The organism is Streptomyces changanensis (genome assembly GCF_024600715.1).
Lineage (GTDB): Bacteria > Actinomycetota > Actinomycetes > Streptomycetales > Streptomycetaceae > Streptomyces > Streptomyces changanensis.
Genome location: NZ_CP102332.1, coordinates 5,886,892 through 5,943,334, shown reverse-complemented (window position 1 = coordinate 5,943,334; position 56,443 = coordinate 5,886,892). Strand labels below are relative to the sequence as shown.

48 protein-coding genes and 7 pseudogenes (1 of these 55 cut by a window edge) are annotated in these 56,443 nt (G+C 68.9%); 16 read left to right on the top strand and 39 right to left on the bottom strand.

Annotated elements, in window-relative coordinates; genetic code table 11:
* Nucleotides 1–23 precede the first annotated feature (23 nt).
* Nucleotides 24–236, top strand: a complete 213-nt coding sequence (locus NRO40_RS25930) for a helix-turn-helix domain-containing protein (RefSeq protein WP_058942189.1) — start codon at nt 24–26, stop codon at nt 234–236.
* Nucleotides 237–444: 208 nt separating this feature from the next.
* On the opposite strand, the gene NRO40_RS25925 is transcribed toward NRO40_RS25930, so the two are convergent.
* The 4 genes from NRO40_RS25925 to NRO40_RS25910 all read right to left on the bottom strand — a co-directional run bounded on the left by NRO40_RS25925 (nt 445) and on the right by NRO40_RS25910 (nt 2,664).
* Complete coding sequence (locus tag NRO40_RS25925; protein WP_058942190.1) at nt 445–729, bottom strand: hypothetical protein; 285 nt, start codon at nt 727–729, stop codon at nt 445–447.
* A gap of 144 nt (nt 730–873) precedes the next feature.
* Entirely contained in the window at nt 874–1,503 is a 630-nt protein-coding gene (locus NRO40_RS25920) for a hypothetical protein (RefSeq protein ID WP_079047046.1), read from the bottom strand.
* A 636-nt stretch (nt 1,504–2,139) separates the two neighbouring features.
* Nucleotides 2,140–2,280, bottom strand: a complete 141-nt coding sequence (locus tag NRO40_RS25915; protein ID WP_157901836.1) for a hypothetical protein — start codon at nt 2,278–2,280, stop codon at nt 2,140–2,142.
* Nucleotides 2,281–2,337: 57 nt separating this feature from the next.
* Nucleotides 2,338–2,664 (bottom strand): hypothetical protein, encoded by a 327-nt coding sequence (locus NRO40_RS25910; protein WP_232791062.1) that lies wholly within the window; start codon nt 2,662–2,664, stop codon nt 2,338–2,340.
* Between the two features lie 111 nt (nt 2,665–2,775).
* Between NRO40_RS25910 and NRO40_RS25905 the strand changes: the two genes are divergently transcribed.
* The 4 genes and pseudogenes from NRO40_RS25905 to NRO40_RS25890 form a co-directional block, all read left to right on the top strand.
* The gene (locus NRO40_RS25905) at nt 2,776–3,042 is read left to right on the top strand and encodes a hypothetical protein (RefSeq protein ID WP_232791063.1); all 267 of its coding nucleotides are present in this window, start codon (nt 2,776–2,778) and stop codon (nt 3,040–3,042) included.
* On the top strand, nt 3,042–3,278 hold the full coding sequence (locus NRO40_RS25900) for a hypothetical protein (RefSeq protein ID WP_157901837.1): 237 nt from the start codon (nt 3,042–3,044) through the stop codon (nt 3,276–3,278). The genes NRO40_RS25905 and NRO40_RS25900 overlap by 1 nt, the downstream gene beginning before the upstream one ends.
* 586 nt (nt 3,279–3,864) lie before the next feature.
* Nucleotides 3,865–4,197 carry a DUF6087 family protein gene (locus NRO40_RS25895; protein ID WP_058942209.1) on the top strand — a complete coding sequence of 111 codons (333 nt, stop codon included), beginning with the start codon at nt 3,865–3,867 and terminating at the stop codon, nt 4,195–4,197.
* Between the two features lie 132 nt (nt 4,198–4,329).
* Nucleotides 4,330–4,689: pseudogene (locus NRO40_RS25890) on the top strand (PPOX class F420-dependent oxidoreductase); the annotation flags it as partial.
* A 178-nt stretch (nt 4,690–4,867) separates the two neighbouring features.
* Here NRO40_RS25890 and NRO40_RS25885 read toward each other — a convergent pair.
* The 4 genes from NRO40_RS25885 to NRO40_RS25865 all read right to left on the bottom strand — a co-directional run bounded on the left by NRO40_RS25885 (nt 4,868) and on the right by NRO40_RS25865 (nt 8,346).
* On the bottom strand, nt 4,868–5,692 hold the full coding sequence (locus NRO40_RS25885) for a DUF5655 domain-containing protein (RefSeq protein WP_306674887.1): 825 nt from the start codon (nt 5,690–5,692) through the stop codon (nt 4,868–4,870).
* A gap of 427 nt (nt 5,693–6,119) precedes the next feature.
* A complete protein-coding gene (locus tag NRO40_RS25875) occupies nt 6,120–6,509 on the bottom strand; it encodes a nuclear transport factor 2 family protein (protein WP_058942194.1) in 390 nt (129 codons plus the stop codon).
* A 219-nt stretch (nt 6,510–6,728) separates the two neighbouring features.
* Complete coding sequence (locus NRO40_RS25870; protein ID WP_257375585.1) at nt 6,729–7,430, bottom strand: DsbA family oxidoreductase; 702 nt, start codon at nt 7,428–7,430, stop codon at nt 6,729–6,731.
* Between the two features lie 55 nt (nt 7,431–7,485).
* The gene (locus tag NRO40_RS25865; RefSeq protein WP_058942195.1) at nt 7,486–8,346 is read right to left on the bottom strand and encodes an SDR family oxidoreductase; all 861 of its coding nucleotides are present in this window, start codon (nt 8,344–8,346) and stop codon (nt 7,486–7,488) included.
* Nucleotides 8,347–8,483: 137 nt separating this feature from the next.
* Here NRO40_RS25865 and NRO40_RS25860 point away from each other — a divergent pair, with 137 nt between their 5' ends.
* Nucleotides 8,484–8,885 carry a winged helix-turn-helix transcriptional regulator gene (locus tag NRO40_RS25860; protein ID WP_058942196.1) on the top strand — a complete coding sequence of 134 codons (402 nt, stop codon included), beginning with the start codon at nt 8,484–8,486 and terminating at the stop codon, nt 8,883–8,885.
* A 265-nt stretch (nt 8,886–9,150) separates the two neighbouring features.
* On the opposite strand, the gene NRO40_RS25855 is transcribed toward NRO40_RS25860, so the two are convergent.
* A complete protein-coding gene (locus NRO40_RS25855; RefSeq protein WP_058942197.1) occupies nt 9,151–9,684 on the bottom strand; it encodes a GNAT family N-acetyltransferase in 534 nt (177 codons plus the stop codon).
* A gap of 246 nt (nt 9,685–9,930) precedes the next feature.
* On the opposite strand from NRO40_RS25855, the pseudogene NRO40_RS25850 reads away from it, so the two are divergent.
* Nucleotides 9,931–10,100 (top strand): annotated as a pseudogene (locus tag NRO40_RS25850) (IS5/IS1182 family transposase); the annotation flags it as partial.
* A gap of 7 nt (nt 10,101–10,107) precedes the next feature.
* On the opposite strand, the gene NRO40_RS25845 reads toward NRO40_RS25850, so the two are convergent.
* The 4 genes and pseudogenes from NRO40_RS25845 to NRO40_RS25830 all read right to left on the bottom strand — a co-directional run bounded on the left by NRO40_RS25845 (nt 10,108) and on the right by NRO40_RS25830 (nt 12,736).
* Nucleotides 10,108–11,097: a phosphotransferase family protein gene (locus tag NRO40_RS25845; protein ID WP_079047047.1), complete on the bottom strand. Its 990-nt coding sequence runs from the start codon at nt 11,095–11,097 to the stop codon at nt 10,108–10,110.
* 157 nt (nt 11,098–11,254) lie between these two features.
* Nucleotides 11,255–11,818 (bottom strand): annotated as a pseudogene (locus tag NRO40_RS25840) (IS3 family transposase); the annotation flags it as partial.
* Between the two features lie 244 nt (nt 11,819–12,062).
* Nucleotides 12,063–12,248 (bottom strand): annotated as a pseudogene (locus NRO40_RS30960) (IS3 family transposase); the annotation flags it as partial.
* Nucleotides 12,249–12,364: 116 nt separating this feature from the next.
* Nucleotides 12,365–12,736 carry a transposase gene (locus tag NRO40_RS25830; protein WP_107115089.1) on the bottom strand — a complete coding sequence of 124 codons (372 nt, stop codon included), beginning with the start codon at nt 12,734–12,736 and terminating at the stop codon, nt 12,365–12,367.
* Nucleotides 12,737–13,676: 940 nt separating this feature from the next.
* Between NRO40_RS25830 and NRO40_RS25825 the strand changes: the two genes are divergently transcribed.
* Together NRO40_RS25825 and NRO40_RS25820 are read left to right on the top strand one after the other, a co-directional pair.
* Nucleotides 13,677–14,258, top strand: coding sequence for a carbonic anhydrase (locus NRO40_RS25825; RefSeq protein WP_058942200.1), 582 nt, complete (start codon nt 13,677–13,679; stop codon nt 14,256–14,258).
* A gap of 14 nt (nt 14,259–14,272) precedes the next feature.
* Entirely contained in the window at nt 14,273–15,802 is a 1,530-nt protein-coding gene (locus NRO40_RS25820) for a SulP family inorganic anion transporter (protein WP_058942201.1), read from the top strand.
* Nucleotides 15,803–16,026: 224 nt separating this feature from the next.
* Here NRO40_RS25820 and NRO40_RS25815 read toward each other — a convergent pair whose 3' ends face one another.
* Complete coding sequence (locus tag NRO40_RS25815) at nt 16,027–16,248, bottom strand: hypothetical protein (RefSeq protein ID WP_157901840.1); 222 nt, start codon at nt 16,246–16,248, stop codon at nt 16,027–16,029.
* A 273-nt stretch (nt 16,249–16,521) separates the two neighbouring features.
* Nucleotides 16,522–17,124 (bottom strand): annotated as a pseudogene (locus NRO40_RS25810) (HNH endonuclease family protein); the annotation flags it as partial.
* A gap of 109 nt (nt 17,125–17,233) precedes the next feature.
* Here NRO40_RS25810 and NRO40_RS30955 point away from each other — a divergent pair.
* A pseudogene (locus tag NRO40_RS30955) lies at nt 17,234–18,498 on the top strand (IS701 family transposase).
* 4 nt (nt 18,499–18,502) lie between these two features.
* Here the strand turns inward: NRO40_RS30955 and NRO40_RS25800 are convergent.
* Entirely contained in the window at nt 18,503–18,808 is a 306-nt protein-coding gene (locus NRO40_RS25800) for a Rossmann-fold NAD(P)-binding domain-containing protein (protein WP_058942203.1), read from the bottom strand.
* A gap of 53 nt (nt 18,809–18,861) precedes the next feature.
* On the opposite strand from NRO40_RS25800, the gene NRO40_RS25795 reads away from it, so the two are divergent.
* From NRO40_RS25795 to NRO40_RS25785, 3 genes are all read left to right on the top strand, one after another.
* The gene (locus NRO40_RS25795; protein WP_058942204.1) at nt 18,862–19,110 is read left to right on the top strand and encodes a hypothetical protein; all 249 of its coding nucleotides are present in this window, start codon (nt 18,862–18,864) and stop codon (nt 19,108–19,110) included.
* The gene (locus NRO40_RS25790) at nt 19,076–19,366 is read left to right on the top strand and encodes a cupin domain-containing protein (RefSeq protein WP_058942205.1); all 291 of its coding nucleotides are present in this window, start codon (nt 19,076–19,078) and stop codon (nt 19,364–19,366) included. The genes NRO40_RS25795 and NRO40_RS25790 overlap by 35 nt, the downstream gene beginning before the upstream one ends.
* A gap of 270 nt (nt 19,367–19,636) precedes the next feature.
* On the top strand, nt 19,637–19,972 hold the full coding sequence (locus tag NRO40_RS25785; protein ID WP_157901912.1) for a hypothetical protein: 336 nt from the start codon (nt 19,637–19,639) through the stop codon (nt 19,970–19,972).
* On the opposite strand, the gene NRO40_RS25780 is transcribed toward NRO40_RS25785, so the two are convergent.
* The 16 genes and pseudogenes from NRO40_RS25780 to NRO40_RS25705 all read right to left on the bottom strand — a co-directional run bounded on the left by NRO40_RS25780 (nt 19,959) and on the right by NRO40_RS25705 (nt 43,472).
* Entirely contained in the window at nt 19,959–20,501 is a 543-nt protein-coding gene (locus NRO40_RS25780) for a TetR/AcrR family transcriptional regulator (protein WP_058944030.1), read from the bottom strand. The genes NRO40_RS25785 and NRO40_RS25780 overlap by 14 nt on opposite strands.
* Before the next feature lie 15 nt (nt 20,502–20,516).
* A complete protein-coding gene (locus NRO40_RS25775; RefSeq protein WP_257375517.1) occupies nt 20,517–21,098 on the bottom strand; it encodes a sugar O-acetyltransferase in 582 nt (193 codons plus the stop codon).
* Nucleotides 21,076–21,366, bottom strand: a pseudogene (locus NRO40_RS25770) (hypothetical protein); the annotation flags it as partial. The pseudogene NRO40_RS25770 and the gene NRO40_RS25775, both read right to left, overlap by 23 nt.
* A gap of 210 nt (nt 21,367–21,576) precedes the next feature.
* Nucleotides 21,577–22,101, bottom strand: coding sequence for an AAA family ATPase (locus NRO40_RS25765; RefSeq protein WP_058944029.1), 525 nt, complete (start codon nt 22,099–22,101; stop codon nt 21,577–21,579).
* A 609-nt stretch (nt 22,102–22,710) separates the two neighbouring features.
* Nucleotides 22,711–23,004: a hypothetical protein gene (locus NRO40_RS25760; RefSeq protein WP_157901911.1), complete on the bottom strand. Its 294-nt coding sequence runs from the start codon at nt 23,002–23,004 to the stop codon at nt 22,711–22,713.
* Between the two features lie 51 nt (nt 23,005–23,055).
* Nucleotides 23,056–24,852: an ABC transporter ATP-binding protein gene (locus NRO40_RS25755; protein WP_058944027.1), complete on the bottom strand. Its 1,797-nt coding sequence runs from the start codon at nt 24,850–24,852 to the stop codon at nt 23,056–23,058.
* Nucleotides 24,853–24,952: 100 nt separating this feature from the next.
* The gene (locus tag NRO40_RS25750) at nt 24,953–26,995 is read right to left on the bottom strand and encodes a glycosyl hydrolase family 28-related protein (protein ID WP_058944026.1); all 2,043 of its coding nucleotides are present in this window, start codon (nt 26,993–26,995) and stop codon (nt 24,953–24,955) included.
* A gap of 134 nt (nt 26,996–27,129) precedes the next feature.
* On the bottom strand, nt 27,130–28,737 hold the full coding sequence (locus NRO40_RS25745) for a glycoside hydrolase family 13 protein (RefSeq protein WP_058944025.1): 1,608 nt from the start codon (nt 28,735–28,737) through the stop codon (nt 27,130–27,132).
* 117 nt (nt 28,738–28,854) lie between these two features.
* A complete protein-coding gene (locus NRO40_RS25740) occupies nt 28,855–29,730 on the bottom strand; it encodes a carbohydrate ABC transporter permease (protein ID WP_058944024.1) in 876 nt (291 codons plus the stop codon).
* Nucleotides 29,731–29,745: 15 nt separating this feature from the next.
* Nucleotides 29,746–30,705 (bottom strand): carbohydrate ABC transporter permease, encoded by a 960-nt coding sequence (locus tag NRO40_RS25735; protein WP_058944023.1) that lies wholly within the window; start codon nt 30,703–30,705, stop codon nt 29,746–29,748.
* Between the two features lie 130 nt (nt 30,706–30,835).
* Complete coding sequence (locus NRO40_RS25730) at nt 30,836–32,254, bottom strand: extracellular solute-binding protein (protein ID WP_058944022.1); 1,419 nt, start codon at nt 32,252–32,254, stop codon at nt 30,836–30,838.
* A 1,724-nt stretch (nt 32,255–33,978) separates the two neighbouring features.
* Entirely contained in the window at nt 33,979–34,677 is a 699-nt protein-coding gene (locus NRO40_RS25725; RefSeq protein WP_058944021.1) for an alpha/beta hydrolase family protein, read from the bottom strand.
* A gap of 308 nt (nt 34,678–34,985) precedes the next feature.
* Nucleotides 34,986–37,421: a glycoside hydrolase family 3 C-terminal domain-containing protein gene (locus NRO40_RS25720; RefSeq protein WP_058944020.1), complete on the bottom strand. Its 2,436-nt coding sequence runs from the start codon at nt 37,419–37,421 to the stop codon at nt 34,986–34,988.
* 175 nt (nt 37,422–37,596) lie between these two features.
* A complete protein-coding gene (locus tag NRO40_RS25715; RefSeq protein ID WP_257375516.1) occupies nt 37,597–38,688 on the bottom strand; it encodes a DUF1996 domain-containing protein in 1,092 nt (363 codons plus the stop codon).
* Nucleotides 38,689–38,834: 146 nt separating this feature from the next.
* Entirely contained in the window at nt 38,835–41,012 is a 2,178-nt protein-coding gene (locus NRO40_RS25710; RefSeq protein ID WP_058944018.1) for a discoidin domain-containing protein, read from the bottom strand.
* A gap of 258 nt (nt 41,013–41,270) precedes the next feature.
* Nucleotides 41,271–43,472 carry a discoidin domain-containing protein gene (locus tag NRO40_RS25705; protein ID WP_058944017.1) on the bottom strand — a complete coding sequence of 734 codons (2,202 nt, stop codon included), beginning with the start codon at nt 43,470–43,472 and terminating at the stop codon, nt 41,271–41,273.
* Between the two features lie 297 nt (nt 43,473–43,769).
* Between NRO40_RS25705 and NRO40_RS25700 the strand changes: the two genes are divergently transcribed.
* Nucleotides 43,770–44,789 (top strand): LacI family DNA-binding transcriptional regulator, encoded by a 1,020-nt coding sequence (locus NRO40_RS25700; RefSeq protein WP_058944016.1) that lies wholly within the window; start codon nt 43,770–43,772, stop codon nt 44,787–44,789.
* Between the two features lie 178 nt (nt 44,790–44,967).
* Here the strand turns inward: NRO40_RS25700 and NRO40_RS25695 are convergent, their stop codons facing one another.
* The 4 genes from NRO40_RS25695 to NRO40_RS25680 are packed head-to-tail and all read right to left on the bottom strand — an operon-like array spanning nt 44,968 to nt 49,540.
* The gene (locus tag NRO40_RS25695; RefSeq protein WP_058944015.1) at nt 44,968–46,323 is read right to left on the bottom strand and encodes a GH1 family beta-glucosidase; all 1,356 of its coding nucleotides are present in this window, start codon (nt 46,321–46,323) and stop codon (nt 44,968–44,970) included.
* Between the two features lie 31 nt (nt 46,324–46,354).
* Nucleotides 46,355–47,194: a carbohydrate ABC transporter permease gene (locus tag NRO40_RS25690; RefSeq protein ID WP_058944014.1), complete on the bottom strand. Its 840-nt coding sequence runs from the start codon at nt 47,192–47,194 to the stop codon at nt 46,355–46,357.
* Between the two features lie 28 nt (nt 47,195–47,222).
* Nucleotides 47,223–48,215, bottom strand: coding sequence for a carbohydrate ABC transporter permease (locus tag NRO40_RS25685; protein ID WP_058944013.1), 993 nt, complete (start codon nt 48,213–48,215; stop codon nt 47,223–47,225).
* Nucleotides 48,216–48,226: 11 nt separating this feature from the next.
* Nucleotides 48,227–49,540, bottom strand: coding sequence for an ABC transporter substrate-binding protein (locus tag NRO40_RS25680; protein ID WP_058944012.1), 1,314 nt, complete (start codon nt 49,538–49,540; stop codon nt 48,227–48,229).
* Nucleotides 49,541–49,720: 180 nt separating this feature from the next.
* On the opposite strand from NRO40_RS25680, the gene NRO40_RS25675 reads away from it, so the two are divergent.
* Nucleotides 49,721–51,043, top strand: a complete 1,323-nt coding sequence (locus NRO40_RS25675) for an ROK family protein (protein ID WP_058944011.1) — start codon at nt 49,721–49,723, stop codon at nt 51,041–51,043.
* A gap of 22 nt (nt 51,044–51,065) precedes the next feature.
* Here the strand turns inward: NRO40_RS25675 and NRO40_RS25670 are convergent, their stop codons facing one another.
* Nucleotides 51,066–52,412 carry an ABC transporter ATP-binding protein gene (locus NRO40_RS25670; RefSeq protein ID WP_058944010.1) on the bottom strand — a complete coding sequence of 449 codons (1,347 nt, stop codon included), beginning with the start codon at nt 52,410–52,412 and terminating at the stop codon, nt 51,066–51,068.
* A gap of 205 nt (nt 52,413–52,617) precedes the next feature.
* Here NRO40_RS25670 and NRO40_RS25665 point away from each other — a divergent pair, with 205 nt between their 5' ends.
* On the top strand, nt 52,618–53,859 hold the full coding sequence (locus NRO40_RS25665) for a phosphotransferase family protein (RefSeq protein ID WP_079047332.1): 1,242 nt from the start codon (nt 52,618–52,620) through the stop codon (nt 53,857–53,859).
* Between the two features lie 568 nt (nt 53,860–54,427).
* Here NRO40_RS25665 and NRO40_RS25660 read toward each other — a convergent pair.
* Together NRO40_RS25660 and NRO40_RS25655 are read right to left on the bottom strand one after the other, a co-directional pair.
* Nucleotides 54,428–55,024, bottom strand: a complete 597-nt coding sequence (locus tag NRO40_RS25660; protein ID WP_058944008.1) for a DUF1349 domain-containing protein — start codon at nt 55,022–55,024, stop codon at nt 54,428–54,430.
* 168 nt (nt 55,025–55,192) lie between these two features.
* Nucleotides 55,193–56,443, bottom strand: the end of a protein-coding gene (locus tag NRO40_RS25655; protein WP_456243087.1) for a discoidin domain-containing protein. 3,039 nt of this gene lie beyond the right edge of the window; only the last 1,251 of its 4,290 coding nucleotides appear in the window; the start codon falls outside the window, past its right edge — the gene reads right to left on this strand; the stop codon is at nt 55,193–55,195.

Below are 56,443 nucleotides of genomic sequence, written 5' to 3'. Positions count from 1 at the left end.
GCGTTGGAGGGAGGATTCAGCTCATGTCGAACAAGACTACGGCCCGTCGGCTCCCGCCCGGCCCGGACCGGGACAAGCTCGCCGAGGGCCTGAAGACGAAGTACGACTCAGGTGCGAGCATTCGAGCCCTGGCAGAGGAGACGGGGCGCTCCTACGGCGGCGTCCACCGCCTGCTCGAAGAAGCCGGGGCCACCTTCCGCTCCTGGGGCGGAGCCCCGCGCCGCACCGAGTCCTGAACCACGGCCCGGGCGCACGCTGCACTCATGGCGAACCTGTGCCGCCCGAAGCGCCACCACAGCCACTTACTGGCGGAGGTCCCCACGGTCCGTCGCGACGGCCCGGCCAACCCCTGCCAGGGCCGTCGTGAACCACGACGGAGACGAGGACCTGCCCAAGCCGATGGGAGCGGCACAGCCGCACGCGTGCCGAGTTTGCGTGTTGCCTTCAGGTTCCGACGGCAGTGACCCCGAACATCAGGGTTCGGCGGCTGACGTCGTAGTGCACGGTCGGTGTGTTGCGCAGGAGGTCCTGGAGGACGTCGGCGTCGTCGGTGTCGACGGTCAACACTTCTTCCCAGGCGCCTTCGTCGAGTACGAGCTGCAGGGTGAGGGTGCCTCGGGCAGCGGGCTCACCGGCAACCCAGCTGAACTGGTAGTGGCTGAGTTGGCGCACCTTGATGCTGTCGTCCGTGACGGGCTGCGTCACCTTGGGCGTGGAAGCTCTGGCCATGGTGTCTCTCCTTGCGTGAATGATGTCGGGTCCGGCCAGTGGACTGAGCGTCCACTGGCCGGTGGGCAGCTAAAGCCGGTGTGCAGCGGTGCGGGACGGGCCGGAGGGTCGGGCCGGCGCTCTCCCCGGGCCTGGCCGGTGAGCTCAGCAGCGGACCGTCATCGGGATGTGGTGGCCGGCACGGCGTACGGCGGCCATACCCGATCCGCCTGCCACGGCCAGCGGCGAGGCGGCCCGGCGCAGCATGCCCGCCTTCTGCTGCTCAGGGCGCTGCTGCTCTCCGTGCAAGGCGTTGAGGACCAGAACTCCGGCGGTCAGCGCCGGCAGGGCCCACTGCAGCATCGCCAGGTGGCGCTGCGCCTGCTCCAGTTCCACAGGGTGGTCGGCTGCCGCCTCCTGGTCCTCAAAGTCTGGGGACGAGGCGAGCTCGATCTTCTTGCCCAGGACGCGGCTGTAGGCGGTGGCGGCGAGGGCAGCTCCGGTGAGGACCGTCTTGGCGATGGTGGAGGCGCCGACGCCGCTCTGGTAGGCAACGCGGGCGCTGTTGGTGCCCAGCAGGCCAGCCCCGCCTACCAGATGGGCGCCGATCGCGGCCGCGTTCACCGGGGCCCAGGCGGCCCAGCCGGCGCTGGCGATCCGCGAGGCGAGAACCGGCTCCTTCATGGCGTTGCGGATCGCTCTGTTCAGCCCGACGGCCCCCATGAGAGAGCCGCCGAACCAAGCCGCCAGGCCGATGTCATGCAGACTGCGCATGACCGTGTTGCGTTCAGACATCTGAGTCCTTCCAGACACACGCGTCCCTGCGGACGCAGGGCACCGAACTCAGGCTCAAGGTGATCGACAGCACCTGCCAGACGAGGTGCGCACTTGGACGAATTCCACCCTCCGCAGGCCCGGTGCCACTACACAGCAGCAGGCGAACCCAGGCCGCGCTCAGCCTGCACTTAACAGACCGTGACGGGCATCCCGATGGGCTGGGCTCATCGCCTGCTGCGTAACTGAGCGGGCCGGGCTGCGTTGTGCAGGGCGACAGGCGCACGTGTTCCGACGCCCCACGGCGGGCCTCGTGTGGGTGATGGCCCCGACTCGCTTCCCTGCGTCGGGGCCATCGTCATGCCCGCCCCCCGATCGAGGCGCTCGAGGGCGGGCGGGCTGCTGTACCTGGTAGCCGTCGGGTCCGGTGGGCTCGCTCCCCTCGCGGGAAAGGGGTGCCGAAGCGAAGGGGTCCCTCCAGACCCGCCGGGTGAAGCGGAGAGAAGGACGCCGTCGACCGGCCGCCGCCCCCGACTCGCAAGCTCATCTGGTGATACGCATCGGCGACGCTACGCGGCTCGCCGTAGTGAGCCGAGCACGGCCCGGTCGAATGGGGTCGGGGGCTCGTGACGGCCCGGGTTCGTTCACCAGTGGCCGTCATGGCCGGTAGATCATCTCCATCAGGAAGGCAGCGATCACCAGCCACACGCCGATGCCGATGAGGCACCACCAGTCAGCGGCAGCCCCCGCGGCGACGAACGCGGCGGTCAGCGTCATACCGATGATCTTGGAGCGCATTGACGCACCGTGCGCTCCCGCCCAGGCACTGCGTTCTGGCCGTGCGGGATGGTGAGCTCATCCGCCGACGTGGATGCCGGGGCGGAGGGCGGGGTCGGGTTCGTGGCTGCGGATGATCTCTCGGGTGACGGGGGCGGTGTCGCCGCGCCCGAGGAGGAAGTAGCGGACCATGTGCACCAGCGGGCTGCCCTCTGCCCACGCGGAGTGGCATTGCGGCTGCACTCCGGTCGCGTCGCGCAGGGCGAGCAGGATCGCAGCGATGGCGTTGGGCGCGGCCGGGGCCTCGGCGCGCAGGATGCGGTAGCCGTCGACTTCGACGCCGTGGACAGTGAGGGTGTCACTGAAGTCCGAGGGGTCGACCACGTCGATCTCGAGGAAGATCACGTCCGCGATGCCGGGAACGGGGTTCGCGCCGCGCCGCTCGCGCTCCTTGTCGGCGTACTCAGCTGCGTCTCCGGCCTGGCGGCGATTGGCGATCAGATTGATGGAGCTGTCGTGGTCGAGAGTGTCGGTGATGAACTGGCGGGCCGTCTCATCGAAGACGATGCGATCGGCGCGCAGTTCGGTGGTGCGGGAGACGCGGGAGATCAGCGAGACGACGATGATCCCGGCGATGAAGAAGGCGGAGATGACGATGCCGTCGGGCTTGTCGATGATGTTGGCGACCAGGGCGTAGAGCAGGACCGCGGTCAGCAGGCCGAAGCCGATGGTGGTGGTGATGCGGCGTCGAGACCAGCCGTGTCAACGGGCCCTCCGGGGTGATGCGACCGGTCTCACGCAGGTACTTCCACGCCGGCACGTACTCGGTGGAGGGCAGCAGGTTGGGCAGGGCGTCCGCCAGCGCCTTCGGCGCGCAGGGGCTGCTGGCCGGTGCCCAGGACGTCGTGGACGAGGTCGGTACGGGCAAGGCTGCGGTAGCCGAGGTCGGCGATGTCGCCCGGGTTGAAGCGAAGCTGCCCCAGCAAGCCACCGCTCCCGCCAACGGCGGAACCATCTAGCGGCACGACGGCGGCTCCCAGTCGCCGTTGTCACAGGTGGCCGGGCCGGGGCACTCGTACGGCTTCCTCGGCACCGCCGGCCGAGGGAAGCGCTCCTTGGGCGGCAAGGTCTCCAAGTAGGCACGGTAGTCCGGTCGCTCGCGGGTTGGACATCCCTCGGGGCACGGTCCCGACAGCCAGGCGTCGTGACCTGGGATCGGGTCGTCCACCTTGCCCCGGGGAGCCACCCAGGGGTCGAAGACGGGCCGGTTGTAGCGCTCGCGGCGAAGGGCCTTGGCGGCGTCGGTGTACGACTCGCCGGTTTCGGCCTGGCGGCGGCGGGCGGAACCTTTGCGGGCGTGGTGGGCGGGCACGGCAACTCCATGAGCATCCAGGTCATCTGAATGCGCCGGCGCCGTGCACCTTGTCCGAGCGCGCCAGCGGAGCCGGCAACGCGGGCCTGCGCAGGGCCCACCCCATGAAGAGGTGCACTGACCGTAGCAGCCCCCGGCCCGCCCGCCAGCAGGGTCCGGCGCAGTTCACCCAGCCGGGTGAAGTGGGGCCCGAGGGTCGCGCGTGACGAGGAGTGTCCGGCAGGATGCCGCTCATGAGTGACCCCGAGGAGCCGCTGGCCGACTGGGCCCGGCGCCGCGAGGAGCGTCTCGCGGAACGGAGAGGGCGCCTGCGCGCCGTTCCCCTGGTCGATGGCCCGCTTCGGGGCAGCCACGTCGCTCCATCGGCACCCCGCGCGATCTTGGAGTACGACGGCCTGGCCTGGGTGCCGGTCATGATCGTGGCGAACCTGGCCGAAGCTCAGGCACTGCTCTATCCGCCTCCGCCGGAGCCTGTTCGACCGCCGGAGTGGGACCGGCCGGCCCTTGGCCAGGGTCGTGGCCGACACCGGCGCACCCCCTCGAAGCCCGGCGACACCGGGGCCTGATCCTCCCCTCTGCCACACGGCTGGAGCCCGGCGCCTGCGCCCGGGCCGCTCCGCGTTACGGTCGAAGCGACCTGCCGCTCGTACCGAGGAGACTGTCCGTTGGACACCGACGCCCTGCACACCGACGGGGACATGTTCTGGCAGGAGCGCAGAACCTGCTTCCTGACCACGCTCCGCCCCGACGGCTCCCCGCATACCACTCCTGTCGGCGTGACGTACGACCCCGAGACGCGGATCGCCCGCGTCATCACCGACGGCGGCAACAAAAAGGTCCGCAACATCCGCGCCGCCCTGGCCGCCGGCACCGAAGCCCGCGTCACCGTCAGTCAGGCCGAAGGGCGGCGCTGGTCCACCCTCGAAGGCACGGCCATCATCAAGGACGACCCCACCTCCGTCGCCGACGCCGAGCGCCGGTACACCGAGCGGTACAAGACCCCGCGCGTGAACCCCAACCGGGTCGTCATCGAGATCACCGTCACCCGCGTCCTGGGACCACCAAGCCCTCCGGCTGGTGACCCCGCGCCCCGGCCCCGGCGCGGGCGCAATATAGGCGAGGATCCCCGGTTTCCGAAACCGGGGATCCTGCGGAGGATGGACGACACCACCGCCACTCCCCCGCCCCTTCGTCGAAAGGCGCCTCCGACCGACACATCCACGCTTGCCGCACTGGCTACGCCGCTGCGTACGACAGCCGGAACAGCTCCAGCGCCCGCTCCACGTCCTTCTCGGAGCGCAGCTGGACCTCCAGGTCACCCGTGCCGTGATGGCCTAGCCCCGTCACGTCCCGGGTGAAGCCCGGCACGAGCTCGACCGTGGCCGGCGCGACCTTGAGGTACACCAGCAGCTTGTCCTGCCGTCCCGTGACGCAGGCGAAGTTCCGCAGCCGCTGGTACGCGTAGTACTGCTTGCGCTCGACCTTCGTCACGCCCTCGCCCAGGCCCAGCAGCGTCTCGTCGACGACGGCCGCCAGCTCCGCCATGGCGTCGGTCCGCCGACGAGGTGAGGTCCCCCGCCCGCCGCGGATGCGCTCCCGGCGCACGCTGCCCTGGGCAGCGACCGACGCGACTGTCTCCAGCGCGATATGGTGCTCACCGAGCATCGTGTAGCGCACCAGGTCGATGGACCGGCGGTGCTCGCGCACCGCGTGAAGGTCGTAGCGTGTGAAGCCACCGGCGACGCAGATCAGCCGCGGAGTACTCCACAGAACCCCGGCGGCCGCCGCGGCCCCAAGCCGCTCGCGGACCAGAGCCTCGAACTCCTCCCGGTGGTCCATCAGCCACGCCACATAGAACAAGCCCTGCGACAGGACGCCCGGATCGGTCGCCCGCTTGTACTCGACAATCACCGGCGAGCCGTTCTCATCCAGCCCGAGCGAGTCGATGCGCCCTCCGTGCACGGGACCAGTGCTGTACTCGGTGGCCAGGAAGCGGACCCCGAGCATGGCCTCCATCGCGCTCTCGACGAGCGCCTGCACATCAGCCTCAGCCTCAGCCAACCACGGCGTGACCTCGGTCACGCCGTTCGTCTTGTGGAACAGCTTCAGGTCCAGCCACCCCCACTCAGCGATTGCCGAGCGGGAACGCCGCAGGACACCGGGATTATTTCCCGAGGGGCCCCGCCACCAAGGAACCGGACTATTCCTAGCGGCGAGATCGGCGCCGTCGATGTTAGGCACTCGGGTAGCCTTGGACGTCGACTTGGCGGCCACGGGCACGGTGCCAGGCCCCTGTCTTTATGCGTAGCCATGACCTGAAATCGTAGGTGTCGGCCAGGGGGAATCCGGCCGCCTCGATCCACTCCACGTCGGCGGCCACTGCCGTGCGCCACAGGTCGAGGTCACCGGTGGCCGACGCCAGGTACTGGCGGCGCACCCACGGCGGCGGGCGCGTCAGCCGCCGTGGGTGCGGGTGGCGGTGTCGGCATCAGAACATGCCGTTGTCGTTGGCCGCCTGGGTGGGGACGTCCTGGATGACGTCCCAGTGCTCGACGACCTTGCCGTTCTCCAGGCGGAAGAAGTCCGCCAGCGCACGACCGGGGTTGTCGGAGTTGCCGGGTTCGAGGTCGAGGTGGGAGTGGGTGACGACCATGTCACCTTCGGCGATGACCCGCTTGATGTCCAGGCGCAGGTTCGGGTACTCGCCACGCAGCCAGTTCACGAAACCGGTGAACGCCTCGGGGCCGTCCTGGGCGTCGGGGTTGTGCTGAATGTAGACCGGGCCGAAGTGATCGGCGATGGCCTTCTGCGGGTTGCCGCCGAACGCCGTCTGGTAGTAGTCGACGACGACCTGCTTGTTGCGCTCGGTGTCAGACATCGGATGCTCCGTTCAAGGTTCGGGGTCTGCCTGCGGCCGGGCACACGGGCGGCACGGACGGACGGGCCCCTATAAAGGGTTGAGGTGGGTGAGGCCCCGCGCCATGCACGACGGCCAGACGGGTGAGAGGCACGCAGCGGATCGCCTGCCTGCGTGATCGTCGTTACGGGCCGGGCGTGGGGCGGGGAAGGGCAGGGCCCGTGCTGGGCCACTGGCTGGTTACGGCCTGGCGGGCGGGACGGCGCAGGTGCCGTCCGGGCCGCAGACGGCTCCTGCCGGGGCGGTCTGGGTGGGCGGGCGCTCGGTCCAGGCAGTGTTCAGTGCCTGGGCGAAGGCTTCGGCCGGCTGACCGCCGGAGAGGGCGTAGCGGCGGTCGATGACGAAGAAGGGCACGCCGGTGGCTCCGAGGCGGGCAGCTTCCTGTTCGTCGGCGCGGACGGCGTCGAGGTAGGCGTCGGGGTCGTTAAGGACGCGGCGGGCCTCGTCCTCGTCGATTCCGGCCTTCAGGGCCAGGTCGAGGAGGGCGTCGGGGGTGAAGATGGTGCGTGCCTGGGCAAAGTTGGCGTCGAAGAGCAGGTTCAGCAGCTGGTGCTGGCGGCCGTGTGCCTTGGCGAGGTGCAGGAGGCGGTGGGCGTCCAGGGTGCTGCCGACCTGGCGGTCGGTGCGGTAGGCGAGCCCTTCACCGGCCGCTGTTTTCGCGACCTGCCGGTCCATGCCGGGACCCTGGGGGCCGAATTTGTCGGCCAGCATCTTGTGCACCGGCTCGATGTGAGCCTTGTCGTGTGCGGGGTCGAGTTCGAACGAGCGGTGGACGACTTCGACCTGGTCGCGGTGGGCGAAGCCGGCCAGGGCCTTTTCGAAGCGGGCGGTGCCGATGTAGCACCAGGGGCAGATGACGTCGCCCCAGATCTCTACGCGCATGGTCATGCTGTTCCTTGCGTCTGTGCAGGTGGTGGCGGGGGCTGTCCGGCGGGTGTCAGGCCGCGAGGGCCTGGGTGACGGCGGCGGACAGCGGGGTGGTCGGCCGGCCCAGGAGTGCGCTCAGGTCGGTGGTGACGTGGGCCAGTGCGCCGTGGGAGACCTGCACGTCGGCGTCGACGATCAGGTCGGTGACGAAGTCCGGCAGGCCGGCTCCGGTGAGGATCTGCCGGTACTGCTCGGCGGGCAGGTCCGCGTAGGTGACCGGCCTGCCGGACTGCGCGGCGGCCTCGGCGGCCAGTTCCGGCAGCGACCAGGCGGTGTCACCGGTGAGGTCGTAGACCTCACCGGCCTGATCGTCGCGGGTGAGGACCACGGCGGCGGCTTCGGCGTAGTCCGCGCGGGTGGCGGAGGCGACCCGGCCCTGACCTGCGCTGCCCGCGATGGCGCCGCGCGCGACGGCGTCGGGGAGGGTCGCGGTGTAGTTCTCGGTGTACCAGCCGTTGCGCAGCAGCACCGCGGGCAGGCCGGAGTCGGCGATGGCCTCCTCGGTGTCGCGGTGCACGCGCGCCAAGCCCAGCGGGTTGGTGGGGGCCCCGGTGACCGAGGTGTAGGCGATCAGGCCGACGCCGGTCTTGGCCGCGGCCTCGACGGCCGCGCGGTGCTGGGCGATGCGGGCGTCGTCCGGGCCGGTGGAGGAGACGAGCAGGAGCTTGTCGGCGCCGTCGAAGGCGGTCAGGAGGGTTTCGGGTCGCTCGTAGTCGGCGAGGCGGATCTCGACGCCCCGGGCGGCGAGGTCTGCCGCCTTGGCGGGGGTGCGCACCGCCGCGGCGATCCGGTCGGCGGGCACTCCGCGCTGGAGCAGGTGCTCGATGACCTGGCGGCCGAACTGTCCGGTGGCACCGGTGACAACGATCATGGCGGGTTCCTTCTGTACGGGGGTGGTGCCGGTCGATGTCCAGCCGGCTCCACCGACCGTACACTAACCAAAAGTTAGTGCCAACTTTTGCGCAGCACTGTGGTGGGGGTAACGTGAAAGGGAAGAAGGAGCCATTCATGAACGAGCTGTCCACCGAGGACGAGCGCCAGGCGGCCGCGCTGGAGTTCGACGTCTTCGCCAAGCACTGTCCCTCCCGCCAGGTCCTGGACCACCTCACGGGCCGCTGGGGCGTCCTGGTGCTGGCGGGACTGCGCAAGGGGCCCGCGCGTTTCAACGCCCTGCGCCGGCGCATCGACGGGGTCAGCGAGAAAATGCTCGCCCAGACCCTCCAGGCCCTGGAGCGCGACGGCTTCGTCAGCCGCGAGGTCCTCACCGCGATGCCCCCGAGCGTCAACTACTCCCTCACCCCCCTGGGCGAGAGCACCGCCGACCACCTCATGGCCTTCATCGGCCACATCGAGGCCAACATGCCCGCAGTCCTCGCCGCCCAGGAACAGCACACCACCACCCCGGCCTGATCCCCGGCTCGCGGCCGGGGCAGGCCGTGCGGCCGACGACACGCTTCACACGTCATGGCGTCGCCGTGTGACCGGTGAAACAAAGAGCAGATCCAGCCTGGTCTGATCACCTCACCGGTCGCCGCGTCGGGAGCGGATCGGGCCTGTGCCGCCCACCTGCAGGTGTCGCCGTCAGCGTGATCAAGGCGACAGCGCTACTCAGTCCTCCCCGTCCGGGGCCTTGAGGAGCCCGCCGGTGGTGACGCGTGGTCTGCTGCCCGCAGGTTCATGCCCCGGTGACGACCTCGGCGCGCAGCACTGAGTACAGGACCATGTCGCGCCATGCGCCGGCACGGAAACAGGCGCCGCGCAGGATGCCCTCGCGGGTGAAGCCCGCCCCTTCCAGGGCGCGCTGTTCGGCGACGTTCACCACCTCGGTGCTTGCCTCGATCCGGTTGACCTTGGTGTGAGCGAACAGGTACTCAACAAGCTGACGCTGGGCCTGCTTGCCGTACCCCTTGCCGCGTTCGGCGGTGAGCAGGGAGACGCCGATGTTCCAGCACGGTGACGCCGGGCCCTGAAGCACCTCGTGCCACTGCACCTCGCCGACGAACCGGTCGTCGTCCGCGGCGATCGTCAACCGCCCGCCCTGAGCAGAGAGGAAACCGTGCTCGGCCCACTGCCGGCGAAGCTGCCCCGGATTGCGGTAGCCGAAGAAGCCGTGCTCTCCGAGCTCGGCACGATCCTCATGCAGGCGCTCGAACAGATCGAGGTCCTTCTCGGCAACAGGGCGCAGTCGAACATGATCGCAATGAGACATGAGGCCCAGAGTATGGCGCCCCCGCCGGCGGCTTCCTGATCGTCTTCCGCGCGGGCACGATCTCCGTAGTGCCGTCCGCATGGGTCACCGTCATGTCACCGCGGAAGCCGGCGGAACGCTGTACAAGCGGAGCTTGGGATTGGCGGTGCGGGTCTGCCTCTTGCGCCCCCGGCTGATACGTCGGTTCATAAGCAGGAGCGCAGAACCCGGCGGGCCGCACACTGTACGAGTTAAGTTGACACACCCCATTGCCAGGAGTTCAACCGGGACCACGCCCGGCTGAGGGCTCCGGGTGAACGCGCCTTCGCACAGCTGAAGTCCTGGCGACTACTCCGACGAGCGAGAGCTCCACCCGCTGTATCGGCACCATCGTCCAGGCCGTCCACACCCTACTGGCCTGCGACTACAGAGGATGAAAGAGGCTCACTGAACCAGAAGGGCCAGCGCCTCATGCGCGTTGTGCTCAGCGATCCTCTGCATCAGTGCGCGGTGGGGGAAGTCGCCGTCGAGGAGGCGTAGGGGGCCGGCCACCAGTGAGAGGCACATCGCGAGCATGAAGAGGTCGAGCCGTGCGGGATCGAGTCCGGGGCGTGACAAGGCTGGGTAGTGCTCGCCGAAGCGAAGCTGAAGGAAGACGTGCTCCCACTCGACATCGAAGAACATCAGGCCCTCGATGTCGATGAGGACGGGGTGGCCGGAGGCATCGACCAAGACGTGGTCGGGCCCGAGTTCGCCGTGAATCAGTCCGTGTCTGCTACGCGGCGAAACCCGTGCGGCCAGCTCCTGCAGGCGATCGTGCAAGAGGACCGAGGCTGGCCGGATCCTCCGGTCGCGCTCCGTCGCCTCGGCGAGATCCCCGAGGGCACACTCAAGCACCAGCTGCTCGCACGAAACGCCACTTGCCTTGTCGCCCCGTTCAAGCACGTCCACTCTGCCGTACTGCTGACTGTGCTGCTGGTACATCACGTCGAGCATTGCTGCCAGCTCGCTCAAGGCATCTGGCGCACGTGCGGGTTCCGTCTCCAGGAGCGTTTCCAGAGTGCCGCCTGCAACGTCTTCGACCACCGCCACATCCGCCGGGTAGCACCGTCGGCTGTCGTCAGTCAGGAGTACTTCTGGAACCCGGACCCCGAGACGGGCCAGCCTCCGCTGAGCGGCTAGAAAAGGGACCAGCCCGGATGCAGGAGCGAACGGGTGGGCCGCATTGATGCCTTCCGCAGCTGACCAAAAGTTTTCGGCCTCGGCCCAACTGTAGACGATCACACTTGCTGCACGCGGCCCGTCTACATGAACTCGGTAGACCCCCTTCTTGCTCCCGCCTCGCAACCGGTCCATTCCGACAACATGGACCCCCGCCCCCAGTGCCTCACGCACGATCCCCGACAAAGCTTCAGTCTCCATGAACTGGCGCATCCGCCGACCTTAACCTCGGCTCAGGGCGCTATCGGGCCGCGGCCGCCCTCCAGCAATCAGCTGGTCATGGCAGGCTTTTCCGCTCGTGCCCGTGTCCTGGCGAGGCGATAGGAGTCGGTTCCGGTTGAGGCGTCCCCCGGAGTGTGGACACAGGGGCTCATGCCGCGACTGAGAGTTTAACTGCTCGCAGATGCTGCTGTTCGAACTCCACGGGTGAGAGGTAGTTGAGAGCACTGTGGCGCCTGCGGGCGTTGTAGTAGGTGAGCCACTGGAAGATTTCCAGCCTCGCCTGAAGCATCGTGGAGAACAACCTCCGGTGCATCGTCTCCCTCTTGAACCCCTGCCAGAACGACTCGGCGAGGGCGTTGTCATAGCTCGAGCCGACCCGACCCATGCTCCGGTGGATCCCGAAACCCTCGCAGACCTGCGCGAACGCGGCCGATGTGTACTGGGCGCCCCTGTCCGCGTGGAAAATCACTCCGCCGACGTTGCCGCCGCGAGCCGTGACTGCCATTTTCAGCGCGTCGATGACCAGCTCGGCCCGCATGTGTGAGGCCATCAAGTAGCCGAGCACCCGGCGTGAGCAGATGTCCAGGACACAGGCGAGATACATCCACGCGCCGCCGACCCGCACGTATGTGATGTCGCCGCACCACTTCTCGTCCAAATGCCCGGCTGGTTCTGTCGATGCCGATGAGCAGCGTTTCTCGGGCGGTTCGGGAGGCGCTGCCCGTGCTAGATGCCGATGGCTTCGGGCAGCAGCTCGGTGCCGACCGGCAAGACGCCGTGTGCTGCGTCCGAGGCCCGGGACGAAAACGCTGGCTACGGGCGCAGGTTACGGCCCTCGTCCCGCCGTTGCCGAGTGCCGGCAGGTGCCTTCCATTCTCGTCGACATCGAGATCTGGGCGCGGTGAGTGCCTCCCGAGGCCGTCGACAACCGCTGTCGTGTGACGTCGATAAAGCCACAGGTGGCGGCCCTCGAGCCGGTGCTTGCGCATCAGGCGCTCGACGCGCTTGCGGTTGACGGTGTGCCCGAAGCCGCGCAGTTCGGCGTGGACGCGGCGGACCCCATAGGTGCCCTTGTGCACGGTATGGACCTCGCGGATCTCCGCGACCAGGGCATCCTCGGCAGCCTGCCGGACCTCGCGGGCCTTCGCGCCGGCAAGCCACCGGTAGTAGCCCGAGCGCGAGACCTGAAGAACCCGGCATATCCGCTGGACGCCGAAGAATGAGGCGTGGGCGGAGACGAAGTCCCAGCGGCGGGTCTTCACTTCATCTCCTTCGCGAAAGAGGCCGCCGCCCGACGCAGGATCTCCCGCTCGAGTTCCCACTCCTTCTCCTCTTTGCGCAGCCGGCCGTTCTCCGCGCGCAGCCGGGCCAGTTCCTCATCCCGGCTCTGCTCGGTCTGGTCCTCGCGGCCGTGATCCCGGCCCGCGTGCTCGTCGGCCTGGCGCACCCAGCTCCGCAGCGTCTCGCCGGTCACGCCGACGTCCGCCACGACCGCCGCATACGTACGCTTCCCGCCCGCCGCGCGGTACAGCGCGGCGGCATCGTTCCTGAACTCCACCGGATACGGAGACTTCCGTCCCACCAGGACACCCTTCCTCGGATCTGCAAGATCCATTGTCAGCGTGTCCACACAACCGGGGTCGCCTCAGTTCTTCAGGGGTTTCTCGACTGGCAGCACATTCCCGAGCCCCGGTCCTGGCGTGTCGCCACCCACCCGCAGGCTGGCTTGATCGTTCTCAAGGTGAGGGCCGACACCTTGCCCCAGATCTCGCTGAGGGCAGGTTCGACAAGCAACGCACCGTCCCACGCGACTGCTACAGGGCACCACCGTTTCAGCCCGACGACCACCTGGGAGGCAGGAGCTTTCAAGGTTCCCGACAGCGCCAAGTACTTAATAGAAGTCCAAAGAAAAGTCCTGTGAGGATCCTTGACCGTGGCTGTCGCGGCGGGCAGGGTTCGGGAGAGCGCTCTCCCGTTGCGGTCTCATTCAAGGAGCCCTCCGCATGCCCGCAGTCGGCATATCCCCAGCGGTCCCGGTGCCGCGCGGACCCGGCCGTCGTACCCCGACGTCGGTGTCCCGCGGAACCGGCCGCTGCGGCGTCGTCGACGTGGTGATCACCCCTCGCCTCTTCACTCAGCGTCACCGCTGCGCCGACCCAGGCGTGGGCCGCCGACGCGCTGCTCTCCCAGGGCAAGCCCGCCACCGCCTCCTCCAAGGAAGACGACGAACTCTCAGCCGCGCGCTCCGCCGACGCATCGCGCCCCTTTGGCCCCGGGGCGGTTTTCGGTCGACTTCTAGTTGTTTTCCGTCGGAAACACCGCCAGTTCAAAAACTCTTCACAGCCCGGCCCCACCTGCACCATTACCCTTCATTGACCTTCCCTTTGGCTTTCCTTGGCGAAGTTCGGCGTGCGTACCAAGAGGAGAGGGGGTGGCCCGCACCTGCATCCGCCGCGCCCCGGCGTGGCCCGCACACCGGCCGCCTCCGGGTCCCGCCGCCGAGCGGCGTCCGCCCCCGCTCCCGTCAGCCCGACGCGCCCCCCACGGCGCGCCAGGAGGAGTCACCACACATGCAACCCCTCATCGACAACGCCCGCACGTTCGGGCAGCGCCCTGAGAAGTTCGCCGGCCTCGCCCAAGGCCAGACGCCAGAAGTCCTGTTCATCACCTGCGCCGACTCCCGGGTGGTCCCGGCCCTGATCACCGGCGCCCGCCCCGGCCAGCTCTTCGAGCTGCGCACCGCGGGCAACATCGTCCCGCCGTACGCCTCCGAGCACCCCACCGGCGAGGCGGCCACCATCGAGTACGCCGTCGAAGTGCTCGGCGTCCAGCACATCGTGGTCTGCGGCCACTCCCACTGCGGCGCCGTCGGCGCGCTGGTGCGCGGCGACGACCTGAGCGCCGTACCCGCCGTGCGTGACTGGCTCACGCACGCCGCCGACGAACCCAAGTGCTCCGACCCCGCCGACCCGACGGTCGCCGAGGCCGTGCAGAACCACGTCCTGACACAGTTGCTGCGGCTGCGCTCATACCCGTGTGTCGAGCAGCGCCTGCAGGCGGACCAACTCCAGCTGCACGGCTGGTACTACGAGGTGCATACCGGGGCCGTACGCGCACACCGTGCGGAGTCCGACACGTTCGAGGCGCTGTGAAGGGACTGACTGCGATGTCGAAGTTCCCTCACCTGCGGCAGGACTTCGCCGCCTCCATCGTCGTCTTCCTGGTCGCCGTGCCGCTGTGCGTCGGCGTGGCGGTCGCCTCCGGAGTCCCCGCGGAGCTGGGCCTGGTCACCGGCATCGTGGGCGGCCTGGTCACCGGCCTTCTGCCCGGCAGCAGTCTTCAGGTTTCGGGGCCGGCCGCGGGCCTGACCGTCCTGGTCTTCGAAGCGGTCAGCGAGTTCGGAGTATCCGCGCTCGGCGTGATCGTACTGATGGCCGGACTGCTCCAGCTCGCCATGGGCTTCCTCAGGATCGGCCGCTGGTTCCGGGCGATATCCGTCTCCGTCGTCGAAGGCATGCTCTGCGGCATCGGCCTGGTGATCATCGCAGGGCAGATCTACGCGGCGGCAGGCATGAAGGCCCCGGAGGCCGGCATCGGCAAGATCGTCGGCCTGCCCGGGGCGTTCGCCGATGCGCTCGGCAGCACCAAGGCGCTCGCCTCGCTCGCGATCGGCGCGGGCACCATCGCCGTCATCGTGCTGTGGAAGAAGACGCCGAAGAAGGCGCAGACCGTGCCCGGCGCCCTCGCCGCGGTACTGCTGGCCACAGTCGTCTCGCTCGCCTTCGGCCTGCCGGTCGCCACCGTCGAGGTGGAGGGTCTGCTCGGCGTCATCCAGCCGCCCGGCCTCGACGCCTTCGGTGAACTCGCCGGCCCGGCCATCTGGGGCACGATCATCGCGTTCGCGTTGATCGCCTCCGCCGAGTCGCTGTTCAGCGCGGCCGCGGTGGACCGGATGCACGACGCTCCGCGCACCCAGTACGACAAGGAGATGATCGCTCAGGGCGGTGGCAACACGGTGTGCGGTCTGCTCGGCGCGCTGCCGATGACCGCGGTGATCGTGCGCAGTTCCGCCAACGTCAGCGCGGGCGCGAAGACCAAGGCGTCCCGTGTGCTGCACGGCGTGTGGCTGCTGCTGTTCGCCGCCGCGCTGCCCTCCGCGCTGGCGCTGATCCCGCTGCCCGCGCTCGCCGGCATCCTGGTGCACGCGGGCTGGAAGCTAATCCCGTTCCGCCAGGTCGCCGGGCTGTGGCGAAGCCACAGGGGCGAGGCGCTGATCCTGGTGGTCACGGCCGTGTCGATCGTCGTCGTGAACATGTTCGAGGGTGTGCTCATCGGGCTGGCCCTGGCGGTGGTCAAAACTGCCTGGGAGGCGTCGCACCTGAAGACGGAGGTCATAGACAAGGGCGCCGGGCCGATCCAGGTCTACCTGTCGGGCAACGCGACGTTCCTGCGGCTGCCGAAGATACTCGACAACCTGGAGGCCCTTCCGCGGGACCACCCGATCGAGGTGGACCTGTCCGGGCTGCACCACCTCGACCACGCCTGCCGCACGGCCCTGGAGAACTGGGCCCAGCGGCACAGCGCACCCGACACCGAACCGGTGAAGGTCACGACCACCCATGCTCCCGCCCGCGCGGACGACGGCGCGGTCGGCCCGGATTCGTCGTCGAGTGGCCGCGTGCGCAACCTCGGCTGAACAGCAATGCCGGAACAAGTGGATGGTCTCGACAGCATGCCTGTCTGTCCGATATCACCGCGGTACCGGGGAACGCTTTGGCGCTGAGGGCGCGCATACGGTGAGCGCGTCCACGGCCCCGGGACGCTGATCACGGCACAGGAAGGCAGCGTGCACTGGCCGCAGTCCCAGACCGGCTGCCGCCTGCTCGTCCTGTACCCCCACGGGGCGACGAAGTGATTCGCTCACTCGTGCGAGGGCTCGAAACCGTCCCATCCCATGACGGCGCGGACGGGCTCCACCTCGAATGCGTCGTCGGGCGTGCCTGGGTGGGCCTGGGTCAGGTGCTCACGGGCCGCGTCGCGCAGGGTGTCCGCAGGGGTATGCCGGGCGACCGGGCCCGTACGCCAGCACACCAAGCAGCGGGCCTGAACGAACGCGGCACGGTCGAGAGCAAAGAGGGTCACGTCCCGCCCAACGAGCCGGGGCACGGGTGAGAAACGCGCTGTGCCCCCGCACCGAGAGATGCGGGGGCACACAGGGAGTGCACCAACGACCAGTCGGCTCACCACCCACGATCACCGTAGCGGGCAACACCCGCTGAGCCGGCGCTCCGGGCCGGTGATGACCCGGACGAACGACAGATGGGACGCGGCCGTGACGGAGTCCGCCTGAGGCAAGGAGGGGCATTGCCCTGGCCCCACCTCGCCTGTGGCGTGTGGTCCCGCGGCTGCGGACGGTTACGGGGCCGGGATGTAGTGAACGACGGTCGTCTCGCACGGGCCGCCGGCGTAGACGTTGATGGCGTCGATCTCGCGCTGGTCGGCGGCCAGGCCCCAGCGGAGCTTGGTCGCCGTCCACTCTGCCAGGTAGCGGCAGGTCGCGCCCGGCGCCGGCGGCATCCACGTCGCCGGGTCCTGATCCGCCTTCTGACGGTTCGACCGCGCGGTCACCGCGACCAGGCTGGTCGCCGCGTCCTGGTCGTTCGCGTACGCCTCACGCCGCTTCGCATCCCAGGCGGAAGCACCCGAGTCCCACGCCTCGGCGAGCGGCACCATGTGGTCGATGTCCAACTTCGCTGGATCGGTGACCTCCTGCTCGTCGTAGTACGACAGCCACTCCCCCTCACCGATCTTGCAGCCCGCCGCGACCGACGGGGCCTCGCTCGCCTCGGCCAGGAGGACCTCGGCACGGGTGTTGCAGCCGTCAGCGGGATCGAGACCGGTGTTCCAGTGGCGGAACTTGTCCCGGGTGTACCCGGCCCGGCTCTCCTCCGCGAACGGGATCTGCCCGATCGCGTAGGAGAGCGGGAACGTCTGCGCGGCCGCCGCCGGAGCCGCGGGGCGGCGTGGGCGGAGACCGGGACGGCGAGCGGGGTCAGGGCTAGTAGGGCTTGGTCAGGTCGGCTGGGGTGGTGCGTGTCCTTGGGGCCCGGCGTGGCGTTGAGGGTGTGTGACTCCGGAGGAGATTGCTGCGGTGCGTGGTGAGTTGGAGGCGTTCGCGGCGGAGGTGTTCGAGCCGTTCGCGCGCAAGGACCAGCGCCGGTGGGGGCAGGTCTATCTGCGCGGGCTGCTGACCGACGGGCAGCGTAAGTCGGTCGAGCCGATGGCCGCCCGCCTGGGTAAGGACGGCAATCGGCAGGCGCTGGCCAACTTCATCACCACCAGCCCCTGGGACCCGGCACACATCCGGGCCCAGCTGGCCTGGCGGATGGAGGAGGCGATCGGGCCCGAGGCCCTGGTCTTCGACGACACGGGGTTCCTCAAGGACGGGAGCGCCTCGGCGTGTGTGTCGCGGCAGTACACCGGAACCGCGGGCAAGGTCACCAACTGCCAGGTCGGCGTCTCGCTCCACCTCGCGTCCGGTCACGCCTCTGCGGCGGTCAACTGGCGGCTGTTTCTGCCCCAGTCATGGGATCCCGCCTCGCCGAAGGCCATGCGGACAAGATCGCCCGCCGCACCGCCTGCGGTATCCCGGACGATGTCGGGCACGTGGAGAAGTGGCAGCTGGCCCTGGACATGTTCGATGAGACCCGCTCCTGGAGACTCGAGGTGCCGCTGGCCGTCGCGGACGCCGGATACGACGACGCCGCCGCGTTCCGGCACGGACTGCAGACCCGCGGCCTGAATTATGTGGTGGGGATCTCCACCACGCTCTCCGCCCAGAGCGCCGACGCGGCGTTGGTGGCCGAGCCGTACTCCGGGGCGGGACGCCCGCCGGTGGCGAAGTATCCCGACAAGCCGCGGCCGGTGAAAGAGCTGGTCATCGCGGCGGGCCGGAAGGCGGCCAGGCCGGTGCAGTGGCGGGAGGGCTCCCGGCCCGGCACCGGCCGCTCGGGCCGCAAGCGGATGTACTCCCGCTTCGTGGCCCTGCGCATCCGGCCCGCCGGACGCGAGGTCCGCCTGACCGCCGACGGCCCGGACCTGCTCCTGTGCTGGCTGCTGGCCGAATGGCCCGCCGGCGAGAGCGAACCGGTGCAGTACTGGCTGTCCGACCTGCCCTCCGGCATGCCTCTGACCACACTGGTCCGCCTCGCCAAACTCCGCTGGCGCATCGAGCACGACTACCGCGAGATGAAACAGGCCCTGGGACTGGCCCACTTCGAGGGCCGCACCTGGAACGGCTGGCACCACCACGTCACCCTCGTCTCCGTCGCGCACGCGTTCTGCACGCTGCAACGTCTGGCACGAGCCCCAAAAGACGCGGCGCAGGTCTGAGCCTCTACAAGGTCGTCCGCGAGCTGCAGACGCTCCTCGCCCTCTGGACCGGCGCCTGCCCCACCTGCCACCGCGACATACCCATCCCACTACGGACCTGACCAAGCCCTACTAGCAGCTGCTGGCAGAAGTCAGCGGGGTCGCCGGCCAGGGCCGCCTTCACGTGGGTGCTCCACTCGTCGACGACGACCTCGATGAGGCCCTTCTCCACGCCGTCGAGTGCGATGCGGGCCACGTCGGCGGGATCCGTGAGGGGGCCGTCGTAGTCGGCGCCCGCCATGATGTCGGTGTCGGCCGCCCCCAGGACCACGTCGGTGACGAGCGTGTTCTGCCGGCACTCCGACCTTCCCCGAGGTCCGCCTGATGCCGCTCACCGGCCCCCAGGTGATGCTGCGGGCCCACGCCGTCGCCCGCCACGGCTGCCTCACCTGGCCACCGCTCTCCCTGGTCACCGACCTGCTCGCCCGACGCGCCGCGACCACGGCCGGCACCCGCCCCGCCCCGGCACGGCACGGTGAGAACCGCCAGCTAGCCTGCCACCAGGGATGCTCCGCCAACGACAGCAAGGAGACCGGCCATGACGAGTACGGCCCGCGCGAGCGTGCAGCATGAGGACGAGCGGGTGCGGGTCACCCGCTGGGATTTCGAGCCCGGACAGAGCACCGGCCGGCACGTGCACGAGCACGACTACGTCGTCGTCCCCGTCACCGACGGCCAGACCGACGTGATCACCCCCGACGGCACGGTCACCTCATCGCAGCTGCGGGCGGGACAGTCCTACGCCCGCCCAGCCGGCGGCGAACACGAGGTCGTCAACGCCGGCACCACGCCGCTGGCCTTCGTCGAGATCGAGATGAAGAAGAAGTAGCCCCGCCCCGGACAACGAAATCCGTCGAGCGCCGGGCGGTTCCGCGCGGTTACGGTACGGCAATGACCAGCCCATACCCCCCTACCCCGCCCGGGTCGCCGCCGCCAAGGACATCGACGCGATCGTCAAGTGATGACGACCGCCTTCTTCCACGATCCGCTGTGGGGCCGACCTTCCCGACGAACCACGGCGCGCCGTGCGGGCGGCCACCATGTGGCACCTGTACGTCACCTCCGCGCTGCGCCACCCCTGGACACTGGTGACGCTGGCGTGGAAGCCGCAGCCGTGTGGATCCCGCCGAACGGCACCGAGCCCACCTCGGACGAGGAAGCCGGCCTGGAGGAACTGCTGACCCAGGCCGCCGGAACAGAGGCGGCCAAGGCCATCCTGGCGATCTACGACCAGCTGGAGGCCGCCCACCCCGCCGAGCCGTGCTTCTACCTCATCCTCCTTGGCATCCACGCGGGCCACCACGGCAAGGGGCTGGGCTTACCGGATGGCGTCGAGCCGGTCCGGCAGTCGCTCTCGACGGATAAGTGCCTGCGGGGACCGGTGTCAGGTCCAGCCCCCGCAGGCTGTTCGAGGGCCGTGTCTAGGCGGTGGTGATGCGCTTGACGGCTTCGCTCGTCAGCTTTCGGTCGTGCGGTGTGGTGTCGAGCGCGCGGTGGAGGGTGAGTCCCTCAATGAGTGCGTCGAGCTGGCGGGCTGTTTCGGCGTCGAAGTGCCGTTCCAAGAGTTGACGGCTGCGGATCATCCACTTTCGTGTCAGTTCTCGGTACTCCGGACGTCGGGCCGCGAGAGTGTAGAGCTCGTGGGTGAGGATCAGGTCTCTTTGCGGTCCGTCGGAGAGCTCGTGGATGAGGCTGCTGACCGCTTCGCATGCCTGCTCGGGGCTGACGGCCGCGTTCAGACGCTGTTCGAAGACGGCGACAACGTGGTCGGCGAAGCGGGTGAAGGCTTCGCGGAGCAGTTCGTCGATGCCTTTGAAGTGGTAGGTCATCGAGCCCAGCGGCACGTCGGCGCGGGCCGCGATCTTCCGGTGGGAGACGCCGGCGACGCCTTCGGCGGCGATGTGGTCCAGGGTGGCGCTGAGGATGCGCTCGCGGCGCTGCGGGTCGGTGTGTCCGGTGGCCATTGGAGTCGATGACTTTCAGAGGTCTCGGACAGGCCGGGCTGGGCTGCCGACGGCGACGACGTTGGCGGGGATGTCCTTGGTGACGACCGATCCGGCGCCGATGACGCTGTTGTCGCCGATGCTCACTCCCGGGCAGACGATGACACCTCCGCCGAGCCAAACGTTGTCTCCGAGGGTGATGGGGAGCGCGGCCTCCAGCTTGTCGCGCCGGGGTCTGGGCTCCAGGGGGTGGGTAGGGGTGAGGAGCTGCACGTTCGGGCCGATCTGGCAGTCCTCTCCGATGGTGATCGCCGCCACGTCCAGTGCGGTCAGGTTGTAATTGACGAAGGTCCGGGCCCCGATGGAAATGTTGCTGCCGTAGTCCACGTACAGCGGCGGCCGCACCTCGATCTCTTCACCCGCGAAGCCGAGCAGCTCGTCGAGGAGCGGCCGGGCGGCGGCCGGATCGTCCAGGAACGTGGTCCGGTAGCGCTCGGCGAGTCGCATGGCGCGTTGCTGCCTGTCGGTGATCTGGGGATCGTCGGCGATGTAGAGGTCGCCCGCGAGCATGCGCTCCAGATTGGTGCGCGGGTCGTCAGCAAAGTAGTCCACCGTCATGCGTACGATCGTACACTCCAGAGTGTACGACCGTACACTTTGGCGCCAAGGCGCGTTCCGTCGCGTCCGGGGGCAGGAGCGCCCTACCGGCAATCATGACTCCGGCTCTGACTTCTGTCTTCGATCCGTCTTCGATCTGCGAGCCCGGACACGGCGACTTCCGCAGGGTGTGGAGCAGCAGAAGGCGGGTGGTTTCGTCGGGCTCTATCAGGGCCGGCGGCGGGTGACCGGCGCGGGTGAGGCGGCAGTGGCCGTCGGCGGGGTCGAGGACGGCGTAGCAGGAGTAGCGCGCCCGGAGCGGCGACGTCTTGGCGTCCGGTCAGACCCGTGCAAGGAATGCCACTGAGGTCGCGACCAGGTTATGGCGTCGTGGCCCGTGAACATGTGCCCGGCGCCCTCGATCGGCAGGAAATGTCGAGCTCGCGCCCGCATCCAGGAAGACAAGAGTGCTGCCGTCACCACCGGCCGGATCTCGGCTCTACCAGGCGGCAGCCTCCAGTACGCGTGCGGCGACATCGCGTACCGATCGGCCGTCCGTCGTGATGCGGACGGTACCCCGTGGGGCCGCCTCGTCCAGATGGCGTGCCATCCGCAGGCTCCGCTCGATGTGAACCGACAGCCGGGATCCGATCTCCCGTCGGGTGAGCCGCTGCCTCGTGGTGGATTCCTCGGCCGTGAGCAGTACGCAGGTGACTCGGACCGTGTCACTGCCCATGGCCCGACGGACCATCTCCTCCTCCAGGATGCTCACCGTGTTGGTGTAGATCAGCCGTTGCTGGCCGAGGGCCGCGTAGTTCGACCAGACCGCTGCGATGTTCCGTTCCGTGATCGCTGTGCGGCGGGGGTCACCGGCGGGGGCGGGGTGGATCTGGTCCATGCAGTCCCCCTCGATGAGGCAGTGCGCCGTGTTTCTCTCCTGGAGGGCTGCCGACACCTCCCACGCGACCGTCGTCTTACCGACGCCCGCGCCACCGCCGATGAGCAACAGGTCGTAAGAAGTCATGGCGTGTCAGCCTGGCAGAGGCTCGGCCGCTGGGACAGGTCCCTTCCCGCCAAGGCGGCAGAGCACGTGAGTCGGAGCTGTGAGGCGCGTTGTCGCCCAGCACGGCCACCCGTCCCGTCCCGGCGGAATGGTGCGGCCTGCGCCGGGCAGCCCGCTGGGGGTGGGGTGTCCCGACAGCCCGGCGACGCGTTTCACCGCGTACCGAACCTCGTGGGCCGATTGCTCCCCCGGCGGGCCGAACGGCCCACGGAGGACGACGACTCGCGCGTGGCGCAGCCGGACCGGCGGTCGGCGCAGCATCAGCCGGCGGTCTCCGTGCCGGTAGCCGGGCTCCATGCTGGCACCTTCCACCGTGATCAGCACGAGAGCGGCGCGCACCGCGGCGAGGGTGAGCACGCCGACGCCCAGCGCCCATGGGCCCCTCGTACGCCGTGTCATGGCGCTTCCGGCCTGCTGCGGGCGGAGGTGGAAGCGGACATACTGGCCCTTTCCTGCGCGGCGGGTGTCCCGTTGCGGTGGTTCTCCGTCACGCGGCCGTCGCGCATGGCGACGCTCATCACGATCCACACGGCTTGGTCATGCCGCACCACGGCGGTGTCCGCGGCAGAGTCAGGCCGGACGGCAGCCGGCCAGGTCACCGCCCAGGAACAGCGCCTCCCGGTGCTCCAGAAAAGCGTCTCGCGCATCAAGCCCCGAACGGTGTCCCCACCAAGGCATTTTGACGATCCAGTCCTCGGGTGCCGCTCCGATGCCGACCTCGACGGTGACTCCGAGCACGGCGGCCTGGCCCAACCCGGGCGATAGATCCCGCACAGCGATCACCTGGGGCTTCCCGGTAGCACCAGGTCTGGAGGCGAGGACTTCCGCGAGCTCGGCGGCGCTCGGAAACCGTCTGTCGACCATCCTCTTCCCCTTTGCTCCCGTTTACTCCCGGCCGTGGCGAAACGGGCCCCTTCAGCGCTTCGCCGTGTGCATCCTCGCGTACAAGCCGCCCCGGTCGATGAGTTCGTCATGGGTTCCCATTTCGGCGATACGGCCGTGGTCCATGACGACGATCCGGTCGGCGTCCTGAATCGTGGAGAGGCGGTGGGCGACCACGAAGACGGTCCGGCCCCGCACCAGACGGCTCAGCGCCTGCTGGATCAGCGCTTCCGAGTGGTTGTCGAGGGCGGAGGTGGCTTCGTCGAGGACGAGCACGCGGGGATCGCGGACGAGGGCCCGGGCGATGGCCAGGCGTTGCTTCTGACCGCCAGACAGCCGGGCGCCGCGCTCGCCCACGACGGTGTCGACGCCGTGCGGGAGGCTGTCGACGAACTCCAGCGCGTTGGCGTCCTGGAGGGCCTGTCGGACAGCATCCTTGCCGACGTCGCGCAGACCGTACGTGACGTTCTCCTCGATCGTGCCCTCGAAGAGGATCGACTCCTGGGGCACGACGGAGACGAAGCGGCGGTAGCTCCTCAGGTCGAGTCGCGCCATGTCCGTGCCGTCGAGGAGGATGCGGCCGCTGGTGGGGCGGATGAAGCCGATCAGCAGGTTGAGGACGGTGGACTTGCCCGCGCCGGACGCCCCGACGAGAGCGACGGTCTCCCCGCGGCGCGCGGACAGGCTCACCCGGTCGACGGCGACCTCTCGGTCCGCCGCGCCGGGTTCCCCGTAGGCGAAGCTCACGTTCTCAAAGTCGATGCGCCCCTCGACAGAGGAGATCTGCTCCTTGCCGGTGTTCCGCTCCAGGTCTGGCTCCTGGAGCACTTCGCCGATCGAGCGCACCGACTCCAGTCCCTTGCTGAGGACCGGAGCCAGGCTGAGCAGCGTGGTGACGGAACCCGTCAGAATGGTGAAGAAGCCGCTCAGCATGACGACGTCACCGGCCGTGACGGGCAACCAGCCGTGGTACGCCACCAGCGCCGAACCCGTCAGACACAGCAGACCGAGTGTGTTCAGCACGATCCACGCCAGCGAGCCGAAACGCCCGTTGAGCAGATCGAGCCGGATGCCCTCGGAGCGGACCTCGTCCAGCGTGGCGTTCACGCGGCCGAGCGCCGCGTGCTCCAGGCCGTGGGCGCGGGTGATGGGAATGAGCGAGGTCATCTCCCCCACCCTTGAGGAAAGCTGCTCAACGCGGCGCCGGAAGAGTTCGTTCTGGTCCCGAAGGCGGCCCCGGAGCCTCATCACCAGCAGCCCCGCCGCCGGAACGACGATCAGGAAGACCGGCAGGAAAGACGGGACACGCAGCCCGATGACGACCAGGCCCCCGACGAGGGTCACCACCGCCGCGAGGCCGAGATCGGCACACTGCATGAGCATCTGCTCGACCGCCTCGGCGTCCCTGATCACCTTCGCCTGAAGAACACTCGCACTGGTTCGCGAGTGGTAGCCGATCGACAGCTGCTGCATACGGGCGCACAGCGCCGAGCGCAGCATCGTGCCCAGGCCTCGCACGATGGTCCCCATACAGCGCACGTAGACCAGGTGCAGGGGAAAATTGAGCAGGAGGATCGCCAGCAGGACCGCTGTGGCGGTCCACAGCTCCGACACGGGCCGGTGTTCCACCACCACGTCGAGGATCACCGCCGTGATGAGCGGCAGCAGCCAGATGGGACTGTGCTTGGCGACGAAGGTCACGACGGCCACCGTCAGCCGCGGGAGCTCGGGACTCAAGAGCCGGCCGAGGGTGCGTACGGGGTTCTGTCCGCTGTAGACGTGGTCGGCGGGCAAGGAGGCCACCCGCGGGGTGGGCTGCTTCTGTCGCATGGGGGTGTCATCTCTGCTCTGTCGGAAAACGGGGTATGGGCGGTGTGCCGGTCCGTGGACCGGCACACCGCCTGTACCCCTTACGTCTGCCGTGGTCGCGTCACCAGGGGGACGGTGCCGGTGGCGCGACGACGGTCGGGCGGTCGTCGCAGGTGATGGTGTTGGGCAGCAGCCAGGGGGCGAGCCAGCCACCGTCGTTGCCACCGAGGTCGGTCAGGGCGAACTCCGAGCCCGTAGCGGGGAAGTTGAAGGAGCCGCAGTTGTTCACGCCAACGGCCCCGACGTTGCGGGCGTCGACGTTCTCGAAGGTGGCGGAGCCCTTCACCCGGGCGCTGAGGACGGAGTTGCCGGTGCCGTCGACCCGGATGTCCTTGAAGTGGACGGCCGGGACGTCGACCTTGTCCTTCACCCCGTACTCGCTGACGAGCATGATCGCGTTGTGGGTGGAGTCGAGGTAGTGGTCGCCGGTGACGCGGATGTCGGCGTCGATGCTCTTGTCCAGGGCGTAGAACCAGATCGCTCCGAGGCCGATCCTCCAGTTGAGATCGAGGGTGCCGGCACGGACGGTGGTGTTGTCGGTGAAGCGGAGGGTGCCGGTGAAGGGCTCGGCGCCGAAGCGGGAGCCGGCGTGGAGGCCGCTTCCCTCGCGTACCGGGTCGGCGACGAGGTTGCCGCTGACGGTGTTGTCCTCGCCGCCGTAGATCGCGATGCCGTTGGCGAGGGTCGGGGACTGGACGGTGTTGCGGGAGAAGGTGTTGCGCGCGTCGGAGGTCTTCGCCGACCACATGGCCAGACCGTCGTCGCCGGTGTTGCGGACGAAGTTGTTGTGGACCAGGGAGTCGGTGACGCCGGTGTGGAAGTTGAGGGCGTCGGCGATCTGGTCGGTGATGATGTTGTTCGTGACCTTCACGTTCGACATCGGGCCGTCGAACCAGAGGCCGACCTTGGTGTGGTGCAGGTAGAGGCCGTCGACGGTGGAGTCGCTCATGGCGCCACCGATCGCGTTCACCTGATCGGTGTCGATCCGCTCGCGGACGTCGCCCTCGACGGCGAAGCCCCGCAGGTGCACGTTCCGGCTGCCGCCCTCGGCCGCGCTCCTGCCGTACAGGCCGACGCCGGTGTGACGGGAGCCGTCCGGAGCGGGTTCAGGGAGGGTGACCTGGCGGCCCTTGAGGGTGGTGTGCCAGTTGCCGGCGCCGACAATGGCGACGTCGTCGACGACGATATGACGGTTGACCTGGAACGTGCCCGGGGGCATGTAGACGTTCCGGCCGACGCGCTCGGCGAAGGCGATGGCCCGCTCGATGGCAGGGGCCGCGTCACGCCGGCCGGTGGGGTCGGCGCCGAAGGCCAGGACGTTCACCCCGCCGCGCTCCACGTGCGGCGGGGCGACCAGCTCGGTGTCGAGCAGATCGATCACCGTCCAGGCGGCGGGGCTGTTCGCGGGGACGGCGAGCCGGACCCGGTCGCCCGCCTGGTAGGTGCGGCCGAGGTGGAGCCGCTGCTCGTCGTAGAAGTGGGTGGGCCGGAAGGGCTTGTCGAAGGCGGGCGCCGGGGTGGTGGCAGCCGGAACGCAGGCGCACTCGGCGAGCCACCATTCGCGGTGGAGGAGATCCGCGTTCGGGTCGTTGGTGAAGGGGTACTGGTTGTAGAGCCAGGAGTACTGGGAGGTCAGCGTCATCGTCTTGCGGTGGCGTCCGTCGACGGAGACGTCGAGCGGGGCGGTGATGCCGCCGCCTTCGGGCGCGTCGGGGATGCTGTAGCGGACGGTGAGGGCGTTGGCGTCGCGCGGGAGGACGAACTCGACGTGCTGCCCGGCGGTCAGCCGTACGGCGGAGCGGCCCGACGCCTCGGAGGGGAGCGTGTACGGGGTGCGGTCGGGTCCGATGACCGTGCCGTCGGTGACGGCGTTCTCCGCCTCCTGCTCGTCGAAGGCGACGGTGGCGCCGCGGTCGGCCACGAGCTCAGGGGCGAGGGCCGCCCTGGTGACCACCGGACCGGCGGCGCCGGCCTGCTTGTGGTCTGCAGTGCCCGCCGTCGCGACGCCGTCGAGGACGACACTCAGGCTCAGTGCGAGGGCGGCAGTCGCCAGCACGGCTCTTCGGCCTCTACGGGCGCCGCATCCGGATCGGCTCGCATGCATATCGGGCTCACTTCCGTCAGAGGTGATGCGGACATCGCCCGGGCGTGCGGCCCGGGCCGTGGGAACAGCAGACCCGGTGTGCTGACTCCTCGCGAGGGGTTGGCACACCGGGCATCCCGCCGGACGCGGCGTGGTCAGGTACGCAGCCAGACGGCGGTGTCCGGGGGGAGGGTGCCGTCCGCCGGCAGCTCGTCGCTGGCGAGCAGGACATCGGTGTGCGGCGGAAGGGGTACGGCGTGGCCGGCAAGGTTGACGACGCAGAGAAGGTTCTCCGCGCGGGCGAAACTCAGCACACCCTCGGGCGATGGCAGCCATCCCATGGGTCCGTCTCCAAGTCCGACCTCCGTGCGGCGCAGCTCCAGGGCGGTGCGGTAGAGCGTCAGCATGGAGCCGGGGTCGGCGGCCTGGCAGTCGACTGCGTAGCGGGCCCAGTCGGCGGGCTGCGGTAGCCAGGGCTCCGTACCACCGGAGCCGAAGCCGTACGAGGGGGCGTCGGCCTCCCAGGGGAGGGGGACGCGGCAGCCGTCGCGGCCGGGGTCGGTGCCGCCGGAGCGGAAGTGCATGGGGTCCTGGATGCGGTCCAGCGGGATGTCGGCCTCGGGAAGGCCCAGTTCCTCGCCCTGGTAGAGGTAGACGGAGCCGGGCAGAGCGAGGGTGAGGAGGGCGGCCGCGCGGGCGCGGCGGGTGCCGAGCTCCAGGTCGGTGGGGGTGCCGAAGCGCTTCTTGGCGAAGTCGAAGCCAGTGTCCTCGCGGCCGTAGCGGGTGGCGGTGCGGGTCACGTCGTGGTTGCACAGCACCCAGGTGGCGGGGGCCTTGACGGGGGCGTGCTCGGCGAGGGTGGCGTCGATGACGGAGCGCAGCCGGTCGGGCTCCCAGGGGCAGGCGAGGAAGTTGAAGTTGAAGGCGGTGTGGAGTTCGTCGGGGCGGAGGTAGCGGGCGAAGCGTTCGGCGTCGGGGAGCCAGACCTCGCCGACGAAGACGCCGCCGTACTCGTCGGCGATGGCCCGCCAGGAGCGGTAGATGTCGTGGATCTCGTCCTGGTCGATGTACGGGTGCGGGTCGACGCCCTCGACGAAGTCGCGCAGCCCAGGGTCCTTGGTGAGGAGGGCGGCGGAGTCGATCCGTACGCCGGCGACGCCCCGCTCGAACCAGAAGCGGAGCACGTCCTCGTGTTCCCGGCGGACGTCGGGGTGGGACCAGTTGAGGTCGGGCTGTTCGGGGGTGAAGAGGTGGAGGTACCACTCGCCGTCGGGGACGCGGGTCCAGGTGTTCCCGGAGAACTGGGACGGCCAGTCGTTGGGCGGGAGTTCGCCGTGCTCGCCGCGTCCGGGCCGGAAGTGGAAGCGGGCGCGTTCGGGGCTTCCGGGTCCCGCGGCGAGCGCGGCCCGGAACCAGGCGTGCTGGTCGGAGACGTGGTTGGGGACGATGTCGACGATGACGCGCAGGCCCAGTTCGGCCGCTTCGGCGATGAGCTTCTCGGCCTCCTCGAGGGTACCGAAGGCCGGGTCGATGGCGCGGTAGTCGGCGACGTCGTAGCCGCCGTCGACCATCGGGGAGGCGTACCAGGGGGTGAACCAGACGGCGTCGACACCGAGTTCGGCGAGATAGGGCAGTCTCGCCCGGACGCCCGCGAGGTCACCGGTGCCGTCGCCGTCGCCGTCGGCGAAGCTGCGCGGGTACACCTGGTAGATGACGGCGTCGCGCCACCAGTCGTCGGTGCGGGGGGTGTCAGGGGCTGCCACGTGGGGGTCCTTTCGGGCAGGTCGGGGTGCTTCGTCGTCGGCCCGGTGCGGCGGGGCACGGGAAGGCGGGCCGACGACGAAGTTCTGGGGTGCGGAAGGGAGGGCCGAAGGGCTCGGTCAGCCCTTGAGGCCGCCGGCGGTCAGGCCGCTCATGATGTTGCGCTGGAAGACCAGGAAGATCAGCAGCGTGGGAACGGAGGCGATGGTCAGGGCGGCGATCAGCACATTGACCGGGACTCCGTTGGACAGCGAGTAGATGCCGACGTTGAGGGTCTGCTTCGACGGGTCGGGCAGGGTGAGCATCGGCCAGAGGAAGTCCTTCCACACCCCCACGACCGCGAAGATCGAGACCACCCCGAGGATCGGCCGGGAGATCGGCAGGACAATCGACCACAGGACCCGCGTGGGCGAGGCCCCGTCCATCGAGGCTGCGTCGAGCAGCTCCTTCGGGATGGAGTCGAAGAACCGCTTCAGCAGGAAGATGTTGAAGGCGTTGGTGACGGCTGGCAGCCAGATCGCCCACGGGGTGTTGAGCAGGTTGCGCTCGATGACCGGCACGTCGAGCACCGTCAGGTACTGCGGCACGACGAGCACGGTCGCCGGGATCATCAGCGTGGCCAGCATCATGCCGAGGATCGCCTTGCCGAAGACGGGCCGCAGCTTCGACAGCGAGTAGGCGGCCGCCACGTCGAAGACCAGTTGGAAGGCGAGGGCGCCGAAGGCGTAGTACAGGGTGTTGAAGAGGAGGGTGGCGAGGTCCATGACCTCCCAGGCCCGGGTGTAGTTCTCCGGCTCGAAGGTGCCGGGAACCAGGGTCGGCGGGGTTTGGATGACCTCCTGGGCGTCCTTGAACCCGCTGGAGACGAGCCAGTACAGAGGGCCGAGGAAGACCAGGGTGAACAGTAGGGTGACGGCGGCGAAGACGGTCCAGTAGAGGGCCTTGCCGCGGGGCCTGGCGAGGACGGCCGGTGAGATGAGTGTACGTGTGGACATGGCTGGTCTCCGGTCCTACTCGTCCTCGGCGCGGCTGAGCTTGACGTACACCGCCGAGAAGCCGGCCAGGAGTACGAGCAGGAGCAGGCCGAGCGCCGCCGCGGCACCGTAGTTGTTGAAGTTGAAGGCGTACTGGTAGATGAGGTAGACGACCGTGGTCGTCGAGCCCTCGGGTCCCGCGCCGCCGGTGAGCAGGAACGGCTCTACGAAGACCTGCATCGTGGCGATGACCTGCATGAGCGCCATCAGCGACAGGATGAGGCGGGTCTGCGGGATGGTGACGTGCCAGATCTTGCGCAGCAGACCGGCACCGTCCAACTCGGCGGCCTCGTACAGCTCGCCGGGGATGGACTGGAGCGAGGCGAGGTAGATCAGGGTGGCGCCGCCCATGTTCATCCAGGTCGAGGCGATGACGACCGCGACCATCGAGATGTCCGGGTCCTGAAGCCACTGCTGCTCGGGCAGGCCGATCGAGGTGAACAGCTCGTTGAGGAGGCCGTAGCCGGGGTCGTACAGGTACTTGAAGAGCAGGACCGAAGCGACCGGCGGCAGCATCACCGGCAGGTAGACGAGCAGGCGGAGGTAGCCCTGCCCGTGGTGGAACTCGTTGATGACGACCGCGATGAGGAAGGGCACTACGAAGCCGAAGACGAGCGCGAGGACGGTGAACAGGGCGGTGTTGCCCCAGGCCTGCCAGAAGGCCGGGTCGTTGACGACCGTGATCAGGTTGTCGAGACCCACCCAGGTCGTACGGCCGCCTTCGGTCTTCTGGAAGGCGAGGAAGAACTCCCGGACCATCGGGTACCAGGAGAAGACGCCGAAGCAGAGGACCGCGCCGATGAGGAAGCCGTGAGCGGTGAAATTGCGCCGCAGGGCACGGGTGAAACCGCCCGAGGCGGGCGCGCGCTTCCTCTCACGCGGCGGGGCGGGGCGGACGGGATCCGCCTTGCTCGGGGTCAGGCTGGGGGCCGACATCGTCGCTCCTTGGTACTGTCTGCCGGTTCTGGGCCCGATCGGGCGGGCTGGTGGAGTGGGGCGGGCCGGAGTCGGCCCGGCCCGCCGCTCTGGGCCGGGGCGGGCGGACGCCCGCCCCGTACCCGGCCGGTCACTGGTTGGCGAGGACCTGGTTGACCTGTGCCTCGGCGGTGGCCAGGAGCTTGTCGATGTCGGCGTTCTTGTTGGTGAGAATGCCGGACATCACGTTGTCCAGTACCTTGTAGACCTCCTGGGCCTTCGGCGGCTCGGCCTTGCCCGCGACGGGGTTGTCCATGAACGCCTTGAAGTTCTCGACCGGCATGGTGGCGTGCTCCACGCGGGCGGCGTCGTCCTTCGTCTTGGAGTCGTTCAGCCAGAAGTTCGGCTGCGGGATACCGACCGGCAGGCCGTCGGCCTTGGTGCGGGCCCAGTCGAACTGACCCTTGCCGACGGTGAGGTTCTTGAAGTTGAGCCAGGCGATCGCGGCCTTGATCTTGTCGGGCGAGATGCCCTTCTTGATCATGTAGTTGTTGCCGCCGGCCAGCGTGTTCTTGCCGCCGGGGATCGGGCCCATGCCGAAGTTCTCGTACTTCGCGCCCAACTGCTGGACCATGTACGCGATGTCGTCGGGGGCGGCGAGGAACATGCCGAGCTTGTCGGTGGCGATCTGCTTCTGCAGGTCGCCCCACTTCAGCAGCTGGGTCTTACCCATGCTGTCGTCCTCCCACCTCATGGCGTGGAGGTTCTTCGCGACCTGCTTGCCGAGCTCGTTGTTGAACGCGGCCTTCGTGCCGGACGCGTCCACGATGTCGCCGCCGAGGCTGTACATCTGCGCGGTGAAGTGCCAGCCGCCGGTGTTTCCGGCGCTGTACTCGCCGAAGCCGGCTATGCCCTTGCCGAGGCCGGCGATCTTCTTGGCGGCGGCGCGGACTTCCTCCCAGGTGCGCGGCGGGGCGTCCGGATTCAGGCCGGCGTCCTTGAAGAGCTTGCGGTTGATCAGCAGGCCCATCGTGTAGTTGCTGGTGGGCAGGCCGTAGAGCTTGCCGTCGTGCTTGAGGGAGTTGAGGACGTTCGGGTCGATGTCCTTGAGCAGCGGGACCGACTTCGGGTGGACGTAGTCGGTGATGTCGGCGGCGCCGTCGTTGTCCAGGACCTGCGGCAGGTCGGTGAAGTAGGTGTAGAAGACGTCCGGCTGCGACTTGGCCTTGAGCATCGCGGTGAAGCGCGGCGGCTCCAGGCACTGGCCGGGCGTGGAGCGTCCCTCGATGGTGATGTTCGGGTACGTCTTGTTGAACTCGGCGACGTCCTCCTTCCACTCCTTGAGCTCGGCCGCCTTCGCCGTGGGCGGCATGCAGTCGATCGTGAGCGTCACCTTGGTCTTCGGGTCCAGCGGCAGCGTGGGATCCGAGGAACCGTTTTGCTGGGTTCCATCGCTGCTGTTGTCGTTGCTGCTGCTCGTGCCGCAGGCGGCGAGCGCGGTCAGCGACAGTGCGGAGACGAGGGTGATCGCGGCGGCACGACGACTGCGGCGGAACCGGGCACTTCTCATGAGTGGACCCCTTCGGGCATGAGCGAGGAGCGGTACGTGAACGTGAGGGCACCCCAGCGCCGTTGGCATCGCGGGGTGCGGCACACTCAATCACCACCAACAAGTGAACGCAATATCTCGCGTTCGTTTCGTAATTGCCCGACAGGACTGAGTAATCGTATCGTGACTGATGCGCAGGGTTGCGACATTGCGAAGTGGGTGGAGTCACCTGGGCGCGCTTCCCGCAATCCCGAAGCAAGGCTCCTTCCCATCGAGCGTCACGACCTCGGAAGACCTGGGATCCATAGGCGACTGCCCATAGAATCCTTCGAAGAGATCCCCCTCTGTAGGCAGCCGCTCACTGAAGTCGGCAGCGACCGGGGCGAACAAGCCGCGCCCCGGTCTGCCTCCCGGCACCTGATTCGTCCCGGTCGACTCGGCCTACGTGCAAAAACTTCGGCCCGGGGCGGTCGCCCTACACCGGAGAAGACCTGAGACGCCTACCGAGGCCTCACCAAGGATCCTCGCCTCGGGAGTCACCTCTCTACGCCTGAGCCTGCGGACCGCCGGGACCCGGGGACCGCGGTGCCCACGGCATGTCGGTTCCCGTGGCGGCCCTCGGCATGGCGACCGCGGCAGCACCCATCGGATCGGCCGCCCGAGATTGCGCACGTGGCAACCGGCCGATCCGGGGGCGGCCGCCGAAACTGCTCAAGCGGTGAGCCCAAGAGCCGTTCCCAATGACAAGGAGCGCTCGGAGTCGTCGCCGCATACGCCTCCCCGACACGTGCTGCTCAGGTCGGGAACGATTTCTAGGAGGTGGGGCGCACCCGGTGCGGTACGCACGTCACATAGGCGATGCACACGAGAAGGGGCCAGAGGCCGTACGCGCCGCCGCAGTGTCGGGGCCGGCTCGCGGGACGGCCCCGCGGCTGTCGACCTGCCCACCGTCACACGACATATGGAGTGCGCTCCGGTCCGGCAGACCCACGGAGGCGCGTCGTCATTGCCGTGATGGAGAAGGCCGACGACGAGGGAGGTCCCAGGACGCCCGCCCTCGCCCCCTCCCCCACTGGCGCTGCCCGGCCCGGGCGGCCCGTGGTGAGCTCCCTCCTTGAATGAGAGGCCTCGTCGTCCGAAGGAGGGCGATACCGATCCCTGCCTCACCGACCTGCGCCCTGGAGTGACATGACGTGATCAGGCTCGCCGGAGAATCCCTCCCCGGTGGCCCCGGACTCCACGGTCCCTGCGTGTCGACGGTCAGACGATTGCCCACCATGTGCATCAAGCTCCTCGACCAGCCGTCCGCGCCGTCTTCACCGCTTCTGGAACGGGTGCGTGCCCGGTGTGTTCCCGCTAGGTTCTGCGGATACGGCGATTCGCGAAGCTCGAAGAGCTGTCAGTACCGGTGCGCCATGCGCTCGGAGCGGGGTGCCGTGTGGTCTCGGTGGACCGGCTCCCCGGAGGGAGCAAGAAGGGCGTGTACCGGGTCCATGTCGAGGGAACCCGCGTCCCGAACGTGATCGTCTACATCTGGGCCACAGACGAGAGCTTCTGGCCGGATGCGGGCAGACCGACAGCACTGACCCGTTCGCGCCCGCGACCGGCCTCACCCCCTTCCTGTCCGCCCAGCGCAGCCTGGACGGCCTGGGAGTGCGGGTGCCGCGGATTCTCAGCGCGGACGACAGCTAGCGCCGCTATCAGGCCCACTGTGTCCAGCACCCTGCGGATCGGGATGTCCGGTTCTATTCCCCCTGTCCGGTACACAGGTGCGCGCGGAAGAACTCCACCGCCTCGGAGGCCACTCGGCGACGGGTCTCCGCGCCTTCCGGGTTGCCGCCGAGGAAATGGTGGTGCTGCACGTCAGTGCCGACCGAACGGCCGCCGGCGGCAGGGATGAGGTTGAGGTAGCGCAGCGCGTTCTCCTCCGGGGGCGTGATGGTATCGGCGTCACCCCACCTGATCTCCACCGGGCGGTCGACGCACTCCAGGCTCTCCGCGGTGATCATCTCGCCGATCGCCGGGCAGATGAGGAACGCGGCGCGTACCCGATGATCCCCGTGATCCTGGCCTGCTTCCGCGAGCGCCTGTGTCAGTTGCTCGCCGGGAACCGACGTGCCGAGGGCTTCCAGCAAGCCGGGAAACTCGGGTAGCTCCGGCATCCGGGCGCGCCCGTCCAGTACGGCCCGCAGCACACCGCTGTCGATCCGTGCGCCCGTGAGGGCTGCGCTGGTGCACCCGCCGGACGAGAACCCCGCTGCCCCGACCCTGCCCAGCGCTTGCTCCGCAGTGATCACATCCAGGGCGAACGACAGATCTCGGGGTCGTTCCCATTCGAAGGCGAAGCCCTGCGGGAGATAGCCGTCCACGAAGTTGTTGCCGTGGTGTTCCACCGAGACTGCGAGGAACCCGGCCGCCGCCAGCGTTTCGGCCAGCCATGCCATTTGTCGTGCCGAGCCACCTGTGCCGTGTGAAATCAGCACCGCCGGCGGTGGCACCTTTCCGGACGAGGCCGAGGGGTGCCATATATAAACGCGGACAGGACGCGGGAGTTCTCGTCTCTGTAGTCGCGCCGTCTTTCATCGAACAGGTCTCGTATCTGAGGCTCCGTCATGATCCTAATTCAACTTTCCAGAGAGCTCCATGCGTGGAGAGACGCATCCATAAGTCATCCAGCTATCCATCGTCATCCGTCTGTGCGGGATTCTCGTGACGCGCGCAGCTTGCAGTCGGCCACCGTCCGGTGTTGACGTCACCAGGGCTCCTGGACGCTCAGGTTCCCGTGCCATACCAGGTGGCCGGCGGAACGCCCCACCATGATTCGGTATGCCCCTGCCTCCGTGCGCCAGGCCCGGGCTTCCTCGGACCAGTGCCGCAGTGCGCGTGCCGGCACGTCCACTACGGCGGTCGCCGAGGCACCGGGCTCTGCCTGGACGGCGGCGTAGCCGGCGAACCAGAGGTCCGGTCGCTCCACAGCGGAGTCCGGGCGCGCCAGGTACACCTGCACCACCTCGCGACCGGACCTCGCGCCCGTGTTGCGCAGCCGGACGCTGACGGTGAACGGGTTGCCTTCCGTCACCTGCGCCGGGGCGCTCACCGGCCCGTACTCCCACGTGGTGTACCCCTCGCCGTGCCCGAACCAGTAGGCGGGTTCACTCTCGGCGCGCACCCAGGCGCGGTAGCCGATGTGCAGACCTTCCTCGTAGTCGAGTCGGCCTTCGACCGGCTGTGAGCGGGTGACGGGTGCGTCCGGGAGTGAGGCCGCCCAGGTCGTCGGAAGCCGGCCGCCGGGCTCGACGAGTCCGAAGAGCATGTCGGCGAGACCGGAACCGGCCTCCTGTCCGGGAAACCAGGAGAGCAGGACCGCACCCACCTCCTCCCGCCACGGAAGCTCCACCGGGCCGCCGCTGTTGACCACGGCGACGGTGCGCGGGTTGACCGCTGCCACGGCGCGGACGAGCGCGTTCTGGTGTCCGCCCAGGGAGAGATCCGTGCGGTCGTGTCCTTCGGTCTCGGTGTGCTCGGTGGTGCCGACCACCATGATCACCGCGTCCGCGTTCCGGGCTGCTTCCACCGCCTCGGCGAGCGCGGCCGAGGCCTCGTGCTCCGGGGGCGCCGCCGCGACGATCACGGCCCGCCCGGCTCCCGGGACCAGTTCACGCCGGGCCACCAGATGGACGGGCTGTCGTGTGCTGATCGTCGCCTGCGCGGTGTGCAGGGGCGGGGTCACGTGGACGACGGCAGGGTCGTCGGTGGTGCAGGGGAACTCACCGTCCAGCACGATCCGGTCGTCAAGCGTGAGCGACATGCGTCCGAAGCCGGCGACGCCGAAGGTCCACTCCCCCATCGCCTCCGCCCTGATCAACGCGCTGACCTCCACGGTACGCGCGCCGGGAACGACCGGCGGTTCCAACTGCCGCCCTGACAAGCGGTGTTCCGCGTACAGCTCGTCGCCGCCCGCGTCGAGGAGCCGCAGCAGCACTCCGGGCTGCCCCGACCTGGGGTTGTTGCATCGGTCGGGGTCGAGAGGGGCCGGGGGTACGCCCAGGGAAGGGCCGGGTACGTGCACGACGCGGGCATGTCCGCGCAGTCGGGCACGGATTCCGTCGAGGGGCGTGACCGTGCCCGAGTCGAAGACGCCGGCGCTGCCACCACCCTGCACCCGCGGGGACGCGGCGTGTGCGCCGATGACCGCGACGGTCGACAGGGCGGCCCGGTCCAGCGGCAGCACCCCGCGGTTGCTCAGGAGTACCGATCCGGCGGCCACCGTCCGGCGCAGCAGCTTGCGTGTGTCGCGGGATGTGTACGCCGGTCCGCGCCGGGGCCGGCGCGGACCGAGGGCGTGAAGGCGGTGGGCGAGCCTCAGCAGGCGCCGCACCTTGTCGTCGATGATCTCCTCGGGGACGAGGCCGTCCTTCACCGCCTGGGCCAGTTCCGCTTCCCACGGTCCCTGCGGTCCGGGCATCGCCAGGTCGAGTGCGGCGAGCGCGGGACCCGTCGTCGAACGGAGCGCGCCCCAATCCGAGACGACCACCCCGTCGAAGCCCCAGTCGCCCTTGAGCGGCTCGGCGAGAAGGCTGTTTGCGGTCATGGTGGCGCCGTTCACGCTGTTGTATCCGGCCATGACCAGCCACACGCCCGCGTCGACGGCCGCCTCGAACGGAGCGAGGTACACCTCCCTGAGTACCCGCTCGGAGACCCGTACGTCGACATGCATGCGCTCGGTCTCGGAATCGTTGGCGACGTAGTGCTTGGCCGTGGCCGCCGCCCCGGCCGCCTGGATGCCCCGGATCAGCGCCGCACCGGTACGGCCCGTCAGCTCCGGATCCTCCGAGTAGCACTCGAAGTGCCGGCCGCCCCGCGGAGTGCGGTGCAGGTTGAGCGTGGGGGCGAGGACGATGTCCACACCCTTGCGGGCCGCTTCCGAGGCGAGCAGACCACCCAGCCGCTCGACCAGCTCCTCGTCCCACAGCGCGCCGATCGCGGACGCCGACGGCAGCAGCGCGGAGGTGCGCCGTTCGTCCCACGCCTCTCCTCGCACGCCGGCAGGGCCGTCGGACATGACCATCTGACGCAGCTCGACGGCCGGCTCGTCGGCGGTCCGCCAGGTGGTGGCACCGCTCAGCAGCCGTACCTTCTGAGTCAGATCGAGCTTCTGCAGCATCAGGTCGATCACGTCGTCGGTCATTCCCACCCCAGTCACGTCAACCACCCCCCGACTGGGAGAGCGCTCTCCAAGCTTTCGTCCGCGAGGGGGTCCACGTCAAGCCCTCTGCTGATCAACCGTCACCTGCGCACGCGAAAGGCCCGGTCGCCCCGAGTATGGGAGAGGGCGACCGGGCCGGTGCGCATCGCCGACCGGCTCAGGGCAGGCGGTGGTCGGCGTTCAGCACGGCACCGCGTTCGGGGCGGTACAGGTCGAAGCCCCGGGTGTCGCACTGCAGGCCGCCGACGATGCAGTGGTCGACCAGGGCCTTGAGGGTGCGCTCCTCCCACGCGTTGAAGAAGTCGTAGTGGAAGGAGTAGCCGCGCCCGCTGGCGAGGCGGACCTGGCTCATGTCGCCGTTGACCGGCCACGCCATCTTGAACTCGATCATCGGCAGGGCGACCGGGTGGGAGGCCGGGCACATGTTGTCGTTGGTGCCGGGCTTGACCACCGGGTAGGCCATGTGGCTCTGGTGGTTCGGGGTGTCGAGGTACTTTCCGTCCCAGCAACTGGGGGCCTGCATGCGCAGGTTGAGCTGGACGTCGGGCCGGCTCGGGCAGCTCGCCGGGATGTCGGTGTTGAAGAAGCTGTCACCGCATTCCCAGCCCTCGACGAAGCCCTTGTGGGCCCGGAACTCCTGCGCGCTCTGCATGGGGTTGCCGACGACGAACCGCAGACCCTTGGGGAAGGGCCGCACGCTCCTGTAGTCGGTCACGCCCGCCTTGTAGTAGATGACCTGTGGGCCGACGGGCAGGATCTTCTGGTCGCCCTTGTACAGCGAGGGCATCCAGTAGGCGGAGGCGTCCGCGGGCGCCTTGCAGGTGGTGTTCCCTCCGTAGAGCGAGCCGGTGGTGCTGGCGGCGTTGGTGGAGGTGTTGCCCATGAACGTGTGGTCGTGGGACTTGCCGAACTGGCCCGGGTAGACGATCGGGTCGTCCGGGGCGGTGTGGGTGACGGAGCAGCCGGCCTGGAACTCGTGATGGTAGGCCGGGGGCGGGGTGGCCGTGGAGGGGACGACGCCGGTGACCTGGGGTACGGCCGGGATGTAGCCGTCTCCGTCGGGGTCGTCGCCCGACGCCTGGGTAGACACGGCCATGGTGTGTCCGCTGTGAGCGTCGGCCGCGGCGACGGCGGGAGGGATGCCGCTGTCTGTGCCCGCGGCGGAGGCGATGGTGCCGATGCCGAGGACGCTGGCGATGAGGGCCGTACCGAGGAGGAGTGCGGGGAGCCTTTTCGGACTCGATCTCATGGGGATCTCCTGCCCATGGGGGTGGGTTCGCGTGCACGCGAGGACGCCACGCGACTGGTGTGGTGGCGGTTGCGCTTCGTGCGGTGGTGCCGGGGTGGCGGGGCCGAGCGGCAGGCCCCGCCACCCGTCTTGGGGGTTCGGCTCCGTCAGCTGTAGACGCCGAACTCGTGGAGCGAGTAGCCCCAGCCGGTGCCGCGCGCGGTGAGCTGGAGCTTGACGTACCGGGCGGTGGCGGGCGTCTCGATGGTGTCGATGTCGCCGTTGCCGCTGGTGGTGGTGTGGATCGTGCGCCAGGTGGTGCCGTTGTCCGAGACCTGGACCTCGTAGGAGCGGGCGTAGGCCGGGTCCCAGACCAGCTGGAGCCGGTTGAAGGAGCGGACCGAGCCGAGATCCACCTGGATCCACTGCGGGTCGCTCCAGTCGCTGGCCCAGCGGGTACCGGTGTTGCCGTCGAAGGCGTTGCTCGCCGGGCAGGGGCAGTCGCCGTAGGAGGCCTGGGAGGAGGAGGCGGTGGCGGGCTTGCCCAGGGCGATGTTGGTGCCGGCGACGGGCGGGGCGACGACCTTGACGGACTTCGTCTCGATGCCGGCGTTGCCCCGGCCGTCCTCGGCCTGGATGTAGACCTTCCACACGCCGAGCTTCTCGGGCGCCGTGACGGCGAAGGTGTTGTTGCCGAGCGAACGCCACTGCGCGTCGACGAGACGCTTGTCGCCGTTGGCGTAGTTGCCGCTCAGGTAGATCTTGGGAGTGACCGTGTCGCCGTCGGGGTCGCGGATGTCGGCGCGGACCGTGAACTCACGGCCCGCCGGAGCCGCGGAGGCCGGGGTGACCGTCATGTTCGTGATGACCGGCGGGGTGTTGTCGCCGGTGGTGGAGCCGGCGTAGGCCTTCTTCACCGCGTAGTACGACAGACGCTTGAGGCCGTCCGGGAGGAGGTTGAACCAGACGCCGCCGAAGTCGTGTTCGAGGCCGTAGTGGAACATCGTCGCGCCCAGGGCGACGCCCCGGTGGCCGGTGATGCAGTCCCAGGCCTTGGTGTAGCCCTCGGCCTTCTGGACGTCGGTGGGCTCGTCGGGGACGCCGTTGACGTCGTCGGGCACCTCCCATTCGCCGGCGTTGCCCGTCTCGGTGATGATGTACGGCTTGTCGTACCCGCCGTCGATCCAGTCCTGCCGGACGCCGCAGATGTCGCCGTAGGCGTTCATCGAGTACAGGTCGAGGTCCGGCGCGTTGCGCTTGTAGTAGGGCCAGGCTCCGGTCCAGGCGTCCGTCGAGGTGACGGGGTGGTCGGGGTCGATGGAGTGGATCTTCTTGGCGACGTCGTTGACGAAGGTCGTGTACGCGTTGCGCTGGTTCTCCAGCTCGGTGCCGCTGTAGCAGTTCTGCAGACCGAGGACGGACTCGTTGCCGACGTTCCACATGAGCGTCGCGGGGTGGGACTTGTAGGTGTCGACCCACTTCGCGAACTCGGTGAGCATGGTGTTCTTGTACGTCGTGTCGGTGACGTAGTTGACGCAGCCACCGGAGCCGGGGCCGCCGCCCGGCTGGAGCCAGAAGCCGTTCATCACCTTGAGACCGTGGGCGGCCGCCGCGTCGAGCAGGGGCTTGCTGGAGGCGTCGGTCCCCCAGGTCCGCACGGTGTTGACGCCCATGGACTTCAGGTCCGGCATGTAGCGGGCGGCGTCGGCCATCGCCGGACCCCAGGTGAGGCCCTTCACGGTGTACGGCTGCCCGCCGACGGTCAGCTGCCAGTTGCCCTGAGAGCCCGCCACGCGCACGGCGCCCTGCGGCGGGGTGGTGCCGCCGCTCTCGCCGTACACCTGGAACTCCCACAGCGAGTAGCCGTAGCCGCTGGAGCGGACGAGGCCGTTCATGCGCACGTACCGGCCCGAACCGGAGATCGCGATGTCGTCGGTGCCGCCGTCGCTGCCGGTCACGGTCTTGGCCGTGCGCCAGGTGGTCCCGTCGTCCGAGACCTGGATCTCGTAGTTCTTGCCGTACGCGCCCTCCCAGGTGAGGACCACGCGGCTCAGGTCCTTGGTCGCGCCGAGGTCGACCTGGAACCACTGGGCGTCGCTCCACTGGCTGGCCCACCGGGTGCCCGTGAGGTCGCCGTCGACGGCGGCGGCGGCGGAGAAGGCCGCGCCTTCGGAGGAGGAGGCGGTGGCCGTCTTGCCCTGGGACAGCAGGGTCTCAGCGGCGCTGGCGGCGGGCGCGGTGGCAAGGGCGGTGAGGGAGGAGGCGAGAAGCGCTCCGAGGGTCAGGGCTGCCGCCGCGCCGCGCGTGCGGCGGGCTGGTGCGGCCATGGAGGGGGGATGTGACATTGCGGCTCCTGATGTCAATGGCGGTGACGTGCGACCAGCTCCCGGATGGGGCTCACCCGCCGATGCAGCGCTCTCTCGGGGCGGGCGGGTGTGGCATGCCCATGTCACTATCGGTGACGCGCCAGGGTCAGGGCGTCCTGGCTGGTCGGGTGGTGCGGTAGGTGCCCCGGGCCGGGGCGCGGGGACTGTTCACCCGGCCCGGGGAGTTGCGGTCGGCTCCGTGGCGTTACCGGAGACCGGCGGAGAAGCGAGGGTGCGTCAGGGGAAGGAGACGACCGTCGAGGGCACGGTCGAGGTGCCGGCGGGGATGGTGGACGCCCCGGTGTTGTTGATGACGTGGTTGTAGTGGCCCATTCCGCCGAGAGAGACCACCAGGAGGCTGTGGAACCTCACGCCCGGCTTGACGGGCGCCTTGAAGCCGTGGTCCTGGACGATGGTCGGGTCGACGTTGTAGTTGCAGTAGCTGCCGAGACCCCACGCCTCGTGGGTGTTCACCGAGTCGTCGACGCGGTAGGCGGCGTAGCCCTTCGTGGTGCCGTTCTGGATGGCGGCCTGGTTGGGGGCGTCGTACGCCTTCTCGTTCTGGTAGAAGATCGTGCGGCCGCGCTCGCCGTACCACTCGACGTCGTACTTGTTGAAGTGCTCGACGAACAGGCCGGTGGCGAGCACGTCGTCGCCGTTGACCCGGACGCCGTAGTCGGCGCGGTTGGTCTCCCAGCCCCAGCCCTCGCCGTGGTCGGCGCGCCAGACCCAGGTGTGGTCGATGATCGCGTCGTCACTGTTCACGACCATGCTGGTGGTGGCCTTGCCGACGTGGGCGCCGCCGATGCGGATGTAGACGTCCTGCACGGTGGTGGGGTTGGCGGCGTGGTCCGCGCCTGCGCCCTGCGGCCCGATCTCCAGCAGCGTCGGGGAGTTGACCGGGCCCGCGTCGATCAGGAAGCCGGCGAGCCGGACCCCGTCGACGTCGGCCACCCTCATCGCGGTGACGCCGTTGTCCGGGATGATCGTGGCGAGGCCGAGGCCGAGCACGATGGTGTTCGCCCGGTTCACGTTGATGGTCTGGTCGACGTGGTAGACGCCCGGGGTGAAGAGCAGGTGCAGGCCCTGGGCCAGCGCCTGGTTGATGGTGGCGGCGGTGGCACCGGGCTTGACCACGTAGAACTGGCTGAGCGGGATGGACTCGCCCTGCGGGGTGCCGTTGGCCCAGCTGGTGCCGCGTGCGTTGACGCGCTTGGCGGGCGCGAACACTTTGTACTCGCTGCCGTCGAGGTAGAGGTAGGGCTTCTCGCGGGAGATCGGCGTGGTGTCGAGCGTGGTGTAGCGGGGCTCGGGGAAGGAGGTCGCCGGAGCGCCCTCGGTGCCGGAGAAGGTCTGGTTCCAGACGCTGTTGGACCAGCCGCCGATCGAGCTGTCGCGGGTGTACCACTGCTGCTGGGAGTAGTTGCCGACCTGGCCGTCGACCTTGGAGTCGGCGATGTACCCGCCGGAGGCCCAGCCGTAGCCGTTCGGCGCCAGGTTGAGACCGCCCTTGACGTGCATGCGGCGGAAGGACGATGCCTGCGAGACGGCCCACCGGTTGGTGCCGTTGACCGGGTTGAGGGTCAGGCCCTCCGCGCCGCGCCAGAAGTTCTGGGTGGCGTTGCCGTTGAACCAGCCGGCGTCGACGGTGACGTCGCCGTTGATGGTGGTGTCGCCCGGGCGGAGCCCAAGACCGGCGATCTGGGTGTAGAAGCCGATCTGCGCGTTCAGGTTGTTGTACGTACCCGGCTTGAAGAGGAAGGCGTGCCGGCCCGAGCCGAACTGGGCCGACTCCTGCTCCTGGAACACCTGGTCCAGCTTGCCCTGGATGCCAGGCGTGGACGGGTCGAAGACGTGCACGTTGGGGCCGAGGTCGCCGCCGCCCGGGAGCGTCGGACCGCCACCGTCGGTGGAGCCGTACACCTGGAACTCCCAGAGGGAAAAGCCGTATCCGGTGGCACGGGTGAGGCCGTTCATGCGGATGTAGCGGCCGGTCCCGGAGAGGGTGACGTCGTCGGTGCCGCCGTCGCCGGCGCTGACGGAGGTGACGGTCCTCCAGTCGGAGCCGTTCTCCGAGGACTGGATCTGGTAGCTCTTGCCGTACGCGCCTTCCCAGGTCAGGACGGCGTGGCTGAGCGTGGCGCTCTTGCCGAGGTCGACCTGGAGCCACTGGGCGTCCTGCCACGAACTGGCCCAGCGGGTGCCGGTGAGGTTGCCGTCGACCGCGGCGCTCGCGGCGAAGGCGGGGCCCTCGGTGGAGGAGGCGGTGGCCGTCTTCCCCTGCGAGAGCAGGGTGGGGGCGGCGTGTGCCGTCGTGGCGGGGGCCAGGGCGAGCAGGCTGCCCGCCACGGCGGCGGCGACCGCCCCGGCGATGCTTTTACGGGCCGGCAGAGGACGGCGTCTGCGGGATGGTGTTGCGACCGGTATGCCAACAGGCATGAAGGGCTCCTTAACAAACCTGAAACGGGAGAGCGCTCTCCAGACCTTGGCGTGTTCCAGCCGGTGCGGTCAAGGACTCGGACCGACTTTTCTTTAGCCTTCCATTAAGTTGAAGGCTGCATGCGGTCGGATGACTCCACGATGAGCAACAGATGCCCAGTTGCGACCTAGTTGGCGCCGGCGGGCTGTGCCGGGCCACGGCACACGGCGGCGCCTGCCGGTGGGAGGGCCCGGTCTCCCCGCATATGCGTCGGCTCGGCTGCCTCGCGAGCGGAACGGCACGCTAGGGTTCCGCGTATGAGTAGAAAGGGCCCGACGCTGGAGGATGTCGCACGGCAGGCGGGAGTGTCGCGGGCGACGGTGTCTCGGGTCGTGAACGGGATCCGCAATGTGGACCCCGACATCCAGGAGCTCGTCCGCCACGCGATCGAGCAGACGGGATACAGGCCCAACCGCGCTGCCAGGTCGCTCGTCACCCAGCGGACGGAGACGGTCGCGCTGATCATCTCCGGGGCGGGTGACGCCTTCGCCTCGCGCGTCTTCGCCGACCCGTTCTTCGGCCGGGTGGTCAGCGGCGTGGTCGGGTATCTGCGGTCGCATGCGATGCATCCGGTACTCCTGGTCGCCGAGTCCGATGCCGCCAGGGAACAGGTCGTCGACTATCTGAGCCAGGGCACTGCGGATGGTGCGCTGGTCGTGTCCATCCAGGCCGCCGACCCCTTGCCGGAGATGCTGACCGCCGCCCGGATTCCCGTGGTGCTCTTCGCCCGCCCCGAACATCCGCACACCGTCAGCCATGTCGACCTCTCGCACGCCGAAGGAGCCCGGCTGGCAGCCGAGCATCTTCTGGCCAGGGGGTGCCGACGGATCGCGACGATCTCGGCCCCCCAGTCGATCTCCGCGGCCCGTGACCGTCTCGACGGCTTCCGCGTGGCGCTGGCCTCCGCCGGGGTGGTCGACGTTCCGGTGGTGGAAGGCAACTTCACGGTCGCCAGTGGTGCGGCGGCCATGGCGGAACTGTTGAGTGACCATCCGGACGTCGACGGCGTGTTCGCCGCGAACGATCTGATGGCTCAGGGGGCGTGCCAGTTCCTGCGTGAGCGGGGCAAGCGGATCCCACAGGATGTGGCTGTCATCGGCTTCGACGACTCGAGCGTGGCGGTGACGTGCCGCCCTCCTCTGACCACGGTGCGCCAGCCGGTGGAGAAGATGGCCGGCGCGATGGCTCGACTTCTCTCGGAGCACATCCAAGGGATGCACACCGAGCCCGTATCGGTGCTTTTCGACGCCGAGCTCGTGGTGCGCGAGTCGGCCTGAGCCGCCGCGGACGACGTACGCCTGACACGATGGGCCGTGCCGTGTGCCCGGGTACGGCTCCGGCCCGTCGGCCTGGTGGCGGACGGGCCGGAGCCGGAGCGCCCGGAAGGACGTCTGCTTCCTGCTACTGCGCACGAGCGGTCCTGGTCACCGGGGTTACTCGGCTACGAGGCCCCCGTTATGCGTGGATCTGACGGTGGCTGCGGATGATCTCCGCGTAGCGCCGACCGCTCGTCTTCACGGTCCGCTTCTGGGTGGCGTAGTCGACGTGGACGAGCCCGAAGCGCTTGTCGTAGCCGTAGGCCCACTCGAAGTTGTCGAGCAGCGACCAGGCGTAGTAGCCGGCGAGCGGGGCGCCCTTGCGGATGGCTCGGGCGCAGGCCTCCAGGTGCTCCTCGAAGTAGGCGGTCCGCTCGGGGTCGTGGACCTCGCCGTCGGGGGCGACCGTGTCGGGGAAGGCGGAGCCGTTCTCGGTGACGTACAGCTTCTGGATGCCGTAGTCCTCGGTGAGGCGCAGCAGGAGGGCCTCGAGGCCGCTCCCGTCGATCTGCCAGTCCATGCCCGTGCGGGGCACGTCGGGCAGGCGTACCTCGCGGGCGTACGGGACGGGCCCTGCCGGGTCGCCGGTGACGGTGACCGGGAAGTAGTAGTTGAGGCCGTGCCAGTCGAGCGGTGCGGCGATGATCTCCGCGTCGCCCGCCCGTTCGGGCAGCTCCACGCCGTACAGCTCGCGCATGTCGGCGGGGAAGCCGCGGCCGTACACCGGGTCGAGCCACCAGCGGTTGGTGTGGCCGTCCATGCGGAGTGCCGCCGCGATGTCCGCGGGGTCGTCGGAGGCCGCCGTCACGGTGCTGTGGTTGGTGACGATGCCGACCTGCGCGCCGGGGCAGGCGGCGCGGATGGCCCGGGTGGCCAGACCGTGACCGAGCAGGAGGTGGTAGGAGGCCTGGACGGCGGCGGTCAGGTCGGTGAGCCCGGGGGCCATCCGGCCTTCCAGGTGACCGATCCAGCCCGAGCAGAGCGGCTCGTTGAGGGTGGCCCACTGGGTGACCCGGTCCCCGAGGCGTTCCGCGACGACGGAGGCGTAGGCCGCGAAGTGCTCGGCGGTCTCCCGCACGGTCCAGCCGCCGCGGTCCTGCAGTGCCTGGGGCAGGTCCCAGTGGTAGAGCGTGACCGACGGCGTGATCCCGGCGGCGATCAGGGCGTCGATGAGCCGGTCGTAGAAATCGAGGCCGGCGGCGTTGACCGCTCCGCTGCCGTCGGGGATGACGCGCGGCCAGGCGATGGACAGGCGGTAGGTGTCGACGCCGAGCCGCTGCATGAGCGAGACGTCCTCGGGCCAGCGGTGGTAGTGGTCGCAGGCCTCGTCGCCGTGGTCATCGTTGTCGATCTTGCCCGGCGTATGGGAGAACGTGTCCCAGATGGAGGGGCCTCGACCGTCCTCCGTGACAGCACCCTCGATCTGGTAGGCGGACGTGGCGGTGCCCCAGGCGAAGTCACGGGGGAAGGCGCCGAGGTCTATGGAGTCGGACACGGAGAACCTCTCGGAGATCAGATGCAGAAAGTTACTTGACGGCGCCGGCGGTCAGCCCGGCGACGAGGTAGCGCTGGAGGAGCAGGAAGCCGACGACGACGGGGACGCTCACCACGAGGGAGGCGGCCATCACCTGGTTCCAGTAGACGTCGTTCTGGGTGGCGTACCCCTGGAGCCCGACGGCGAGGGTGCGCGTGGTGTCGTTGGTCATGACGGAGGCGAAGAGGACCTCGCCCCAGGCCGTCATGAAGGCGTAGATCGCGACGGCGACGATGCCGGGCGTCGCGGCCGGGATGATCACCCGGAACAGCGCCTTGATCGGCCCGCAGCCGTCGACCTTCGCCGCCTCGTCCAGCTCGCGCGGGATCGAGTCGAAGTAGCCGGTCAGCATCCAGATGGAGAACGGCAGCGAGAAGGTCAGATAGGTGAGGATCAGGCCTTCCCGGGAGCCGAACAGGGCGATGCCAGTGGCGTTGCCGATGTTGACGTAGATGAGGAAGAGCGGCAGCAGGAAGAGGATGCCGGGGAACATCTGCGTCGACAGCACGGTGACGGTGAAGGCCCGCTTGCCGCGGAAGGAGTAGCGGCTGACGGCGTACGCGGCGAAGATCGCGACGATCACCGAGAACACCGTGGCCGCGCCCGCGACGACGATCGAGTTCACGAAGTAGTCGGCGAGCGGGACGGTCTCCCAGATGTCGACGTACGGGCGGAGCGTGAGCCCGGAGGGGATCCACTCGAACTTCCCCGAGACGTCCTCGAGCGGTTTGAGGGAGCTGGAGATCATCACGTACACCGGCAACACCACGAAGGCGGTGAGCAGGGTGAGGAAGATCCGCCGGGTCCAGAGGAACGAGCGGGGCGCGGCCATGGGGGAGCGCGGAACCGGCTGGGCGTGCCTAGGCATCGGAGGTCTTCCTTCCGCGGGTGGTGAGCAGGAGGTAGACGCCCGTGACGAGGAGGAGGAAGAGCAGGAGCAGCACGGACATGGCCGAGCCGGTGCCGAAGTTCCACGTCTGGAAGGACGACTGGTAGATGTGGAGGGAGATCAGGTCGGCGGCTTCGGGTGCCGCCTTGCCGAAGAGCACGAACGGCGTGTTGAAGTCGTTGAACGTCCAGAGGAAGAGGACGAGCACGAGGACCTGGTTGACGGAGCGCAGGGACGGCAGGGTGATGTGCCGGATCTGCTTCCACACGCCGGCGCCGTCGAGTGCGGCGGCCTCGTACATGTCCCGGGGGATGTTCTGCAGTCCCGCCATGACGGTGAGGAAGGCGAAGGGCCAGCCCTTCCACACGGAGACGATCAGCAGGGCCCAGAAGCTGTTGTCGCCGATGAGCCAGAAGGCGGGGCTGTCGCCGATGCCGAGCTGGTCGTGGAGGACGTGGTTGATGATGCCGTTGTCGCGCTGGAACATGAACGCCCAGGTGATGACGGCGGCGTAGACGGGCAGGGCGTACGGGACGAGGAACAGGGTCCGCAGGAAGCCCCGGCCGCGGAAGTTCTCCTGAAGGAAGATCGCGGCGGACGTGCCGAGGAGCCAGCACAGCCCCACGGACAGCACGGTGAACAGGCAGGTCGTCAGGAAGGACTTCAGGAGCGCCTGTCCGACGGGGGCGTCGAAGTCGATCGCGACGCTGAAGTTGTCCAGACCCGACCACGGCGCCTCCGACCAGTTCCGGATATAGAACTGGGTGAGCTCGCGGAAGCTCATGGTGATGCCCATGAGCATCGGGACGAGGTGGACGAGGAGTTCGAGGAGCAGGGCGGGCAGGAGCAGGAGGTACGGCAGTGCGATGCGGCGGCGCCCGGAGCGGCGAGGTGCGGGAGCCTCTCCGGGTGCGGCCTTGCGCGCGGTCCGCTCACTCGGAGGAGTGATGACGGTTTCGGTCATGGTGGGGCGGCCTACTTCTTGGGCATCTGCTGCTGGGCCTTTTCGAGCTTGGCCCGCACGGACTCCGTGGTGACCGGCCGGCCCGCAGCCGCGTCGGCGAACAGCTCCTTGACCGCGGTTCCGACGACCGTCTCGAACTGCGACTCCTCGGGGACCTGCGGCAGGGCGGTGGCGCTGGTGGAGAGGGTTTCACGAAGGACCGTCAGGGCGGGGCCGCTGAACGTGGGGTCCTGCTGGGCGGTCTTGACCGGCGGGATCGACCCGTAGGCCTTGTTGAGGACGACCTGCTCCTCGTCGCTGGTCATGAACTTCACGAACTTCAGCGCTCCGTCCATGTTCTTCGTGTTCTTGAAGACGGCCATGTTGATGCCGGCGACCATCGAGTTGGTCTGCTTGCCCGTCCCGGGCTTGCCGGAGGGGACCGGGGCGGGAGCCACACCCCACTCGTCCTCGTTCATGCCCTGCGCCTTGAACGTGGCGGACGCGGTCTGCCACAGGACCATCGCGGTCTTGTTCTTGGCGAAGTCGCTGAGGGACTGGTTCTGGGCGTATTCAGCGTTGCCGGGGGCGACGATCTTGTGCGCGGCCATGAGGTCGACGTACTGCTTGACGGCGGCGACGGCTCCGTCGGAGGTGAAGTCGGCCTTGCCGTCGGGGGAGAAGAAGTCGGCGCCGTGCTGCTTGCCGAGGACGAAGACCTGGTGGATGTTGTTGGAGAGGTTGGAGCCCTCGACGCCGATGGCGGCCTTGTCGCCCTTCGTCAGCTTCTTGCCGGTGGCGATCAGCTCGTCCCAGGTGGTCGGCGGCTTGGTGATGCCGGCGTCCTTGAACATCTTCTTGTTGTAGTAGAGCGCGTAGGTCATGGAGTAGAGCGGGACGGCGGCGGGGTCCTGCGCCTGAACGCCGGTGGAGCCGAGAGCGGAGTCGATGAAGCGGTCCTTGCCGCCGATGGCCTCGAAGTTCTTCGCGTCCCACGGCAGCAGCGCCCCGGTGGACTGCAACGAGGCACTCCACGTGTTGCCGATGTTGAGGACGTCGGGGCCCTGACCCGACGTGGTCGCGGTGAGGATCCGGTTGAGCAGGTCGCCCCAGGGCACGACCTCCAGCTTCACCTTGATGCCCGTCTCCTTCTCGAACTTGTCGAGCTCGGGCTGCAGGACCTTCTTGTCGACCTCGATGCTCGCACCCTGGTTGGACGCCCAGTAGGTGAGCGTCTTGGGCTGCTCGTTGGAGCCGCCGCCGTTGGACCCGCCGCCGCACGCGGCGGCGGAGAGGACGAGAGAGAGGGTGACGGCGCCGACGGCTGCGGCTCTGACTCTGCGCATGGCTCCAGAGGCCTTTCAGGAAGGAGCGGGAAGCCGGCTACGGGAGGGGGCGGCGCTCCGCAGCCACCCCAGCAACCCCACGGCTTAATTTAGGATGTGAGTTAAACTCCAAACGAAGGGCTCGTCAAGAGCGGTCACCGGGGTATGTTGCGACCAGAGACCACAAGGACAGGGAGCACAGTGCGAGCACGCAGCGGCCGAACGGTACGTGACCTGCGACGAGAGAGCCGGACAGCCGTATTGCAACGGTTGTATCTCGATGGGCCTTTGAGCCGCTTCTCGCTGGGCCCCGTCACGGGACTGAGCTCCGGATCCGTCAGCAACGTGGTGTCGGATCTGATCGCCGAAGGCCTGGTGGAGGAGGCAGGCAGCGTCGACTCCAAAGGCGGGCGTCCACGGACACTGCTGCGCATCAGCCCCCACAGCGGATACGTGATCGGCGTGGACGTGGGCGAGACGCGGGTACGGGTGGAACTCTTCGACCTCGCTCTCACCGAACTGGCACGCGCAGAGAAACCTCTCAGACCGGGAGGGCCGCGCCGCATCGACCGATACGACGTCGACATCGTCGTCGGACACCTCCGCGAAGGCATCACCGAGGTCCTCGACACGGCCGGCATCCCGCCGGAGCGCCTGCTCGGCGTCGGCATCGGCGTTCCCGGCATCGTCGCCCGCACACCCGAGGACGGCGCCGTCGTGCACGGACAGACCATCGGCTGGGACGCCGTGCCACTGGAACGGCTGTTGCGCGACGCCCGCCTGCTGCCACCGGCCGTCCCGTACTACATCGACAACGGAGCCAAGACGCTCGGCCAGGCCGAGATGTGGTTCGGAGCCGGCCGCGGCGCGCAGAGCGCCGTCGTCGTCCTGTTCGGCTCCGGCGTCGGCGCCTGCGTGGTCACCGACGACATGCCGACCGGCCGTGCCGTGGAATGGGGGCACATGACCGTACGGGTCCGGGGACGCCGCTGTCGGTGCGGCGCCCAGGGCTGCCTCGAGGCCTACGCCGGATCGGAGGCGCTCCTGGAACGCTGGGCGGAGGCGGGCGGACGCCTGCCCGCCGACGCGGACGAGGAGACGGCTCTCACCGCGTTGCTCGCCGCCGCCTATCCCTCCCCCGGCCCCGACGGCAGCTCGCCCGACCCCGACATGACGGCTCTGGCCGTCCTGGAGGAGACCGCCGAGTACCTCGGGGCCGGCTTCGCCGACCTCATCAACCTCTTCCAGCCCGAACGCATCCTCGTCGGCGGCTGGGCAGGCCTCCAACTCGGCCCCCGCTTCCTCCAGTCGGTACGGACCTACGCCACCTCGTACGCCCTGGCCCACCCCGCCGCGCACGTCCGCATCGACCTGGGCACCTTCGGTCCGGACGCCGTCACCGTCGGGGCGGGAACCCTTCCTCTCGCCGACTTCTTCGCACGCGGCGGCCAACAGAGAAGGATCGAAGCCGAGGAACCGCTCCCGGCATGGCAGAGAACGCTGCGACAACGCGCGGCGCAGTGACCGACAGAGCGGGGCGAGGAGATCACTCCTCCAGATCGGGAAGCCCGTCGGGCGCCGGGCAGATCCTCCGGCCGGCGTGATCGAACACGTAGAGCTGCGCCAGGTCGACCAGCAGGGGGACCTGGGCTCCCGCGCGCACGCGCACCTGAGGCCCCGTACGCACGACGAGATCGCTGCGTACCCCACGCCGATCGGGATCGACGCCCGCGTCACCCGCGGAGGACGACTGCGGCGGTTCCAGGGTGGCCACCGCCCCGGACAGCCTGCCCATCACGCGCCTGCCGAGCGGACCGAGGCTGTTTCCGTGGGGTCTGCGGCGGTGCCCGGGGGCGGCCGGGGGCCGGGCCGACTCCAGGTCGGCCACCACCGCGGGACGCGACCCGGTGTTCACGTGCACCAGCGCTTCGTGCCCCTGGTACTCCACGTGCTCGACGATGCCCCTCATCGCCACTTCTCCCGGCCGCGCCTGGCTCGGCGGTGCGATCCGAACCGTCTCTGAGCGCAGGCCCACGACGACCGGGCGGCCCTGCTGGATGCGGAGCAGTTGATGGTCGATGCTGAGGGGCTCGGGCAGGGCGAGCCGCTGCCCGCCGAGGTCGAGCGACATGCCCGCGTCGAGCGGCGCGTGCACGACGGCCTCCAGCAGACTGATCCGGGGCGTCCCGATGAACGCGGCGACGAACACGTTCGACGGCAGCGCGTAAGCGTCCCGGGGCGAGCTGACCTGTTGCAGGACCCCGCCCCGCATGACCGCCACCCGGTGCCCGAGCGACATGACCTCGGCCTGGTCGTGCGTCACGTAGACCGTGGTGACGCCGAGCTCCTCGGTCAGCCGGGCGATCTCGGCCCGCAGGTGTCCCCGCAGTTTCGCGTCGAGACTGGACAGCGGTTCGTCCATCAGGAAGACGGAGGGATGACGGGAGAGCGCCCTGCCCATCGCGACGCGCTGCCGTTCGCCGCCGGAGAGCTGCCCCGGGTACCGGTCGAGCAGATCCTCGATGGCGAGCATGCGCGCGGTCGCCTCGATCTGCGGCTCATGGTCCGTCGCGGGATCCCGCAGCCGCAGCGGGAAGCCGATGTTCGCCCGGCTCGTCATGTTCGGGTACAGGGCGAAACTCTGGAACACCATCGCGATGTCCCGCTCACGGGGCGGAACGTGGTTGGCGTACTCGCCGTCCAGGTACAACTCGCCCTCGGTGATGTCCTCCAGGCCCGCGATCATCCGCAGGACCGTGGACTTGCCACATCCCGAAGGCCCCAGCAGGACCAGGAACTCCCCCGGCTCGACGGTGAGGGAGACACGCTCCACGGCGTAGGACTCCCGCCCGTATCTCTTGCTGACATCACGCAACGCGATGGTACGACTCATGTCGATCCGCCCGGAATTGGGAATGGTGAGCTGAGGGGGTGTGGGGGGAGGGTGAGGCCAGAAACTAGCCCACGACGCCCCCCGAGGGAACGCTTTGGCGAAAGATCGCGGAGGCGAACCCGTGACGGGTCCGGAGTCGACGCACCGATGGGCCGGTGATCCTACGCAGGAATCAGCGGGCCGATCCCCCTTGTGCGCCCACCGTATGAGCTCCTCCAGCGGGGTCTGCACGGCCTGGAGAGGTGTTGACCGCACAGTGGGAGGCAAGTACCGTCCACCTAGCTGGGAGAGCGCTCTCCCTGCTGCTCGCTGCCATCGGGCTCGCGACGGCGTGACCAGAACGCGTCGACCGGACCAAAGCTGCCGCCCCGGGTCCTGCCCGGCCGGAGATGGAGGGACCGTGTCGCACCGCGGTACTCGGAGCACTCCCGAACTCGCCGGGGCTGCCGCGCTCGTCTCCCGGCACCTGGGGACGGGCGCTCGGGTCACGGACATGGAGCGCCTGACCGGGGGAACGTTCAACGACGTCTACCGGCTCACTCTCGAGGGGGCCGAGCAGAGCGCTGCGGTACTGAAGATCTCCCCGCCGCCCTCCGTACCGCTGATGACATACGAGCGTGATCTGCTGCGCACTGAAGCAGGGTTCTACGCTCACGGGTCGACGGTGGAAGGCGTCCCCCTGCCGCGTGTACTGGGCACGGACTTCGACCGGAAGTCCGCAGACGGCGACCGACTCTTGATGACCCACCTCGACGGCAGGGACTGGCACACCGCGCGCAGCACGATCCCTGCGTGTGAACGTGACAGGCTGCGCTGCGATCTCGGCAGGATCATCGGCGAACTGCACCACGTACAGGGCGTCGGCTTCGGCTATCCGCAGCACGGCACCCCGGGCACCGGCTCACCATGGCGGACCGTTTTCCTGGCCATGTTGAGCGACGTGCTGCACGACGCCCGTACCTACAACGCCCGCCTTCCGTTCGACGAGGACCGACTGCTGCGGACGATCGACCAGAAGGCCTGGCTGCTCGACGACGTCACTGTCCCCACCCTGGTCCATTTCGACCTGTGGGACGGCAATGTCCTCGTAGCAGAGCGCGAGGGTCGTCTGGAGATCAGCGGGATTATCGACGCCGAGCGGGCGTTCTGGGGAGATCCCCTGGCGGATCTGGTCTCCCCTGCCCTGTTCGGGGACATCTCGGATGACGAAGCGTTCCTCGCGGGCTACTGCTCCGCGAGGGGCCGTGGATTTCGGCTCGGTGACCATGACCTGGGTCGCGTGGCGATGTACCGGATCTACCTCGCCCTCATCGTCCTGGTCGAAGGAACGCCACGCGGCTACGACCCGGACGAGCGAGCGCCGCTCACCGACCGTGCCACAGCTGACCTGTTCGCCGCACTCGACAGACTGCATCGGACCGTCCCGCAGGCCACAGGCGAGGCGTGAACTCCGGCGCCGGACACGGAACGTGCACGGAGAACGATGAACGACAGAGGCCTGAGACCGGCCACTCGCCCGGCCGAAGGACGGGATCTCCGCGGGCCTGGAGTCTCTGACGTCCTCGTACTGTTCGACATCACCGGCCATCAGGCGCAGAGGCTCCTTCGGACGCGGGACTGAACCGCTCACACCCGGCCGCTCAAAGACGAGCACTGGACGCTGCTGAAGGACGAGCAGAGCCTTGCGTCCGGCATGCGTGATGCGACACGGCTGGGCTTTGCCGTGCCGGCCGGCCTGATCTGCGAGGTCTCGGACAGCAGCGGCGCGGCATCCCACACGAGGCACGGAATAGGACGCCGAGGACGGACGCGGGCTGTTCCCGACCGGACAGTTCGCCCACCGCTGGAAGACGCGCCAGAGCAACCGGGGCAAGACGATGCGGACCGAACAACCGCTGCCGAACGGCACCGGGAACCTCTGTCCCCGGCCGACCATCTTCCCCCTTCTTCCCTCTCCCCCCGTCGAGCCCGCGCGAGCCGTTCGGGTCGGAGCCCGACGGCACGCCGACGGGCTGCTACGGAGTCTCGTGCAGGCCGATGTCGGCCGGGCCGAAGACGAAGCGGGTGAAGCGAACCCGCAACCCCTCGCGTTGCGGCGAGCAGCAGAAGGGTCCCGCCTTCGCGATCGCGTCCGGCCGCATGTGCGCGAGTCGGACCATCCGCCACGGGCCCTCGCTGGCGCGAGCGCGGATGGTGAGCGCGTCTCCGGAGCGGCTGGCCCTCACCGTGACCGACGTTCCCGCCCACTCGGGGACGGGGGCCAGAGACCAGTCGGAGGTGTCGTGCGTGACGACCGCGCCGAGGTGCGGCGTACCGTCCGTCGCCTCCACGCCCGCTTTCACCCAGGTCCGCTCGTCGACGCGGACCATGACTCCCGCCTGGTCGTACAGGGTGGTCAGATCGGCTTGGAACGTCACCGCGACCGCGTGGCCCACGGGGAGAGGAGCGAGCAGAGCGTGCCCGCTGTCCCGGATGAACCCGTAGCTGGTACGGCGCCAGAAATCACTTGCGTAGGCCGTGCTCACCAGCAGGTCGTCTCCCTCCGGTTCCGCCCTCGGCAGCGGGTTGAGCCACGCGGCGTCACTCCACGGAAACTGTTTGGTGCCGGTCATGACCGGCATTCTCTCTGATGGGTGGGGCAGAGCACGCGGCACGCGGGCACCGTCGGAGGACGTGTGTCGCGCACGCCGTCCGTGCTCCGGCACGGGGCCGGCGCAGGAGCTCGCGGAGGAGGGCCCTGCGCCGGCGGGTACCTCCGGGGGACGCCGGAGGCACCTGTCCTACGGGTTTATGTTGATCTTGAAGGTGGAGGTGGTGTTGCGGATGTCGACGGCGTTGCCGTTCATCCGCAGTCCGTTGAAGGTAACCTCGCCGACGGCGGGACCTTGCTTCTCCTCGGGCATCTCGTTGGCCCAGAGGCCGAAGCCGGACTTGGCGTCCCAGGCGTCGCCGCTCTTGCGGGCTCCAGTGATGGAGATGTCCGTGAAGACGGTGTCCTTGATGGGGAACTGCGGCTGTCCGTTGACGTAGTTCGTCTGGAACATGATGCCGCTGTAGGTGGGGTCGACGATGTCGACGTTGTTCACACGGATGCCCTGGAACACCTTGGAGGCGGAGAAGAGCCACATGCCGGGGAAGGTCTGGTTGCCCCAGAAGTGGCCGCCGGCCCGGACGATCGAGATGTTCTCCAAGGTCGTCGGCTCGGTTCCGAAGCCGTTCATGGCGTAGCCGAAGTCCAGCGAGGAGATGGTGACGCCGGAGTAGACCAGGGTGTCGGCGATGTGGATGTTGCGGAAGGTGTTGGAGTAGCCGCCGTAGACGGCGAGGCCCGCGGCGCGCCACGTCAGGGTCGACGTGAGGTTCTCGTAGACGTTGTTCTTCATGTCGGCGCCGCCGGCGTCGATCGCGGAGAACAGCGCGAAGCTGTCGTCACCGGTCGCCCGGGCGTCGTTGTTGACGACGTGGTTGTCGGTGGAGCCGTTGGTCATGTTGATGCCGTCGGCGAACATGTTGCGGATGCGCGAGTTCTTGATCGTGATCCGGTCGGTGTTGGCGCCCCAGTAGAGGCAGACCATGTGCTCGTTCCAGATGTTGTCGATCTCGATGTCGGTGACGTTGGCGAAGTCGAAGACCTTGCCCGGCCCGTCGATGCGGGAGGTGTAGTTGCCGAAGTAGGCGAAGTTGCGGAAGGACGAGCCCTTCGCGGCCGCCTCGGCGCGGAAGCCGACGTCGGTGTTGTTCTGCGCGGCCGGCGCGTGGAACTTCGTGTACCACGGGCCGGCGCCCACGACCTGGACCGGCTTGCCGTACACCTGGAACTTGCTCGACGTCTGGTAGTCGCCCGGCGGCAGGTAGACGCCGACGAGCCTGCCGGTTCCGTCCATGCGGACCTTGTCGAGCGCGTTCTGGACGTCCTGCTGACCGAAGCCGGCCGGGACGACGAAGCCGGCCGGGTCCGGATTCGCCACCGGCGCGACCTGCTCCAGGTTGACAAAGTCGATCGCGTAGTGAGCGGCGGCATTGGCGGCGTC

Bases quoted from the DNA above. Each gene is read 5' to 3' on its own strand.
- NRO40_RS25865 (WP_058942195.1), bottom strand. From the start codon at position 8,346: ATGATCGTTGTCACCGGTGCCACCGGACAGTTCGGCCGCCAGGTCATC.
- NRO40_RS25665 (WP_079047332.1), top strand. From the start codon at position 52,618: ATGAGCTCCTCCAGCGGGGTCTGCACGGCCTGGAGAGGTGTTGACCGC.
- NRO40_RS25915 (WP_157901836.1), bottom strand. From the start codon at position 2,280: ATGCGCTCCAAGATCATCGGTATGACGCTGACCGCCGCGTTCGTCGCC.
- NRO40_RS25930 (WP_058942189.1), top strand. From the start codon at position 24: ATGTCGAACAAGACTACGGCCCGTCGGCTCCCGCCCGGCCCGGACCGG.
- NRO40_RS25900 (WP_157901837.1), top strand. From the start codon at position 3,042: ATGCGACCGGTCTCACGCAGGTACTTCCACGCCGGCACGTACTCGGTG.
- NRO40_RS25710 (WP_058944018.1), bottom strand. From the start codon at position 41,012: ATGTCACATCCCCCCTCCATGGCCGCACCAGCCCGCCGCACGCGCGGC.
- NRO40_RS25670 (WP_058944010.1), bottom strand. From the start codon at position 52,412: ATGAGTCGTACCATCGCGTTGCGTGATGTCAGCAAGAGATACGGGCGG.
- NRO40_RS25755 (WP_058944027.1), bottom strand. From the start codon at position 24,852: ATGCGACAGAAGCAGCCCACCCCGCGGGTGGCCTCCTTGCCCGCCGAC.
- NRO40_RS25730 (WP_058944022.1), bottom strand. From the start codon at position 32,254: ATGAGAAGTGCCCGGTTCCGCCGCAGTCGTCGTGCCGCCGCGATCACC.
- NRO40_RS25760 (WP_157901911.1), bottom strand. From the start codon at position 23,004: ATGGTCGACAGACGGTTTCCGAGCGCCGCCGAGCTCGCGGAAGTCCTC.
- NRO40_RS25700 (WP_058944016.1), top strand. From the start codon at position 43,770: ATGAGTAGAAAGGGCCCGACGCTGGAGGATGTCGCACGGCAGGCGGGA.
- NRO40_RS25680 (WP_058944012.1), bottom strand. From the start codon at position 49,540: ATGCGCAGAGTCAGAGCCGCAGCCGTCGGCGCCGTCACCCTCTCTCTC.
- NRO40_RS25920 (WP_079047046.1), bottom strand. From the start codon at position 1,503: ATGTCTGAACGCAACACGGTCATGCGCAGTCTGCATGACATCGGCCTG.
- NRO40_RS25775 (WP_257375517.1), bottom strand. From the start codon at position 21,098: ATGACGGTGGACTACTTTGCTGACGACCCGCGCACCAATCTGGAGCGC.
- NRO40_RS25825 (WP_058942200.1), top strand. From the start codon at position 13,677: ATGCAACCCCTCATCGACAACGCCCGCACGTTCGGGCAGCGCCCTGAG.
- NRO40_RS25720 (WP_058944020.1), bottom strand. From the start codon at position 37,421: ATGACCGACGACGTGATCGACCTGATGCTGCAGAAGCTCGATCTGACT.
- NRO40_RS25750 (WP_058944026.1), bottom strand. From the start codon at position 26,995: ATGCATGCGAGCCGATCCGGATGCGGCGCCCGTAGAGGCCGAAGAGCC.
- NRO40_RS25860 (WP_058942196.1), top strand. From the start codon at position 8,484: ATGAACGAGCTGTCCACCGAGGACGAGCGCCAGGCGGCCGCGCTGGAG.
- NRO40_RS25925 (WP_058942190.1), bottom strand. From the start codon at position 729: ATGGCCAGAGCTTCCACGCCCAAGGTGACGCAGCCCGTCACGGACGAC.
- NRO40_RS25870 (WP_257375585.1), bottom strand. From the start codon at position 7,430: ATGCGCGTAGAGATCTGGGGCGACGTCATCTGCCCCTGGTGCTACATC.
- NRO40_RS25690 (WP_058944014.1), bottom strand. From the start codon at position 47,194: ATGGCCGCGCCCCGCTCGTTCCTCTGGACCCGGCGGATCTTCCTCACC.
- NRO40_RS25735 (WP_058944023.1), bottom strand. From the start codon at position 30,705: ATGTCGGCCCCCAGCCTGACCCCGAGCAAGGCGGATCCCGTCCGCCCC.
- NRO40_RS25855 (WP_058942197.1), bottom strand. From the start codon at position 9,684: ATGTCTCATTGCGATCATGTTCGACTGCGCCCTGTTGCCGAGAAGGAC.
- NRO40_RS25705 (WP_058944017.1), bottom strand. From the start codon at position 43,472: ATGCCTGTTGGCATACCGGTCGCAACACCATCCCGCAGACGCCGTCCT.
- NRO40_RS25765 (WP_058944029.1), bottom strand. From the start codon at position 22,101: ATGACTTCTTACGACCTGTTGCTCATCGGCGGTGGCGCGGGCGTCGGT.
- NRO40_RS25790 (WP_058942205.1), top strand. From the start codon at position 19,076: ATGACGAGTACGGCCCGCGCGAGCGTGCAGCATGAGGACGAGCGGGTG.
- NRO40_RS25845 (WP_079047047.1), bottom strand. From the start codon at position 11,097: ATGCGCCAGTTCATGGAGACTGAAGCTTTGTCGGGGATCGTGCGTGAG.
- NRO40_RS25725 (WP_058944021.1), bottom strand. From the start codon at position 34,677: ATGGCATGGCTGGCCGAAACGCTGGCGGCGGCCGGGTTCCTCGCAGTC.
- NRO40_RS25895 (WP_058942209.1), top strand. From the start codon at position 3,865: ATGAGTGACCCCGAGGAGCCGCTGGCCGACTGGGCCCGGCGCCGCGAG.
- NRO40_RS25875 (WP_058942194.1), bottom strand. From the start codon at position 6,509: ATGTCTGACACCGAGCGCAACAAGCAGGTCGTCGTCGACTACTACCAG.
- NRO40_RS25780 (WP_058944030.1), bottom strand. From the start codon at position 20,501: ATGGCCACCGGACACACCGACCCGCAGCGCCGCGAGCGCATCCTCAGC.
- NRO40_RS25685 (WP_058944013.1), bottom strand. From the start codon at position 48,215: ATGACCGAAACCGTCATCACTCCTCCGAGTGAGCGGACCGCGCGCAAG.
- NRO40_RS25660 (WP_058944008.1), bottom strand. From the start codon at position 55,024: ATGACCGGCACCAAACAGTTTCCGTGGAGTGACGCCGCGTGGCTCAAC.
- NRO40_RS25820 (WP_058942201.1), top strand. From the start codon at position 14,273: ATGTCGAAGTTCCCTCACCTGCGGCAGGACTTCGCCGCCTCCATCGTC.
- NRO40_RS25795 (WP_058942204.1), top strand. From the start codon at position 18,862: ATGCCGCTCACCGGCCCCCAGGTGATGCTGCGGGCCCACGCCGTCGCC.
- NRO40_RS25740 (WP_058944024.1), bottom strand. From the start codon at position 29,730: ATGTCCACACGTACACTCATCTCACCGGCCGTCCTCGCCAGGCCCCGC.
- NRO40_RS25715 (WP_257375516.1), bottom strand. From the start codon at position 38,688: ATGAGATCGAGTCCGAAAAGGCTCCCCGCACTCCTCCTCGGTACGGCC.